The sequence below is a fragment of the Agathobaculum desmolans ATCC 43058 genome (genome assembly GCF_000701665.1).
GTDB lineage: Bacteria > Bacillota > Clostridia > Oscillospirales > Butyricicoccaceae > Agathobaculum > Agathobaculum desmolans.
Genome location: NZ_JNJN01000004.1, coordinates 1 through 57671 on the forward strand (window position 1 = coordinate 1; position 57671 = coordinate 57671).

Sequence of the window (57671 nt, forward strand, 5' to 3'; positions counted from 1 at the left end):
AGGACAGCGACCGTACTCTTTCTGCTGGAAACATCGATACCTGCTGCGTTCATGTTCTTCACTCCTAAAAAGAAATTGCAATGGACAAAGCCATTCTACCCATTGCCGATTCTATCTGTTTGGTGACACGAACACGCGGCTCTACCTGCACAAATCGAACACTGCGAATAGGAGGATGGCTGACTGACTTTCGCACGGACGTACAAGCCCTTGGACGAGAAGGTCAGACCATTACCTTCCTATTCTAACAGCTTAGGCAACGAGATGTCTCGGCTCGTAGCTGGCTACCACATTTCCGAGGCAACTATATAGTAACAGGAAAAGAGAAGGTTTAAGTGAAATGCAAACAAAATATTAAATTATAAATTTGATGTGCGTTCTCGAGAACGCATCTTTATTATCTAAAGTATAGCGCGAAAAATGTTGAAATACAAGATAAAAGTTTTCGTCATATCAAACAAAAATAAGTTGAAAATGACGCTTGACATAGTGTCCATATTGTATATAATGAGTATATACAAAAAGAAGGGGGCGGGACCTATGGAGATCATCCTGTCCAACGTTGACGGGACACCGATCTATGAGCAGATCGTCCGGCAGATCAAGAGCAAGATCGTCGGTGGGGAATTGCAGCCCGGCGAAGCGCTGCCCTCAATGCGCTTGTTGGCCAAGGAACTGCGCATCAGCGTGATCACGACCAAACGCGCTTATGAGGAGCTGGAGCGTGAAGGCTTTTTGATTACACAGACCGGACGCGGCAGCTTTGTGGCGCCGGTCGGCATCGAATTGCTGCGGGAGGAGCAGCTGCGCGCAGTAGAGGAGCACTTGACCAGTGCGGTGCGTGCAGCCCGATTGGGCGGATTGGAGTGCAAGGAGTTTTTGGAGATTGCACAGACCCTGTTTGAGGAGGAACTATAATGGAATATGCATTGGAAATTCGCGGGCTTTGCAAGCAATACGATGGTTTTGACCTGCGGGATGTGGACATCACGCTGCCCCGCGGCAGTGTAATGGGATTTATCGGGGAAAACGGCGCGGGCAAAACCACGACGATCAAAGCGATTTTGGGATTGATCCGGCAGGACGCGGGCAGCATCCGCGTGCTGGGGATGGACAGCCGGCAGGAGGAGCGCGCGGTTAAGGAACGGATCGGTGTGGTGCTGGAGGATGGCTGCTTTTTGAATACGCTTTCTGCCCGGCAGGTTAATGTGCTGATGGGAAAGGCCTATCGGGGGTGGCAGCCTGAGCAGTTTTTCGGCTGCATGAGAAGGTTTGGCATTGATTTGGATAAAAAAATCAAGGACTATTCCAAGGGGATGCGGATGAAGGTGTCGATCGCCGCGGCGCTGTCGCATGGGGCGGAGCTGCTCATTATGGATGAGCCGACCAGCGGGCTGGATCCGGTGGTGCGCGACGAAGTGCTCGATCTGTTTTATGAGTTCATGCAGGAGGAAAGCCACGCGATCCTGCTGTCCAGCCATATCACCAGTGATTTGGATAAAATTGCAGATTATATCACGTTTATCCATCAGGGAAGCGTGCTGCTGAGCGAGCCGCGCGATGCCTTGCTTGATACCTACGGGCTGCTGCGCTGCACAGCGGATCAGCTTGCCTCCCTTGACCCTGCGGCAGTCCGCGCCAAGCGTGCCGGTGCATTCGGCTGCGAGGCGCTGGTGCGGCGGGATGGTATTCCGCAGGGCTGGGCGGTGGAGCCGGTGAATATCGAGCAGATCATGCTGCTGCTGACGAGAGGGGAGTGTAACCAATGAAAGTGATGATCTATGCGGACTGGATGACCTTTCGGCAGTCCCTGCGGTCGCTGTTGTTTGTGATTGTGATCTATACTGCAACCGCTATGCTGTGGAATGGGCCGCTGTTCTTCAACCTGATCGTTACGGTGCTCAGCATTATCACGCCGACCACGCTGTTTTCAGCGGATCGCTCGGTGGATTGGGATCGGCTCAGTCTGGCGCTGCCGGTCACGCGGCGCGATGTGGTGGCGAGTAAATTCGCGGTCGGTGCGATAGTCAATCTGGGGTTGCTGGCGGTAAGCGGCGGGCTGATGCTGGTGTACGGGCTGCTGAACCCGCATACAACGGAACAGATAGCCGAAATGGCGGCCGGGTTGTTGGGCAGCGAGGCGGCGGCGCTGGCGATGATGGGACTGATGATGCTGATCGCGTTCAAATTCGGCATTGAAAAGAGCAGATATATTATGATGGGGTGCATTTTTATACCGATTATTGCGGGGGTGCTGCTTTCGCGCGTGGCAGGGATCGGTGATAAAATGCAGGCGGCGTTGGCGTGGCTGTCCGATTTGCTTTCGCACCATGCAGGCTTCTTTCTGCTCGGCATGGTGGTTTTGGGCGTGGCTGTATATGTGATTTGCTACCGGATCAGCGTGCATATCTACCAGAAAACCGAGCTTTGAAAGGAGCGCGCGATGAGAGCGATTTTTTATGCGGACTGGATAAACCTGCGCGGCTCGCTCCGCGTGATGCTGCTCACGCCGGCGGCTTTTCTGGCGTGGGCGCTGGCGATTGGGGAACCGATATTCTTTTGCGTTTCCCTGGTTGTAATGGGCTATCTGTTTCCCAATACGGCCTTTTCCGTGGAGGAATCGACCGGCTGGAACCGTCTCAGTCTGTCGCTGCCGGTCACACGGGCCGATGTGGTCAACAGCCGGTTTGTAATGGCTGTGCTGATCCATGCTGTGCTGGCAGCTGTGGGAGCGGCGTTTGTGCTGGTGCACGCTGTTCTGACCGACGGAACACCGGAACTGGCAGATCATCTGGCGGAGCTGCTGGCTTGTGCGGCGGTTGCGATGCTGCTGAACGGCGTGCAGATGGCGGCGGCGTTCCGGTGGGGGATACGTAAAGCGGCGTATCTGGTGATGGGATTGATCTGGGTGCCGATGCTGGCGTGTACGTTGCTGTACATAGGGTGTGAACGGCTGGGGATCAGCCTGCAGCCGCTGCTTACCGCGTTGAAGGCTTGGAATGTGACGGGAGGGCTGCTCCGTGCGATGATCGCGCTGGGGATTGCGGTGCTGATATATGCCCTGTGCTGGCGGATCAGCGTGCAGGTTTATCAAAAAAAGGAGCTGTGAGTATGAAATACTGCGAATACTGCGATAAGGCATTTGATACGGAGGATGACACCTGTCCGGATTGTGGGGCACACCTGCGTGAGCTGCAGCCGGGAGAAACACCGGAAAATATGCTGTCCGTGGAGGGAATGCTGCTGCTCGGACTGCTGTAAGGGGATGTGAAAGACATCGAAAAATGCCATGAATGCGGTGCATAAAATGCAGCGGCGTACCATATCCTGAACCAAAAGGGGAGGGATGTGCTTGCGAAAGGCTTGTTTGTTCAGCGTGCTGCTTCCGCTGGCCGTAGGAGGACTGGCTGCGTGGCTAACGATGGGCAGCATGGAGCAGTTCGCTGCGCTGAAGCAGCCGCCGCTGTCGCCGCCGGGGTGGCTGTTCCCGGTGGTGTGGACAGTGCTGTATCTTTTAATGGGAACTGCAAGCTGGCTGGTGCGGAAGTCGGACGCGCCGCAGGCGGCGAAAAAACGCGCGCTGACGCTGTACGGCGTGCAGTTGGCGGTCAATTTTTTTTGGCCGCTGCTGTTTTTTCGGGCCGGGGCCTATGGAACGGCGTTTTTATGGCTGCTTTTGCTGCTGGCGCTTGTACTGGTGACAGCGGCTATGTTCGCGCGTATTTGCCGCACAGCGGCAATTCTGTTGGCGCCTTATGTGCTGTGGCTGATATTTGCAGGTTATTTGAACATTGGGATATGGCTGCTGAACGGCTAAACACGATCCGTGCCGCAGCGCAATCCATCATAGAGGCAGCGCAAAAAAGTCAGGCAGGGAGCCTGACTTTTTTATTGGATTGCCGCAAGGCGGAGATGCGTGGTTGGGGTTCGATGAAGCGCATCTCGGAAGGAACGTGGGCTTCGTGCAGCATTTTTCATGCAGGTTGCTGAAAAACAGCTTGCGCAACTGTTCCGGCAGATATACGTCTGCCTGCGGCTGGTCGGGATGTCAGCAGTGCTCGCACAGCCATGAAAACAACGGTGTATGGTTTTCACCGGACACATCCTCGCAAAACGGCGGCACCATGCGTTCGGGATGCCACTGTACGCCGAGAATGGGGACGCGGGGATGAAAAATGGCTTCGATGACCCCATCCGGTGCGCAGGCTGCCGCGCAGAGTGATGACGCGACCCGATCGACTGCCTGATGATGATAGCTGTTGACTGCCCGGGCGGTGCGCAGCGGCATGGCGGACGGGATAGGAAAACGCAAGGTGTGGCAGCAGTCGCTATGCCCTTCGATGTGCGTGCGCAGAGAACCGCCCATAAAAATATTGATCGCCTGCATCCCCCGACAGATACCGAATATCGGCTTGCCGCGCCGGTAAAAGGCTTCAAACAGGGCGGCTTCTTCTGCATCACGTACCGGATCGACCGAACGGCACTGGTTTTCTGCCGCAGCGCTGCCGAGCCGGCTGGGATGCAGGTCGCCGCCGCCGGACAGCAGCAGGCCATCACACCGGGCAGCGGCAGCATTGGGGTCGCCGCTGCTGTACAGTACGCCAAGTCCGCCGGCGGCGGCAAGGCATTGCCCATACAGTTCGGATTGCTGCCGTTGGACGGAACGTGCGCCGGGAATCCGGCCGGTGGAAATCAAAATCACGGGATCGTACATTTTCTTAACACCTTCCTTATTGCTTTCTGTAGGTTTTGTCATTGACAGCCACAGATGTAGTCGGTATACTTAAAATGTATGGAAATGCGAAAAAATAGAGAAAAAGTATGCGAAACGGAGGAAGCATATGGGATTTGATATGTTGTCCGTTGTGCAGTTGATCGGCGGTTTGGCGTTGTTCATTTACGGCATGACGACAATGGGGAAGGGTTTGGAGCGTGCAGCCGGCTCCAAACTGGAGAAAACGCTGGAAAAGATGACCGGCAATGTGTTCAAGGCGCTGCTGATGGGTATGGTGGTCACCATGGTGATCCAGTCCTCGTCTGCAACAACGGTTATGGTCGTCGGTTTTGTAAACGCCGGCATCATGACGCTGCGGCAGTCGGTCGGTGTGATTCTGGGCGCCAACATCGGCACTACGATCACCGCACAGATCCTGCGTCTGGACGGCGGCGCTGCGGTAAGTGAAAATCTGTTTATGCAGATGCTTAAGCCGAAAAATCTGGCATATGTCATCGTGCTGGTGGGTGTCATCATTATGATGCTGGCGAAAAAACGCCGCACGCGTGATATTGCGGATATTTTCTCGGGCTTTGGTATTTTGTTCATCGGCATGTCCGTGATGGAAGGGGCTGTGGCCCCGCTGGCAGATCTGCCGCAGTTTGCGCAGCTTTTTGCAGCAATATCCAATCCGGTGCTGGGCGTGCTGGTCGGTACGCTGGTCACCGCGATCATTCAGTCCTCTTCGGCGTCGGTTGGTATTTTGCAGGCGCTGTCCACCACCGGTGCGATCACTTATTCGGCGGCAATCCCAATTATTCTGGGTCAGAATATTGGTACCTGTATTACGGCCTTCCTGTCGTCTCTCGGCGGCTCGAAAAATGCGCGCCGCACGGCAATGGTGCACTTTTATTTCAACCTGATCGGTTCGATCGTATTTTTGGTCGGCACCTATGCGATTCAGTACACGGTCGGTTTCCCATTCTGGGATGCGGCGATTGATAAGGGTGGAATTGCAAATTTCCATACATTGTTCAACGTGACCTGCACCCTGCTGTTCCTGCCGTTTACCGGTCTGCTTGTCAAACTGGCTGCTTGGAGTGTGCCTTCCGGCGATGTGCAGGAGGATCCGCTTTCCAAGCTGGAGCCGCGTTTCCTGACCACGCCTTCTCTGGCGTTGGAGCAGGCGCAGCGCTGCATTGCAGATATGGGTGAGGCGGCCAAGCAGAACTTCCATTTGGCGACCGATCCGCTGTTCAGCAATGCAGTGCCGAACGAAGAAATATTCCGGGAGCAGGAGAGCTTTTTGGATCGTGCAGAGGTTGAAATTGCGCGCTATCTGACCAATGTGCATAACATCCGTTCGGTCGATCAGCGCCGTCAGACGGCAGAGATGATGCATTCGCTGTCCGATTTTGAGAAGATCGGTGATTATGCGCAGAATATCTTTACCCGAATGGATGAATTCCGGCAGGCGGAGCTATGCTTCACTCCGACGGCTGTACAAGAGCTGCGCACCATGTGCGAAGCGGTCGGCGAGGCTCTGAACCTGACGGTGGAGGGATATGTGACCCGGTCGGCTTCGGTGGCGCGCACCGTGGAGCCGCTGGAAGAGGTCGTGGACACCCTGAAGGAGCGGTTGAAGAGCCGTCATATCGACCGCCTCAGCAACAGCGAATGCACGATGCAGGTCGGTATCCCTTTCCTGGATATCGTACACGATCTGGAGAAGATCAGTGACCACTGTTCGAATATTGCAATTTATACGATTCAGCTTTGCGAAGGGGCAGAGGAGTTTGATACCCATGCTTATGCGAAGCAAGCGTATAAGGATACCGAGCAGTTTAAGGAAAAGCTGCGCTTCTATCAGCAGAAATATGTCACGCAGATCAATGCGATTGAAAGTCCTGACGGGGCAATCGGATAAAACAGCATATGCAAGCGCCGTGTTCGGCAGAACACGGCGCTTTGCTGTTTGGAGATTTTTATTCGTCTGATGCAAATACCCCATAAACTGCGCGGAACAGCTCTCGGAATACGTTGAAGATGCGCGTGAGCACACCCTCGTCCGCTTCTTCGGCGGGTTGATCGGAGGATGCGTCATCCACGGTATCCGGCGAAATTTCGCGGGTACGCAGGATAAACTGCAAGCTTGCAGGTGTGGGATTTTGGGAAGAGGTTACAGATTGCAGTGCAGCGCCTGCATCCAGATTCAGCAGATTGGTGTCCTCTTCCAGATCCTTTTCAGCATCATCAAATGCACTGTGGATGGAATCGCTGGCGTTTTCCAGCTTGCTCGAGCCGTTTGACTTGGCGGCTTTATCAAGCACGCTGATCAGCCCGTCGAGTGAAGCCTGTGCACTGGCATCGGCACGGCTGCGGACAGCACGCAGATTATCTGTGGCGGTTTTCAGCAGGTCGTTGGAAGCGGACAGGGTTTTGCCGAGCGAAGTCAGAAGCGCTGCGCTTTTGTCTGCAGCCGAGGTGGCATCGGCTGTTATCTGGTTGAGGGCGGCGGTCAGCGCGGGGATATCCGCCAGCAGCTTGTGGATACGCTCCAGCGTGCGGTCAGCCAGTATGGTGAGCTGCTTGCCGTCACCAATGATATCCTGCGGCAGGCCTTGATAGTCATCGATCACATCCAGAATATCATCCAGTTCATCCAACAGGGAGTTGGTGGAACCGAGCATACTGTCCAAACTGCCCAGTGCGTCTTCCAGCGCCTTGACCAGTTTTTCCGTGTGAGAAAGATTGGCCTGCGCATTGGTCAGCATTTCGCTTAAAAGCGTGCGCACAGAATCGTTCAGCGAAGAATCATTGACTAAGTATGTCAGTATGTCGATCTGCTTTTGGGTTTCATCCAGCCGGTCGCGCATACGGCTCAGTTCGGTTTTCAGCTTTAGGATATCACGGCGCAGTTCTTCGGCTGCGCGCTGCAGTTGGGAAAGATAGATCCATTCCGAACCGGTAGCATCATCCAGATCATCCAGCAGGTCATTTAGGTTATCCAGTGAGGTTTGTATATTTTTTAACAGCTTTTGATAGTCGGTCACATCCGTGGTGGATTCCTCCAACGTGCCCAGCATACTGTTGACGGTGGCATTGAGTGAAGTGAGCGTGGTTTTCATCGAGTTTAGCTCGGGGATCAGCGAATCCGACTGTCCGGCGAGATCCTCCAAAGCCTGCAGGGCTGCATCGGTCTGCGGGTCTAGCTTGCCGCGGTCAGCAATGAGCTGCTTGCGCACTTCGTTGATGCCGGACAGTCCGCCGGACAGTGCGCTCAGCCCACCCTGCATGGACTGCATGGTTTGCAGCATACTGTTCAGTCCTTCATACAGGCTGTCGCCGGAATCGCCGATCCGATCCTTGATATCCCGCATATCCGAAAGGATATCGAGTGAGGAAAGGGTAGCCGGCGCCATGAACATGATCAGTCCCATGCTTTCAAAGTTATGCGAGCCGATACGCACAGTAAAAGTGTTTTCTTCGCCCGGCAGACCCATGAAAACCACGATTTTATACGTGCCCATGGACTGCACCTGTGCGCCCGGTGCATCAATGGAGAGCGCCTTGCTCATATCGATGCCGGTTGCGCAAAGCAGGGTCATATTGTTTTTATAATAGGTGCTGGCGTTGGCATTTGGGGTGGCGTGGATGGTCATTTCGATCAATCCGTCCGCCCCGGCGCATTTTTCTGCTTCGACCGGTACGCCGTTCAGCTTGTAGGATACATCAAAGTTCCACGGAAGCTGGATATCGGTATCCGCGCTGGGGATACATTCGTAGTAGAAGCGCTGCATCGCGCTGCCGTCCAAGGTCCATGATACCGCCCCTTCGGCCCGTTCCGGCTGGTCGGCGGTGGACATATTGTATACGTCGGCGTAGCTGCCGTAGTCGGTAAAGGTATCGTGTCCGTTTAGGCTGACACCCTTGACGATGCGGGTGGCTTCCGGCAGGCCATAGTAGTCCAGATTGATATAAACAGCCTCATCGGTTTCCACCGTCGGTGCGGCAGCCTGCGCGGTTTGCGGCAGGATAAATGCCGCTGCAAGCGCCGCGGCGGTGATGCGGCGCAGATTAGTTGTTTTCATCGTGATGCTCCTCCTCTTCCTTGGCGGTATCCGCGTCCGGTGCGGCATTTTTCCGGTGCAGCAGCTTTTGCAGATGTTCGAGCTGTGCACGGTGCCGTGCGCGCCGGTTGGCTTGGATCTGCTCATGCAGCAGCAGACGCTGCTGGTGCAGTTCGCTCAAGGTAGGCAGCTTGAGCTTGGTTGCGCGGATACGGTTCATCTTGGCATGCTTCTTTTGTGCATAATCCGGCTTGACGATCCACTTATCAAAAATCATCAGACAGCAGGGCAGCAGGAACAGGACGAGCAGCAGCGAGATCAGTGCGCCGCGTCCAATCAGTTGTCCCAATGCGGAGATCGCTTCGACCGATGTCATGAAGAACAGACCGTAGGCAACCGTCATCAGGATCAGACCGGAGGTCAGAATGGATTCTGCGCTGACGGTGACAGCACGGATCGCAGACTCTTTTTTATCCCCCTGTGAGCGGGCGTCCAGATAATTGCCGGTCAGCAGGATGGAATAGTCGATCGTTGCGCCAAGCTGAATACAGCTGACGATGATAAAGCCCAAAAACATGGTGCGCTGGCCGTAAATATACGGCAGGGCCGTATTGATGAACACTGCGCACTCGATCGGAATCAGGACGACCAGCGGCAGGAATGCGGATTTATAGGTCAGTGCAACCACCAGTGCAACGCCCAGCAGGGATATCAGATTGACGCGGGCGTTATCCGGTACGATGATATCCTTGATATCCTGCGTAGAGGGAGTAACGCCGACCAGATAGGTCTGCTCATCCGGATAGTACCGGTTGATGATCGCGCGGATTTCATCGGCGTACCGGAAGGCGTCTGCGCTTTCACCGGCAGAGCGGACGTTTAGGATAATTCGTGCCCAGTGTTCTGAATGCAGCATGCCGGTGATGCTTTCTGGCAGAAAATCTTCTGGAATGCCGTCCGGCAGCACACCGGCCAGCCCCATGGCGTAGCGCACATAAGGCAGGGATTCCAGTTCCTCACTCATGGCTTTTTCAGTCACGTTGCCGTTGAGCGGAACGAGCGCCAGCATCATGTTGCTTTGTCCGAATTTTGCGTTCATCTGCTGTTCCGCATCATATACCGGTGTGCCGGGTGAGTTGGCAACGGCTTCGTTGCCATAGGTAAAGTCTGCCATCCCCTGCGCCACATAGCAAGGGATGATGAGGATCATGACCGCGATAAGCACAGGCTTGCGCAGTTTGTATGTAAATTCGCCGAAGCTGCGCAGATTGGTCGGGATGAAGGAACGGTGGCGTGTTTTGGCAACCACATCCTGAAAGCGCAGAATCAGCGCCGGCATCAGCAGCAATACCGTGAGCAGGCTGAGCGCGATGCCCTTGGCCAGTACAAAGCCCATGTCCGGGCCGATGCCGAATTCCATCAGTGCAAGCGCCAGAAAGCCGACAATGGTGGTGGCGCCGGAAGCACTGATTGATGAAAATGCAGAACGCAGTGCGTTGGCCATAGCCTGCTCGGGCTGCACGCCGTTGGCCTTTTCCTCAGAGAAGGCATGCAGCAGAAAAATGGAATAATCCATAGAACAGGCGAGCTGCAGTACTGCGCCGACGGCGTTGGATAAAAAGGAGATTTCGCCGAAAATAATGTTGGAACCCATGTTGATGATGATGGCGATGCCCAAAACCGACAGAAACAACACGGGTTCGAACCATGAGGTCGTTGTGATCGTTAAAATTAAAAAAATGATGATTACAGCCAGCACCATCACGCGGGCAACTTCGGCATTGATCGTTGGGCCAAGGTTGGTATCTGAAACGGCGGAACCGGCGACCAAACCGCGGTCGCCGACGAGCTGCTCGATCTCGCGCACGGCTTTATGTGTGCGGGGGGAGGAGTCCTTTTCCAAAAAGATAACGTCCATATAGGCGCTGCCGTCTTTGTAATAGTCCTCGATGTTCGCATAGTCGATAAACTCGCTGGAGCCGTAAATATTGGTTGTGGTGTCGCACCACATGACCATATCCACGCCGGGGACATCGGCAATGCGGTCTTTGATGCTTTTTGCTTCATACAGGGTCACATCTTCCAGCATAACGCGTCCCATGCCGGGATAAGTAAACTCGTTTTCCATGATATCCAGTGCTTGGGCAGAGGGGCTGGAATCCGGCAGATACTTGGTCAAATCGTAGTTGACACCGACCATCGGAAGGCAGATCAGGCTGAGGATGACCAGTACGGTAAAGATCTTTTCGATCACTTTGCGTTTGTTAATGATCAGGTCGACTGCGCTGTGTCCTTTTAGTTTCACAAGGAAAACACCAACTTTCTCACAAATAGATATTGTGTACGATTACTTTTCGTGATATAGTATAAAACATAAGGATAATATACACAATAGTCAAATGCGGTGAATATATACAAAATCAAACACAAATAATAAATATGTTCGATTTTAACCGTATTTCAGAAAAATGTTGGAGGGGATACTATGGCGGTTCAGGAGGATAAGCGGATCCGGCGAACAAAAAAACTGCTGCGGCAGGCACTGACGCGCTTGATGCAGCAAAAGGCATTTCAAAGCATCACGGTGACCGATGTGGTGCGGGAAGCGGACATCAACCGGGGGACATTTTATGCGCATTATCGGGATGTTTATGACCTGCGGGAGCAGATCGAGACCGAGATGATTCAGGATTTCCGCGCGATGATCGCCGACCTGCGCCCGAGTGAAACAGCCACATTGCAGCCGGTGCTGCGGCGGGCGATGGATTATCTGGAGGAAAATCGGGAGATCGTGGTTGAACTGGTCAAGGTTGGCGGCGGAAAAGGGTTTGGCAAGAAAATGATCGGTGTAATGGAGGAATACCGGTTGGAAAATATGCCGCTGCGCAATGTAGAAGATGTATATGTGGCGCGTTTTGTTGCGACCGGTGTGGTTGGTATGCTGGAAAAATGGATTACCGAACCGCAGCCGCTTCCGAAAACAGAGATGATTGTATTGATGGCGAAAGTGCTGGCGCCGATCATTGCGCCGGCGGCAGGGCAATAAATAAAGGTGCGCCGCTCCTTTGGGAGCGGCGCACCTTTTTGATGGTTCCATAACAACAGCTTGCGGAAGAATGTGGTGCGGTATTTTTGCATCAGGGCGGTATGGCCATGGGCTTATTTCCATTGCAGGACAAAGTCCGCCAGCCGTTCGGTTGCATCCGGATGGGCGACGGCTTTCATGGTCTGCCGCACGGTTTGCAGGCGGGTGGGGTTGGCAAACAATTCGTATACCGCTTCGTCGATTGGGAAGTGTTTGGTGACCAGTGCAGCCATGCCGTTGTTGACCAAAAACTCGACGTTGCGTTCTTCGTGACCGGGGATGGGGTCGACCAACAGCATGGGCAGGTTTTTTGCCAGCGCTTCGGAAACGGTCAGTCCGCCGGGTTTGGAAACAATACAGTCGGACGCGCTCATCATCACCTCAACATTATGCACAAAGCCATAAGGGCGGACAATGCAGTTTCCCTGATAGGAGGCAACGAACTGTTCGATCCGCGTCTGCATTTTATGATTGTTGCCGCATACCACCAAAAGCTGCAGCGGGAAGCCGATCTGCGTCAGACATTCTACCATTTTCAAATGGTCGGCATAGCCCATGCTGCCGCCCATCAGCAGCAGCGTGCGCATGGAGGGATCGATGCCAAGCTGCGCCGCGGCCTGTTCGCGCGCAAGCGGCTGGTTGAATTTGGGGTGCACCGGGATGCCGAACGGCAGCAGCCGCTCTTCCGGTATGCCGCGGCGGACGCAGCGGAAGGTGAGCAGCTCGCTGGCGGTAACGATGTACTGCACACGGGGCACATCTTCCCAATAAGGGTGCAGGGTGTAGTCGGTTACAATGCCGATGGTTTTGATATCCGACAGCTTTTTGCGCTTTTTGAGTTCGTCCACCATTTGGGCGGCAAACACATGGGTGCACAGGATGACATCCGGCGTGTAGCCCTGCAGCACTTTGGCAAATTTGGATGCGCCGAGCGCATTGATGATGTTGATGATGCCCGGGCCGCTGGAAAAATAGCTGGCGCCGTTGTTCTCCGCAAGCTGATAGACCAGCCGGTATAGGGTCTGCATATGCTTGGAGGAGAACAGATAGCCCTTGTCGATCGTGGTTTTGATCAGGTTGCTGATATAGGCGTATACATCCAGGGTGTGTACTTCCGCGCCCTTGCTTTTCAGCATATCCCCAATCGCTTTGGCGGTGGCATGGTGTCCATAGCCCGCCGTTACAGATAGAATCAATACTCTCATACCGGTACCTCTCTTTATATAAGCATTATTTTACCGCAGATGCCGGGAAAATGCAAATGTCCTGTGCGGGATGGTGCAGGGGAGAACTTGTTTTTTCTTCTGCCTGCGGAATTTTGTCTGTTTGACTATTTTAATTTGGGTGGGTTTGTACTATAATATACCAAGTAAAGACAAGCATGTGAAAACACAGCAGAAACAGGAGGGGTTTGCAGAATGGCCCTGTCTATCAAACCATATATTGAGAATAAAGAAAAAATCCATCTGATCGGCATCGGCGGTGTATCCATGAATTCGCTGGCCGAGCTGTTGCTCAGCCGCGGCGTACCCGTCAGCGGATCGGATCGTCTGCGCACGGATGTAACGGCCCGCCTTGAGGCCATGGGCGCGCAGATCACCTATGAGCACAAGGCGGAAAACGTCGAAGGTGCGGCGCTGATCGTGCGCACGGCTGCCGTGCATGATGATAACCCGGAGATCGCCCGTGCACATGCGTGCGGCATTCCGGTGATGGAGCGCGCGGAGGCGTGGGGCCATCTGATGCGCGATTATGATAACGTGGTGTGTCTGGCCGGTACGCACGGCAAAACGACCTCGACCTCGATGATGACGCTGATGACCATGGAGGCACAGCTGGATCCGACGGTCATGGTCGGCAGCAACCTGCCCGCGATCGGCGGCACGCTGCGGATCGGCGGCAAGGGCTGCTTTGTGGCGGAAAGCTGCGAATACTGCAACTCGTTCCTCAGTTTTGCGCCGACGGTGGCCGTAGTGCTCAATGTGGAAGAGGATCATCTGGACTTTTTCAAGGATATCAATGATATTGTGCACTCCTTCCGCTCGTTTGTGGAGCTGACGCCGATGAACGGTCTGGTTGTGGTGAACGGAGACGACCGCAACGCCATGCGCTGCGTGGAAGGGCTGGATCGCCGCGTGCGCACGTTTGGGCTGGAACCGGGGGCGGATGTATGTGCTGCCGGTATTCGGGATGAAAACGGCTATTACCGGTTTACTGTGCTGGTGGAGGGAAAGGAATACGCGAAGGTCGCGCTTTCTGTGCCCGGGCGGCATAATATGCTCAATGCGCTGGCCTGCTGCGCAGCAGCGGAGTTCCTCGGTGTGCCGGGGGATGCGGCGGAGCGGGGCTTGAACCGGTTTACCGGCTCGTCCCGCCGGTTTCAGTTGGTCGGTAAGATGCCGAACGGCGCTACGGTGGTGGATGATTACGCCCACCATCCGAGCGAGATGAAGGCAACGCTTTCCACCGCGAAGGAGATGCGGTTTGACCGGGTTCTGTGCGCGTTCCAGCCGCATACCTACACACGTACCAAGGCGCTGTTCGGGGAGTTTGTCGAGGCGCTTTCAATGTGCGACCACGCGGTGCTTGCGCCGATTTACGCGGCGCGTGAGCAGAATACCGTGGGGATCTCCTCGCATGATCTGGCGGCGGAGGTGCCCGGGGCGGTTGCGCTGGACAGCTTTGCGGAGATCGCAGCGCACCTGCGCGCCGAAGCCGGGCCGAATGATCTGGTGCTTACGATGGGTGCGGGGAATATCAACGAAGTCGGGCCGATGCTGGTTCGGTGAGCGTGTTTGCAGCTGATGCACCGGCGGACAGTCGCACTGTCCGCCGGTGCTTTTTGCTTGCTGCGGATTTATCGGTTGCTTTTCAAACCATTCAAATTTTTCCTTAAATGCGCTTGACAAAAATTATAAAATGGTGCATACTGAACATACAGTAAATTGTACAATTTGTATAATCAAATTGGTAAGGAGGGTGCGTTATGAATAACAATCTGATTATCACCATTGGTCGTGAATACGGTACCGGAGGCCGGGAGATCGGCCAGAAACTCGCGCTCCGCCTTGGCATTCCGTTCTATGACCGTGAACTCATCACACGTGCGGCAAAAAAGACCGGATTTGACGAAAAACTGTTCGAACAGCTCGATAAGCGTGCGACCAACAGTTTTTTGTATTCGCTGACCATGTTTGGTTCGGTCGGCCTGAACGGCATGAGCCTGACCGACCAGCTCTATCTGGCGCAGGCCAACATCATCCGTGAGATGGCAGAGGATTCCTCCTGTGTGATCGTCGGCCGTTGTGCGGATCACGTGCTGCGGGATTTCCCCAATAAGTTTGACTTTTTTATCCATGGCTCGATTGAGGACCGTGTGAAGCGGATCCAGACCTGCGGGGATTATGAGATCGAAGGCAAGACCCCGGAGGCTGCGCTGGAGAAAATGGATAAGCAGCGTTCTACTTATTATAACTACTATACCGGTAAGGTATGGGGCAAGTGCGATCACTATGATTTATGCATCAATGCAGGCCGTTTGGGTGTGGAGTATTCGACGGATATCATTTTGGAGTATGTCAACCGTCTGAAGAAGTAAGCCCTCCGGAAGAGGAAAAGAGAGAGGAGCGAAGCCGCGTCAGACTGACGCGGCTTCGCGCGTATACGGGAACCTTTTGCCGTTCGGCACGTCTGTATCATAAAGGGAACTTCGCTGACATAGGAGGACAGAACAGGAGGGAGCGAAATGAAAAAAGCGGGATGGCTGCTGCTGGCTGTTTTGGCGGCGGTGCTGCTGGGGCTGGGTCTGCGGGGCTGTAGGGGAAATGTGTCGGAGGAACTTGGATATGAGGCCAAGCCGGTTATCTACCTGTATCCGGAGGAAAAGACCGAGGTCAGCGTTAAGCTGTATTACGACGGCGGGCTGACCGCCACTTGGCCGGCGTATGAGGACGGCTGGAACGTGACCGCCTGCCCGGACGGAACCCTGTTTGACGCGCAGGGGAACGAATACTCCTACCTGTTCTGGGAAGGGGTATCGGATACCACGTATGATTTCACCGAGGGCTTTTGTGTAGCGGGGGAGGATACGGCGGCATTTTTGCGGCAGACGCTGGCGCAGCTTGGCTTGACGCCCCGTGAGTATAACGAATTTATCGTGTACTGGCTGCCCAAAATGCAGGAAAACACCTATAATCTGATCGCGTTCCAAGGGGAGGCATATACAGACACGGCAAAGCTGGCGATCGAGCCGCAGCCAGATAGCCTGCTGCGCGTGTTCATGGCGTGGAAGCCGCTTGCACGGCCGGTCACGATCCGCCCGCAGGCGCTGCCGCCGTTTGAACGGATCGGCTTCACGGTGGTAGAGTGGGGCGGTGCGCAGGTGGGATAAAACCGCGCGCGGCTAAAACGGTAGTATGGCGTACAGAGAAGAAAAAGCCTGTTGCAGAAGCTTCTGCAACAGGCTTTTGTATGTATGTTTTATAGCAAGCTTGCTTCCGCTTGCAGGGAAGATTGGATCAGACCTTCTGCGTGTGCTGCACCGCAAGGCTGACCGGCTTCCAGATCAAAACCGAGATGGTGTAATCGATCATGGAGTGGATGACCGTGCCCAGACCGACGAGCAGGACAACACTGGTGAAAAAGCCGTTCTGCAGCTGCTCGGCAGAGAACAGCGAACCGGAAACAAAGAACGGCGTGACGACGAGCACCTCGGCCGCGGCATGGATCAGCGCAATTACCACATTGAATACCATGCTGGAAAGCGGTTTTTCAATGGTTTCGGGGTGACGGCGCAGATACCACGCGCCGAGAAAGGCGAATACAACGTGGGAAGCCGCGCGCAGCGCAATGATGATCGGCGTGGTTACGAAGAAGCCGACAGTTGTGCCGATGCAGACGGCAACCGCAACAGCGGGCGAGATGAACATGGCGAGGAAAATCGCCACGTGGCTGGCCAGTGTAAAGGACATCGGCCCAAGTACGATTTTGGGCATGAACATCGGCACAACAATGCCGATCGCACACAGCACGCCGGCCAGCGCCAGATGATACAAATGCTTATTCTTTGTCATAATTTTCAAAATCCTTTCCGATCTTTTGTGAACAGTCAACAGTATACTGCTGTTTGCGATAGGTGTCAAGACATATGTTAAATAAAAGCCGGGATTGTTCAGCGGGATTTTTTGTGATATAGTGTAAAAACAAAAGGAGGATGACGGATGATCTCGATCGATCGTTTTTCGGAAATACTGGAAGTGCTGGCAGAGGAGCTTCCAACGGATTTTTATGAGCAGCTCAACGGCGGTATTGTGGTCGATCCCCGACGGCCGTTGCACCCGGCGGATGCGCACGGGGATCTGTATATTATGGGGGAGTACCGCATCGATCCGGCCATGGGAAAATATATCGTGATGTATTACGGTTCGTTCCACCGCGTGTTCGGCCATTTGGAGGAAGCGGCGCTGACCGAAGAAATGCGCCGCGTGCTGCGGCATGAGTTTCGTCATCATATGGAAGGACGCGCCGGGGTGCGCGATCTGGAGGCATGGGATGAGGCGCAGATTGCCGCCTACCGTGCGCGGCAGACAGAATAAAAGCGCAGCGTGCTGAAATATGCGTTTCCGAGATGCTGTGCCCTGCTCCTGCCGCGCACGAATGGGGGAGTTGCTTTTGCGCGGTGGTGCAATGAAAAAAGTCAGGCATATGGCCTGACTTTTTTGTATCCATGCTGTAAAAAGCATAAGATTGTGCCTGTGCTGTGTATGAAATCGGCGCGGCGGGTGGTGTTATGGGGCTGTGGCGCTTTGCCAGCTGGGCTTCATGGGCAGATAGGTGGGGCAAAACGGCCGTTCCGGTTGGTATTCCGGCTCGGGATAATGTGGATCGACCGAAACATCGTTCATAAAGTTCGCTTGTCCATCACAGCCCGAAAACAGCCATGTACCGTCCTCCTGCTGTTCCAGAATCCAGTCGAGCGACCAGCCGGCAAGCTGCGGGTCGCTGCCGGTATAGCCGACGGTGACCCGCAAGCGGGTATAGTTCAAATCGGCATACTGCTCTTCATAAAAGACGGCTTCGGTCTGCGCGGTGGTCACATCAATTCCTTGATGAAATGTGGTAGGATAAAACTGATCCGGGTTGAGTGCCATGGGATCGATTTCCGGATTACCGATCTCCTCGCCGCGGAAAAAGACATGGATCGGCGGTTCGTCCGCGTAGCTTGTGCCATTGTACAGCCGTCGGCATTGCTCGGCATAGGCGGCATATTCCGCCTGCGTGACGCTCTCGCGCACAGAGATTTCCGCCATGGGACGCTGCAGCGGTTCGATCAGCGCACGGGCTTCTTCCGGATCGAACGCTGCGGTTTGGATACGGACCGGCTCAAGAACTGTGGATTCCGGTGCACAGGCGCACAGCGGAAGCAGCAGAAGGAGCAGAAGGAGCGGGATAACCAAGCGTTTCATAAAGACACCTCCTCTGTACAGGCGGTGTGCTCACTTGTCGGCATCCAACAGGAAGCCCTGTTCGTGCAGCCCGGCGGTCACACGGTCGAGCGTGGCCCGATCGGGGGCGCGCAGGGTATGCAGATGGATGCCGCCGGTCAGTTCGCACAGGGGACGTGCGCCGGGGGTCAACAGCTTTTCACAAAAGGCATCTGCATCAAAGCGGGAGAAGATATGCAGCGGCGCACAGATCTGCCCGTAGATCGGGTGCTCGACTGTTACATCGATCAACGCGCCACCGCGGTCAACCACAGTGTACAGTTCGTCCCGCAGGCGGCTGTCATCGTGCCGGCAGACGACACGGCATTCCACATAGGTGGGAGCCGCAGGGCTTTCCAGCACGTAGCCGCGTGGTGTGGCCAGCACGGACAGGCCGCCCGCACGCAGCAGGGCAATGTCGCCAACGATGATCTGCCGGCTGACGCCGCACTGTGCCGCCAGCACAGTGGCAGAGACCGGCCCGGTGGCGCCGCTTAGCAGATGGGTGATTTTGGTGCGCCGTTCAGCAGCGTTCATTGCAGTCACTTCCTTAGTACACTTATCATAGCAAAAGCCGGGGGGTTATGCAAGCGAAAGTGATAGAACCGTATAGATGAAGCGGGCGGGGTTTGGGCTGCGAGGTTCTGCTACTTTACGGCAGTGCTGTGCACAAGGCGGAAAAACAAAAAGAGCTATGCATAGGTGCATAGCTCTTTGGTTGCGGTGATAGCTTAGCCGAGCAGATAAATATTGGCGTACTTGACACCCAGATCGTAGGCACGGCTGTGAGAAGAAACCAGAACATCGATCTTGTTGCTCTTGATGGCTCCGCCGGTATCCTCGGCGATGAATACGCCGTAGCCTTCGATATAAACACGGCTGCCCAGCGGAATGACAGAGGAGTCCACTGCGATCGTGCGGCCCTCGGTCGGGGTAGTACCCGAAGCGGTTTTCGCATCGGCTGCGCCGTTGCAAACAGCGCACGGGCAGTAGAAGGTCAGCTTGTAATTGCCGAGCGATTTGGCATTGCTCTTGATCGCTTCGGTAGCCAGAAGGGAGGTGGAGTAGGAAACCGTTTTGGCGGTAACCGGATCGTTCAGCAGCTTATTGTAAGCATCCTTCTTGGCAGTGGCAGCAGCCTGTGCCTGTGCCTGAGCAGCAGCCTCGGCCTTTTTTTGTGCCTCGGCTTCTGCCTTGGCCTTTTTTTGTGCCTCGGCTTCTGCCTTGGCCTTGGAGAGCGCCTGCTCGGCGGTATTGATCTCATCCGAAGTGAGAACCGTGCCGACGGAGGCATTCAGGTTGGAAGAGAGCACCGCTACCGGCTGCTCCAGCGCGGCAGCGCTGACCGAAGCCATCGCGCTGACGGCGAGCGCCGCAGCAATCAGCCGGGACGCATGCTTTCGCAGGGAAATAGACATTTGTGTTACACTCCTAAATCGTCGTGAAAACCCGCGGGGTCGCGGCTCGGTTGTTACCGAATTGTTTTCGTGTTGTTACTGTTTTGTTCTCGATCTGTTTCCGATCTGTAACCTATGATACTTCACAAGCGTGGATTTGTCAAACACTTTCGAACAATTTTGTTCAAGTTATACAAGTCTTTTTTGGGAAAACAGAAAACTCTGTATGGACACACGAAAAAAAGAAGGACATTTTGTAACCAAATCGTAAGAGTGTGAACAATTTGGTTACAAAACCAGAGCTTGTCCGCAGAAGTGGGGAAAGCGGCAGGCCGGCGGTAATATCAGAGGCAGGCAGTGGGGAAAATACAACACAAGCCCTTTGGCGCGGCAACTGGGCGGCGGGGGAAAAGCTGCACCGGTCTACCGGTGCGCTGCCGCTTTGGGGGTGCGCATGGCACAGCGGTTCCGGGAAAAAAGCCTTTACACCTGAGATATGATATGGTATGCTATAAATAAGTGTTTGCAGCCTGTGTGGGGATATTCTGGCATTTCCGCCGGAAACCGGACTGCAGAGCATCCTATATTATATAGTAGAGAAAGACGGACGAACGGGATCGCAGGTCTGTCTTTACGCAGGCGGGGGAGGGACCCGCGTTATTTATATCCATATGAAGTGATAAAGGAAAGTGATAAAACTGTTATGAAGGAAAAACTGAAAATCATACCGCTCGGCGGTTTGAATGAGATCGGCAAAAACATGACCGTAATCGAGTACGGCGGTGATATCATCGTGATCGACTGCGGTGTGGCTTTCCCGGATGACGATATGCTGGGCGTTGATCTGGTCATTCCGGATACGACTTATCTCAAGCGCAACTTGAACAAGCTGCGCGGTTATGTCATCACCCATGGGCATGAGGATCATATCGGCGCGATCCCGTATGTGCTGCGTGAGTGCAATGCTCCGGTTTACGCCACCCGGCTGACCTGCGGGATCATCGAAACCAAGCTTTCCGAGCATAAAATGCCGCAGAAGGTTCGGCTCAACCATGTCCGCGCAGGAGATACGATCAAACTGGGATGCTTTAAGGTGGAGTTTATCCACACCAACCATTCGATCGCGGATTCGGTTGCGCTGGCCATCACTACGCCGCTGGGTACGATTCTGCACACGGGTGACTTCAAGATCGACCTGACGCCGGTTTCGGGGGAAATGATCGATCTGGTGCGCATCGGCGAGCTGGGCAAAAAGGGTATTCTGGCTCTGATGAGTGATTCGACCAACGTGGAACGGCCGGGCTATACGCCGAGCGAGAAGATCGTTGGCAAGTCGCTGGAGAAGTTCATTATGGAAAGCGATCAGCGCATCATTATTGCCACGTTTGCCTCCAATGTATCCCGATTGCAGCAGATTTTGGACATTGCGGCTAAGGCCGGGCGCAAGGTGGCGGTATGCGGCCGCAGTATGGAGAAAATATCCAAGGTTGCGACAGAGTTGGGCTATTTGCAGGATACCGGAAAGGTAATGATCGACATTTCCGAGATCAAGCGGTATCCCCGCAGCCGCCTGATTATTGTGTCCACCGGGTCGCAGGGCGAGACCATGTCGGCGCTGTACCGTATGGCATACGGCAGCCATAAGCAGGTGGAGGTCAGCGCCGGTGACCGCATCCTGATCGCGGCTTCCGCGATTCCGGGCAACGAAAAGTCGGTCAATAATATGGTGAACGAGCTGTACAAGCAGGGTGCCGAGGTTATTTATGACCGCTCTGCTGCGATCCATGTATCCGGCCACGCCTGTCAGGAAGATTTGAAGATGATGCTCGGATTGGCACGTCCCAAGTATTTTATCCCCGTACACGGCGAATACCGTATGCTGATGCAGCATGCCGGTCTGGCTCGTGAGATGGGTGTGCATCCCAAAAATATTCTGGTCACGGAAATCGGCCGTCCGGTCGAGATCAGCGAGAATTCTGCGCGGTTGGGCAATCCCGTGCCTGCCGGCCGCCTGTTGGTGGATGGTCTCGGGATCGGTGACGTCGGCACGGCAGTGCTGCGCGACCGCAAGCATTTGTCCGAGGACGGCTTGCTGGTTGTTGTTGTAACCGTGGATGCAACCACAGGTGTGGTTATTGCCGGACCGGATATTGTATCCCGCGGCTTTGTCTATGTGAAGGAAGCCGAGGCCTTGATGGAGGAGCTGCGTATGATCTCGCAGATGGCGCTCGACCGCTGTGCGGTGGAAAATCTGCGCGATTGGAACAGCCTCAAATCAGCAATCAAGGGCGATGTAAGCGATTATCTGTTCAAAAAGACCAAGCGCAGCCCGATGGTGCTGCCGATCATTATGGAAATCTGAAAACCGTACGGTTTGGGCGGCTTCTGCCATGGTGCAGAAGCCGCCTTTTTGCCTGTATCTGAATTGGCCGGAAATCCTTTGACGATGCATCGGGTATCTGCTATACTGAGCGTAACAACCGAACGGGGAGGGCTGCATGATGCAGGCAAAACGGGTCTGGGCGATGTATTGGAGCGCGACAGGAACGACGAAACAGGTGGTTACGACGGTTGCGGAGCGGATGGCAGCGGTGTTGGAGCTGCCGCTCGAACGGTATGATTTTACCTTGCCGGGTGCGCGTGAAGCCGTGCCGGACTTTACTGCGGCGGATGTGGTTGTGTTCGGAACGCCAACGTATGCGGGGCGTGTTCCTAACGTGCTGCTCAAGTATTTGGCAGTGGTGCAGGGAAATGGTGCGGCGGCAGTGCCGGTCGTCACCTTTGGAAACCGTGCGTTTGATGATTCGCTGATCGAGCTGCGCGATATTTTGCGGGGGAATGGATTTCTGCCGTTCGCGGCGGCGGCGTTCGCCTGCGAGCATTCGTTTTCGACCAGGCTGGCTGCCGGGCGGCCGGATGCGGAGGATCTGCAGCTGGCGGAACGGTTTGCGGAGCAGGCCGCTGCGCGGGTCCCCTCTCTGACGGCGGATATCCCGGTAGTGGCAGTACCCGGCCGGGCACCGGAAGAGCGTATTTATTATCAGCCGCGCGACCGTGCGGGTGCGCCGGTCGATATCCGCAAGGTCAAGCCAAAGACTGCTGACAGCTGTGATGACTGCGGCCTGTGTGCCCTTGTTTGCCCGATGGGCTCGATCGACCCGCAGCATGTGCGAAATTATTTGGGGATCTGCATTAAGTGCGGGGCGTGCATCAAAAAATGTCCGCACGGTGCCAAATATTACGATGATCCCGGCTATCTATACCATAAAACCGAGTTGGAAGAAGGATATGTGCGCCGTGCCGCAGTCAGCCTGTTTGTGTAGGCGGCGGATGTGCGGTGCGGCAAGAAAAGGCCCCGCCGGTATACTGCATGATGCAGTATACCGGCGGGGTCGGCTGCGTGGATAGGGGGTGCGAGGAGGGATGCCGGTCACAGTCCTTTCATGGTCAGTGCGATGCGGTGGCTTTTGGGATCGACCGACAGCACGGAAACCTCGACAATATCGCCGACGGTCACAACCTCGGCGGGATGCTTGATAAAGCGGTCGCAAAGCTGGGAAATGTGAACCAGACCATCCTGATGCACGCCGATATCAACAAAAGCGCCGAAGTCGGCCACGTTGCGCACGGTGCCTTTGAGCCGCATGCCCGGCTTGAGATCGTTCAGATCCAGAACATCCGAGCGCAGCATCGGGGGCGGCAGTTCATCGCGCGGGTCGCGGCCGGGCTTGAGCAGCTCAGTGATGATGTCGCGCAGGGTGGGAATACCCACGCCGCAGCGGGCTGCGGTGTCATCCTCGCCGCGCTGCTGCACACGTGCGGGCAGATCGCGGATGCGGCCCTGTGCGGCGTCGTCCGCCGTATAGTCGCAAAGGGTGAGCAGTGTATGGGCTGCGACGTAGGCTTCGGGATGCACGGCGGTGCGGTCGAGCAGCTCGGCGCTGTCCGGCACGCGAAGAAAACCGGCGCACTGCTCAAAGGCTTTGGGACCTAACCCTTTTACCTTGTGCAGCTGTTTGCGGCTGGTAAATTTCCCATTTTGCTCGCGGTAGAGGGTGATGTTTTTGGAAACCGCATTGGTAATACCCGCTACACGGCTGAGCAGTGCGGGAGAGGCGGTGTTCAGATCAACGCCGACCGCATTGACGCAGTCTTCTACGACACCGTTCAGCGTTTCGCTGAGACGGGACTGCGGCATATCATGCTGGTATTGTCCGACCCCGATCGCCTTGGGGTCGATTTTGACCAGCTCTGCCAACGGATCCTGCAAGCGCCGGGCGATTGAAACGGCAGAACGCAGGGAAACATCAAAGTCTGGAAATTCTGCAGCGCCGAGTTCGGAGGCAGAGTATACCGAAGCGCCGGCTTCGGATACCACCATATAATCGATGCCGCCGCCGTATGACCGGATGAAATCGGCCACGAACTGTTCGCTCTCCTTGGAGGCCGTGCCGTTGCCGATGGCGATACAGGTGATGCGATGGCGGTCACACAGGCGGCGCAGCGTGCGGCAAGCCTCCTCGGTTTTGCGATGCGGCGGCGTGGGATAGATGACGCCGGTTTCGAGCACCTTGCCGGTGGCGTCCACAACGGCAAGCTTACAGCCGGTACGGTAGGCGGGGTCAAAGCCGAGCGTGACACGGCCGCGTACCGGGGGCTGCATCAGCAGCGGGCGTAGATTGAGTGCAAAGGTGCGGATAGCCTGTTCATTGGCTGCATCAGTCAGCTCGCTGCGCAGCTCGCGTTCGAGTGAGGGGAAGAGCAGGCGGCGCCAACAGTCTGTGCAGACAGCACGCAGAAAATCTCCGTAAGGATTTTTGGGATGCAGCAGGGTACGGGTGACTGCGGCAACAGCCTCGCTTTCATCTGTGTCCAGCGTAACCTTGAGCTTGCCCTCTTTTTCGCCGCGGTTGACGGCAAGCACGCGGTGGCTTTGCAGACGGCGGATCGGCTCGGCAAAGTCATGGTACATGGTGTAAACGGTGTCGTTTTCGTCCGTACCGGCGGTGCGAAGCACGCCGGTGCGGTGCAGCAGCGCACGCAGGCGGCCGCGCAGGGCTGCGTCGTCTGACAGGTCTTCCGCAATAATGTCGCCCGCACCGGCAAGTGCGGCTTCGGCGGTTTCCACACCCTTTTCCGGATGAATATAGGGCTTTGCCAGTGCTTCGAGCACAGGGGAGGTATTGCGTGCCGCAGTGATCGCCGCTGCGAGCGGCTCCAGCCCTTTTTCCCGCGCAATAGATGCACGGGTGCGCCGTTTGGGGCGATAGGGGCGGTATAGGTCATCCAGTGCGGCAAGCGTTTGCGCCGCTGCGATCGCCGCGGCAAGTTCAGCGGTCAGCTTGCCCTGTGATTCAATCGCATGCTGCACTTCCATGCGGCGCTCCTCTAGCCCGCGTAAGTATGCGAGCCGGTCGGCAAGCCGGCGGATGGTCTGGTCATCCATTGTGCCGTGCATTTCCTTGCGGTAGCGCGCGATAAACGGCACAGTATTGCCATCATCGAGCAGCTTGACCACGTTTTCCACATATTGCTCTTTTTGCCCGAGCTCGCGGGCAAGGGTTTGTATCATGCTTTCCATAGGACACTCCTTTACAGCTGAAAGTATTGTATCATATTTTCTGCGCCGGGAAAACAAAAACCGCACGGGGAAACCGTGCGGGAAGAATAGCAGTTACAGAAATACCGTCTGCACCAGAAACATGTACAGCACAGTGCCTACGCCGATGGAAAGCAGGTTGTTGCGTTTCCACACATGCAGCAGCGCGGTTACGGCGATGCACAGCAGTTCGGGCAGCCCGTGCGGAGCGGCTGACCAGCTGACGTTTTTGACGCAGTATACCACCAGCAGGGCAATCACAGCGGGCGGTAAGGTTTCGCCCAGATAACGGATGATCGGCGGGATGGGCTTTTTGCCGTTGAACAGCAGGAAAGGGGCGAGCCGCGTGGCAAAGGTGCATATGGCGGCAACGGCGATCATAGCCAGTGTGCGGGTAAAGGTCATTTTGCCACCTCCCCGGAAAAACGGCTGCGCAGCGCTGCCAGCATAACGCAGATGGCGAGCATGGCGGGCAGGATGAAATTGTCCGGACCGAGCAGAAGCAGTGACAGGGCGGCAGCCCCCAGGCCGAGAAAGGCGGGGATGTGGCATTTTGTACTTTTCCACTGCTCAACAAAAATTACAGTGAACAGGGCAGTCATGGCAAAATCAATGCCGGTCGAATTGAACGGCAGCACACCGCCGATCACCGCGCCGATCACGGAACCGGCGATCCAATAGCTATGGTCGAGCAGGGCGATCCAGAACCGCATGGCGGCAGGGTCGATGCCGGCAGGCGTTTGCAGCGAGCACAAAAGGGAATAGGTTTCGTCTGTCAGGGAGAAGATCATGTACCACTTGCGCCGGCCCATCTGGTGAAAGGTTTCCAGAAAGGATAGTCCGTAAAAAATATGGCGGCAGTTGAGCAGCAGGGTCATAACCGCAACGGTGAACAGCGAAGCTTTGGCTGCCAGCAGGGAAACCAGCAGATACTGTCCGGAGCCGGCATAAATCGTCAGGCTGGCGAAAAATGCCCACGGCGGCGCAAAACCGGCATCGCGCAGCATCACGCCAAAGGCGAAACCGATGAACAGATAGCCGCACAGCACAGGGATGGTGGCGGCAAAAGCGGGACGAAATGCTTTTTTCATGAGGAAACCCTCTTTCAGTATAGAAATGGGCAGTAAAAAAGCGCCCCGCAAAGGGCGCTTGGCAGTTCAACGTAAGCGCTGATCAGATCGCGCGGGTTACCTTGCCGGAGCGGAGGCACCGAGTACATACGTTGATATGGCGGGGAGTACCGTCGACCAGAGCCTTCACTCGACGAACGTTCGGCTTCCAGGTTCGGTTGGAACGACGATGAGAGTGAGAGACCTGAATACCAAAGGTCACGCCCTTGCCGCAAATATCGCACTTTGCCATTTTCCTGCACCTCCTTCTCTGGTTCATTGCATAGCGGATATTATAATACCATAACAGGGGGTAAAATGCAAGCGGTTTTTTAAGAAAAAGCAGGATTTTTCAAGTTTTGCCGGTGCTGCGTCGGAAAACATTGAAAAGCGGGCAAAATAGGGGTATAATACCAATATCAGAATACCTGCCATTGCGGAAGGGAGCATGTTGTATGCAGTTAAAGGAGTTCGGCGTCAGCTTGGGCGACCTGATCCATGAGTTTAATTTCGAGGTCGTTTACGGGCCGGAAGGGTTTGAAAAAAACGAGATCACCAAGGATGACGTCAACCGGCCCGGTTTGCAGCTGGCGGGATTTTTCGATTATTTTGATCCCAACCGTATCCAGATCATGGGTAAGGTGGAATCCAGCTATGTCGAGCGGATGTCGCCCGAGGATCGCTTTGCCAGCTTTGAGCGCTTGTTTTCCACCGGCATCCCTGTGCTGATCATTTCGCGCAATATCGAGCTGTTTCCGGAATGCTTGGCCGCGGCACAGCAGTGCGGCGTTCCTATTCTGCGCACCAATGAGTTTACCTCGACCATTATGAGTGCGATTATCGCCTCGCTCAAGGTCAATCTGGCGCCGCGCGTTACCCTGCACGGCGTGCTGATCGAGATTTACGGCGAAGGCGTGCTGCTGCTTGGCGATTCGGGTGTCGGTAAATCCGAAACGGCAATTGAGCTGGTCAAGCGCGGACACCGGCTGATCGCAGATGATGCGGTGGAGATCAAGCGTGTGTCGGACAAGACGTTGGTCGGTACTGCGCCTGAGGTTATCCGGCACTTTATTGAGCTGCGCGGTATCGGCATTGTGGATGTGCGCCGTATTTTCGGCGTTGGCGCGATCAAGATGACCGAAAAAGTAGAGCTTGTCATCAACCTCGAACCGTGGGAGGAAGGCAAACAGTACGACCGTCTCGGTCTGGACGGACAAACTACCTCGATTTTGGATATTGCGATCCCCAGCCTGACGATTCCGGTCAAGCCCGGACGAAATCTCGCGGTTATCATTGAAGTTGCTGCAATGAATGACCGGCAGAAAAAGATGGGCTTCAATGCGGCGAAGGAACTGCAGGAGCGCATGATTAAACAGTACGGAAATTAAGAGAAGTGCAGCAGGCGGGACAGGCGCCCCGCTTTGGAGGGAAATCGCCGCTTTGCGGCGATTTTCTGTTATTTTCACCTCCGGCAAAAGGAGGATGCGTGGAACGCATTGGAAGGGGAGCAAAAAAACATATGCAAATTGCAGCGGATCTGCATACACACACCATTGCCAGCACCCATGCCTATTCTACTCTTTATGAGATGGTCTGCGGTGCAAAAAACAAGGGGTTTACGGCGATCGCGATTACTGACCATGGGCCGGATATGCACGATGGCCCGCATGAATGGCATTTTTCCAATTTGGATATCGTACCGCGTGTGATCGAAGGCGTGACCGTGATCCGGGGGATCGAGTTCAATATCCGCCCGGGCGGCGCACTTGACAATATCAGCGAAAAAAGCCTGCGGCCGATTGAGTTCGCGCTGGCCTCGTTCCATGAGTGCTGCTTTGCCCCGTCCACCCGGTCGGCCCATACCGAGGCGCTGGAGGCAGTGCTGCATGATCCGCGTGTAAACGCGCTGGGGCATCCGGGTAATGCGCTGTTTGATTTTGATAAGGAATATATTATTTCGCGCTGCAATGATTGCGGCAAGCTGGTGGAAATCAACGGCAATTCGTTTGCGATCCGCAAGGGCAGCAGGGAAAACTGCACCGAGATCGCCCTGTTGTGCAAACGGTATGAGGTGCCGATCGTAGTGAACAGCGATTCCCATATTGCATACCGGGTGGGGCATGTGGATCAAGCGCTGCGCATGTTGGAAGAGATCGGCTTTCCGGAGGAACTGGTGGTAAACAGCAGCCGGACAAGGCTGGAAGCGTATTTCCGCGGGCGCGGCCTGCATATTTTCGAAGAATAATAAAAAACAGGGAGGAACGGTTATGCGGATAGGCATTGATTTGGGCGGAACATCGGTCAAGGCGGCATTGTGTGAAGAGGACGGGACCCTGCTGGCAAAGCAGAGCACACCCACCCGCACCGGGGATGCACCGGGGCTGTGCGCGGATATGAAGCTGCTGGCGCTGGCCCTGTGCGGCGAACGCGGGATATCGCCTGACCGGATCACAAGCATTGGCATTGGCGTGCCTGGATCATTCGATAAGCAGACGTGCACGCTGAAATTCGGAACGAATCTGGGAATGAACAACGTTTGCTTTGCAGATGCCTTCCGTCCGGAATTCGCCTGTGCGGTACAGCTGGATAATGATGCGAACTGTGCGGCGCTGGGCGAGGCAACAGCAGGAGCGGCGCGCTCTGCCCGCAATATGCTGATGGTCACGCTGGGCACCGGCGTGGGCGGCGGTATCATTATCGACGGCAAGCTGTATACCGGGTGCAACGGCATTGCGGGCGAGCTGGGACATATTGTGATCCGGCAAAACGGCGAGCCTTGCAACTGCGGCCGCAAGGGCTGTCTGGAGGCATATGCTTCGGCGGCTGCGTTTGTCAAGTTTGCAGAGCGTGCGCTGGCGGACGGACGGGAGAGTGTGCTCAGCCGTGATGCGGGTCATTTGAATGCCAAGATGATCTGCGACGCGGTGGATGCGGGCGATGCGCTGGCGCGTGAACTGTTTGCGGACTATTGCGAGAACCTGTCCGGCGGTCTGGCGACCTTTATCAACATTTTTCAGCCGGAAACGATCGTGCTTGGCGGTGGTCTGGCGGGGTATGGTGAAAAGCTGTTGGAGCCGCTGCGCCGGCTGACGTTTCCGCAGACCTTCCGCAGCGACGTGCGCAATACGGAGATCGTATGCGCCTCACTCGGCAATGATGCCGGTCTGATCGGGGCAGCCATGCTGTAAGCGGCTGGCAGTTCACCGGCAAGACAGGGGTGCAAAGAAAGCAAATTAGGATGTTTGGCACACCATTGAGCCTGTCGGGAAAACAAAGTTTTCCGACAGGCTCAGCGGAGGTGCATGCCCTCAGTTTTGGTGCATTTGCACGGCAAATGCTGTTTCGGTGCGCTGCCGCGCATGTTGCTGATACTTGCCCACAAAATACTTTGTTGATAAGCGGAATGGTGCGTTTGACGCACCATTTTTGTCGTTAAAACAAAGGGATAACCTTTGATACAGATTTGTAATATTACAACTGTGTCGCATTTTTGTGTCATACATTGCGGTGGCTGTCAGTTTGTGATAAAATGTGTCCGATATAGACAAGAACTGCAGTAAACGACACGGAGGTCCGGCATGCGATTCAAACAATTTTGTGCCTTGTGCGGTGCAGCGATTTATATAATGTCAGCAGGTGCGGCGGCAGCGGAGGTCACCGTGCGGCAGCCGGTAAGTGTGGCAGCGGAAGCGGCTGGCGAAGCGATGGATCCCGGCTTGCTGTCGGAAGCTCCGCCGGTGGCGCGTGCGCTCAAGGTCGTACCGTCGGCGCATAAAGTGAAGGTAAACGGCAAGGCTGTGCGCCCGCAGGTGTATAATATTGACGGCAACAATTATTTTAAGCTGCGTGATGTGGCGTATCTGCTGAACGGTACCACTTCAACCTTCAATGTGGTGTGGGACAGTGCAAAAAACGCAGTGGATCTGCGATCCGGGCAAAAATATGTTGCCGAGGGTGATGAGATGACCGTTGCGGCGGCGGCACCGCTTAAGGTGCAGGCCTCTACCGCGCGCGTCCTGCTGGACGGCAGCGGCATTGTGATCAAGGGCTATAATATTAACGGCAACAACTACTATAAAATTGCGGATGTATCTTCTGCGCTTGGTTTCACGGCGGCGTATGATAAAGCAACTACCACGGTACATATCAACACCCCTGCCGCTCCCGATCCGGATCCCGAGCAGGGGGACGGACAAACGCCGGAACCGCCTGCTGAGAATTTTGTGACCGGCGTATACCGGGTGAAGGTGGACAGCAGTCTGTCGATCCGTTCGGGGCCGGGCAAGGACTATGCGGTGATCGGCAGCCTGCGCAACGGGGAAGAGATCGTGGTGGACGGGATATCAGCCGGCTGGGCACATCTCAAGGAACAAGGGGTGGCTTCGCGTTATTGCAGCGCAGATTATTTGATTCGTGTGCGCGACTACGATGCTGATACTCCAACGCCTGGACCCGAACCGGCGCCACAGCCGGAGCCTGCGCCGGAGGAGTTTACGCCCGGTGTGTATCAGGTAAAGGCGAGTGACTGGCTGTCGGTTCGTTCCGGACCGGGGCGGACATATACGCTGGTGGGCCGGCTGCTCGGCGGGGCAGAGGTCGTAGTGGTGGATATCACGGATGGCTGGGCACAGATTTTGAGTGAAGATGGCGCACAGAAGCGTTATTGCAGTGCGGATTATCTGACTCGCCTGCGGGATTATGATGCGGATGACGAGACGCCGGAGGATCCGGTCAAGCCGCCCCGCACCTCGCATCTGGACGGGCGTATGACCGTGATTTTGGATGCGGGTCACGGCGGCAGTGATATCGGTGCGCACAATGAGGATCAGTCGCTGGATGAAAAGCATGTGAATCTGTTTGTGGCGCAGTATCTGCGTGAATATCTGCAGCAGGCGGGAATGCGGGTCATCATGGTGCGTGAAACCATGGAAGAGGGCAGCTCGCTGTCCCTGCGCAAAACGGTGATGGAGCGCTATGCGGCATCGGCCGACCTGTTTTTCAGTGTGCACCACAACGCGGCGAATACAGTTGCACGCGGGGCGGAGGTGCTGGCGCAAATCTCGGATAAAAACGGCGGCCCGACAAAAATACTGGGTGAAGCATTGCTGCGTGAATACGAGAAGCTGGGTGTGCCGATCCGGTCGGTTGTATTCCGTGCAGGCAGCAGCGGCAGCGATTATTATTACACCAACCGCGCAGCGGCGGCATTGCAGATTCCGGCGCTGACCAGTGAGTTCTGCTTTATTGACAACGTGGAGGATCAGCTGTTTATTGACAGCGATGAGGATTTGCAGCGTGAGGCGCGTGCACAGGCGGACGCGATCCGGTATTATTTTACACAGGTGGATTATTGATCGAAAAGGAGCTTACAGCAATGACAGAAAGAGCCGAGCAGGCGCAGCGCCTGCACAACATGGGGTACAACTGTGCGCAGGCAGTGACCTGTGCTTACTGTGATCTGGTCGGACTGGATGCGGAAACCGCTTATAAAATGGCGGAGGGCTTCGGTTTGGGCATGGGTATGATGGAGGTGTGCGGCGCACTGACCGGCGCGTTCATGCTGCTAGGAATGCAGGACAGCGCCGGGACGGCGCATCCGGGCGCAACCAAAGGACGTACATACAAAACCGTGAAAGGGCTTGCAGCGGAATTCCGTGAGCAAAACGGTACGATCCTTTGCCGTGAGCTGAAAGGTGTGACCGATGGTACGGTGCGCCGTTCGTGCGCAGGGTGCATTGAGGATGCCTGCCGGCTGCTGGAGAGCCGATTGGAAAAATAAAGTGTTCCCGCGGATGTCAAGGCATCTGCGGGAATTTTTTTATCTTTCGTTCGACAAAGTTCGACCGAACCTGCCCATACTGGTGCGTACAATGAAGAACAGGGGTCTTTGGGAAAGATCCGGCGCTGCGCAAAATTGCGGAAGGACCTGCAGCGCTGTCAGTAAGAGAAATTGTCGGGAAAAGGAGGGGAAAATGCTTCAATACATGGTTATGCAGCACCACAGGCGCAACAGATCACATATGGCATTGCGTTGCTTGATAACGGCGCAGAGATGGACAGCATAAGTGATATTCTGCCGAATCTGCAGCAGACAGTCAGCCTTGCAGCGATGCTGCAGGAACATGGGGTGGCGGCAGAGCATTTCCGCGATGTGGTTGCGGATTATTTGAACAGGTAAAATGCTGTGCAAAAACGCGGCAGAGCCGAAAACAGGCTCTGCCGCGTTTTTGCAGCCGGAATCAAAATTGAAACAGAATGCCGCAGACTGCACCGGCCAGAATAAACCAGATGGGATGCAGGCGCGGCAGTTTGCGGATGCCAAGCGTGAGTAGCAGGAAAAAAAGGATTGCCGGAAGGTTGAACACGGCGGATAGGTTGGAAAGGCCGGTCCAACGCTCGGTGTGCAGCAAAGAGACGGCAAACACTTCAAACATCGCGCCGAAAATCAATCCGGCAGATGCGGGACGCAGGCCGTAAAACGCGTGCTGCACCAGCGGCGAGCTGCGAAAACGGGTGAGTGCGCGTGCGACCAGTAGGATGATGACCACCGAAGGAAGCACAAGTGAGGTGGTGGCGACCAGCGCGCCGGGGATACCGGCGGCATGGTAGCCGGCATACGTGGCGGTATTTACACCGATTGGGCCGGGGGTGGATTCGGATACGGCGATCATATCCAGCAGATCGTTTGGGGTAAACCATGGGTAGCGAAGGGAGACTTCTTTCAAAAACGGCAGTGTAGCCAGACCGCCGCCGACTGCGAACAGACCGGTTTTGAAAAATTCCCAAAACAGCTGAAGATAAATCATGTGCGCGGCCTCCGAAACAATCCGATCAGGATGCCGCCGGCGGCGGCAAACAGCACCATGCCCACCGGCGAAGCCCCGAAAAAGGCAACAGCGGCAAAGGTGATCAGCAGGATCAGTGCTGTCGGCAGATCGGTAACGCCTTTTTTGGCCATTTTCCATACAGATTGCAGAACCAGAGCGCAAACGGCAATACGAATACCGGCAAAGGCATGCTGCACGATGGCAAGATGGGCGAACTGCTGGATGCAGGCAGCGATGGTGATGATAATGACGATCGAAGGGAAGATGATGCCTGCGGTTGCGGCAACGGCTCCTGCGATACCGGCCTGCTTGCTGCCGATAAATGTAGCAGTATTCACGGCAATGACCCCCGGCGTGCACTGACCGATGGCGTAATAATCCATCAGCTCATCTTCGGTTGCCCAGCCGTGCCGTTCGACGATCTCACGCTGCAAAAGCGGCAGCATGGCATAGCCGCCGCCGAAGGTACAGACACCGACGCGTGCAAAGGTTAAAAATAAATCAAAATAGGGATGCAACGGGCGGACAGCTCCTTTCTGTGCGGTTTCAGTATACACTATTTTGCAGGATACCGCAGTAAAATATCCGTAAAATTATGCGGGGCGCGTTGTTTTACGGGATGATCTCGATCCAGTAACCGTCCGGGTCGGTGATGAAATAGATCCCCATGGCGGGGTTTTCGAAGCAAATGCAGCCCATTTCCTGATGTTTTTGGTGGGCAGCATCAAAATCGTCCACCCGAAGGGCAAGGTGGAATTCGTTGTCTCCCAGATTGTAGGGACGCTCCCAGTCGTGCAGCCAGGTCAGTTCGAGCTGATGCGGGGTGCAGCCATCCCCCAGATATACGATGATGTAGCTGCCGTCTGCGGCAGAGATCCGGCGGGTTTCGGTTAAACCAAGGGCTTTCTGATAAAAGGCGAGCGAGCGCTCCAGATCCAGTACATTGAAATTGTTGTGTGCGAACGTGAATTGCATAAAGGTCAGCTCCTTTAGATTAGTGAACACACTGTAACACGTTTTCAAGGCATTTACAATGTGCCTATACGATTTTTGTTTACTTTGCCGGAGGAGGATGCTATAATTAGCCTGTATATTTGCGTCCGGAGAAGGGGGACGGGATGATTGAAAAAACACTTGAAAAGATCACTCCAGCCGGGAAGTAACCTGTTTTTCCTGCTTTTCCTGTTGTTTGCCGGTGGCGCACTGTATTTTTCGCTGCCGTATGGCATACTTGGTATGGCGGTTTGTGTATTACTGCGCGTGATTTCGCTGCACAGCGATGCCCAGCGCAAACGCCATGTGCAGGAATTGATGGATAATATCGAAGTCGAAGGCGGAGAGATACACCCCGCGGTAACGCGTTCGCCGCTGCCGACGGTGGTTGCGCTGGCCACGACCGGCGAAATCGTGTGGGCAAACGACAGCTTTGAAGCGCTTTGCGGGCGGTCGGTATCCGCGCAGCAGGTGCATCTGACCGAATTGGCGCCGACATTTGAAACGCGCTGGCTGATCGAAGGCAAAAGCGAGTTCCCGGGGGAGCTGCGCATGGGCCGGCGTGCGTATCATGTATTCGGTGACATGGTGCCCGGCGGTGCAGGGCAGATGATGATGCTGCATTTTATCGATTGCACCGATTTTGTTCATCTGCGTGATGAGGCGGAAACGCGTCATCCGGCAATTGCTATTATTGCGATCGACAATTATGAAGAGCTGATGAAAAATGTAACCGATACGGAAAAATCCAATATCCTTGCGGGGATCGATAAACGGTTGTCCGCATGGACCAAGGATTGCAGCGCAGTGCTGCGCAAGTTTGACCGGGACAAGTATATTTTCATCATTGAAAACGCTGAATTGGACAAGCTGACCGCCCGCAAGTTTATGGTATTGCAGGAGGTTCGGGATATCCAGAACCGGGAAGGCGTGGTGGCAACGCTGTCGATCGGTATCGGCAAGGACGGCGAAACCTTGGCGGAGAGTTATCAGTACGCCGGGTTGGCGATCGATATGGCGCTGTCCCGCGGCGGCGATCAGGCGGTCATCAAAAACCGGTATACCTTTGAGTTTTACGGCGGCCTGAGTGAGGAACTGGAAAAACGCACCAAGGTCAAAAGCCGCGTGGTTTCCAATGCGCTCAGCCAGTTGATCCGCGATTCTTCGCAGGTGCTGGTGATGGGGCATCGCAACAGCGATATGGATGCGATCGGCGCGGCGGCCGGTATGGTGTGTGCCGCACGCGTGAAGGGAAAACAGGTGCACATTGTAGTGGATCAGCAGCACACGATGGCGACCGATCTGATCGAGCGGCTGGAAAGCCTGCCGGAATATAAGGATGTGTTCATCAGCGCAGAGGATGCCATGATCCTGTGCGATTACAACACGCTGCTTATCGTGGTAGACGTAAACCGCCCGGGCTATGTGGAGAGCGAGGCGCTGCTGCAGTCCATCAATAAGGTGGCAGTCGTCGATCACCACCGCCGCGCGGCGGATTATATCGAAAATGCGGTGGTATCACTGCATGAACCCTATGCTTCATCGGCGTCCGAGCTGGTCAGCGAGCTGCTGCAGTATATGGTGCCGACCAATGAAATCCTGACGGGCGAAGCGGAGGCCATGCTGGCCGGTATTTATCTGGATACCAAGGGCTTCTCTACCCGTACCGGTGTGCGCACTTTTGAAGCAGCAGCGTATCTGCGGCGTGCAGGCGCGGAGGTAAGTGATGTCAAACGCCTGTTCCAGTATAGCTTTGACCAGTATATGGAGCGGCAGAAGCTGATTTCTTCGGCGCGGAGCTGCGGACAGGGTGTGATTTTTGCACTGACCGCGGAAGAGGTTGACCGCATTACGGCGGCACAGGCGGCGGATGAGCTGCTCAGCATTGTGGGCACGCGCGCGAGCGTGGTAGCATTTCGCAGCGGCGCAGATATGGCGGTGTCGGCCCGGGCGGCAGGTCAGGTCAATGTGCAGCTGCTGATGGAGCGGCTGGGCGGCGGCGGCAATCATTCTGCGGCAGGGGCACAGCTGAAAAACACAACGCCTGAAGAGGCAGATCGCATGATCATGCAGGCGATTACCGGCTATTTTGCCGATCAGGAAACCGAAAAAGCGGAAGACCGATGAGCTTCTGCCTTACATATTTGAGTTTTTTATGAAAAAGGAGCAATACGAACATGAAAGTGATTTTGACTGCCGATGTAAAGGGCAAGGGCAAGAAGGGCGACCTGATCGAGGTCAGCGAAGGATACGGACGCAATTTCCTGATGCCGCGCGGTCTGGCAGAGCCTGCCACAACGGATAATTTGAATGTAAAGAAGGCAAAGGATGAAGCGCATGCGCGCAAGGTGGCGCTGGAGCAGCAGGCTGCGCGGGAAGCGGCGGAAAAGCTCAAGGTCAGCCCGGTTAAGGTGCCGGCCAAGGGCGGCGCAGGCGGCCGTCTGTTCGGCGCAGTGACCTCTAAGGAAATTGCGGAGGAGCTGAGCCGCCAGTACGGCTTGCAGGTGCCTAAGCAGAAAATCGTGCTGGAAGAGCCGATCAAGACCTTTGGGGTGCATCGCGTGAAGGCAAAGCTGTATCAGGATATTGCAGGTGAGATTCTGGTGCAGGTGGTAGAAGCCTGACGGCTTTCGATTGGAACATACCGTTCCGATCGAGGGAACCCAGCCGCGCAAAGCGCGGACAGGGTTTGGGACTGCGAAAAGTTCCGTTACACGAAACTTTTCTTCGTCAGAAGTATAAAAAGCCACGCACTTGTCGCGGCTTTTTATGAAACTATCCGCTTCGAGGATGGTTTCTGAATGAATATCGTGCATGGCGCGTATTTTCCATTCTCCATTTTTAATTTTCCATTCGAAAGGTGGTGCGGTTTTGGATGAGCTTCTGATGCGGCAGGTGCCGCAGGATCTGACGGCAGAGCAGTCGCTGCTGGGCGCGATGCTGGTCGATCCGAACTGCATTCCCGAGGTAATTGAGCAGGTGCGCGCGGATGATTTCTACGCGGATGAGAACAAGCGCATCTTTGAAACGATCTATTCCATGTTTAACGGCGCACAGCGGATCGACCCGGTCACGGTGCTGGATATGCTCACGCGCATGGGGTATTATGACGAAGCGGGCGGCCGTGCCTATCTGTTCCAGTTGATGGAAGTGACGCCGGGCGCACGCAATGTGGGTGAATATGTGCGTATTGTGCGCGACAAAAGCCTGCTGCGCCAGTTGGCCGATGCCGGCGGCGAGATCCAGCAGCACGCATTGGAAGCGCACGGCGAAGCATCGAGCATTGCAGAATTGGCCGAACAGCGTATTTACAGCATCCGGCAGGGACGGGAAATTAAGGGACTGTCCAAGCTGAGCGAGGTCATTGCCGATCTGTATACCGAGCTGGATGAGCGCGCCAAGTCGGACAGTGATATTCCCGGTATGTCCACGGGCTTCCATGCACTGGATACCGCGCTGACCGGTTTGAATAAATCCGACCTGATTTTGATTGCGGCTCGTCCCGGCATGGGCAAAACGGCGTTTGCGCTGAATATTGCCCTTAATGCCGCAAAGGCAAGTGTAAAGGATAAGCCGCGCGGTTATAAGAAGGGCACGGGGGTCTGCGTGTTCCAGTTGGAAATGGGTAAGGAGCAGCTCGCCAGCCGCTTTTTATCCAGCGAGGCGCTGATTGAATCGCAAAAGCTCAAAACCGGTAATCTGGATGGAGATGACTGGGTCAAGATCGCCCGGGCTTCGGGCGTATTGGCGGGGCTGAATATCTACGTGGACGATAATCCGGCAATTACAGTGGCTGAGATCAAGGCAAAGTGCCGCCGCTTGGGCGAGGAACTGGGTTTGATCGTGATCGACTATCTGCAGCTGATGCATGTCGGCGGACGGCATATGGATAACCGTGTACAGGAGGTCGCGGAGATCTCGCGTTCGCTGAAAATCATGGCCAAGGAGCTGAATGTACCGGTCGTCTGCCTGTCCCAGCTCTCTCGTGCGTCCGAGCAGCGTTCGGATAAACGGCCGATGCTGTCCGACCTGCGTGAATCCGGTGCGATCGAGCAGGATGCGGATATCGTTATGTTTATTTACCGTGATGATTATTACGATGATGAAAGCGAGAATAAAAACATCGCGGAGATCATCATTGCCAAGAACCGCCACGGTGCGACCGGAACAGTCGAATTGCAGTGGGTCGGCCAGTATACGACGTTCTCCAATCCGGATCGCATCCATGGGGACTGACGCTATGCTGGAAGCCGTAAAAAGGACGATAGCGGCGTATGATATGCTGCTGCCGGGAGAACCGGTGCTGGTGGCATTGTCCGGCGGGGCGGATTCGACTGCACTGCTGCACGCGCTGACGGCGCTGGGCTATCCGGTGCGGGCGTTTCACTTGAACCACTGCCTGCGCGGTGCGGAGGCGGATCGGGATGAGGCGTTCTGCCGCGCCCTGTGCACGCGGCTGCATATTCCGCTGACGGCGGAGCGTATCGACGTAGCGGCTGAGTGTGCCAAGGGAGAAAGCACGGAAGCAGCGGCGCGGCGGATCCGGTATGCGCGGCTGCACGCAGCCGCGCAGGGCGCCAAGATTGCGACTGCTCACACGGCGGAGGATAATCTGGAAACCGTGCTGTTCCATCTGGTACGGGGCACTGGCCCGAAGGGGCTGGCAGGCATCCCGCCGGTGCGGGATAGGATCATCCGTCCACTGATCGAGGTGGAGCGGGCGCAGATCGAGCGGTATCTGGCTGCGATCGGTCAGGATTATGTGACCGACAGCACCAATGCGGCGGATGTATACACCCGTAACCGCATCCGGCATACGGTCGTACCTGCGCTGCGCCAGATCAATCCCGCGGTTTGCGGGGCGGCGGCACGGCTCGGCACATTGCTGCGGCAGGATGAGGAGTTTCTGTTACAGCAGGCACGGGCGCTGCTGACCGACGCTGCACGGGCGGACGGTGCATTTGACACGGCACCACTGGTGCAGGCACATCCGGCAGTACGCACGCGGGCGCTGCGGTGCATGGCGGCGCAGGCGGGAATGCCGCTGCGTGATCTGTCCGCACAGCATATTGCCGCATGGGATGCGCTGCTGACAGCACAGACCCCGTCGGCGGTCTGCACCTTGCCGCATGGCTGGCAGGTGCGCCGGGAATACGGCGCGGTGCGGCTGACACAGGCGGAAGCCCCGTGTGTGCGGCCGGGGATTCCGCTTACCGTGCCGTTTGACCGCATGATATGGGATGGCACGCTGCGGCTTCAGGTGCGATATTTAGAAAAAGACGAAGTTTTTTACAAAACATTCAATACTTTTTGCGTGGATTGTGGTACAATAGATTTTGCATCGTTGTGCGTGCGTACCCGGCGCACCGGAGATCGCATCTGTTTATCGGAAAAAGGCGGCAGCCGAACGCTGAAAAAGCGGATGATCGACTGCAAAATCCCCCGTGTACAGCGGGATCAGTTGGCCGTGATCGCGGATAAAAACGGTGTGATTGCCGTACAGGATATCGGTGTGGACTGTGCAAGGCTTCCGCAAGGGGGTGCACGGATACAAATACAGATTGAGGGGTATGGAACATGGCATATGATATGAAAGATGATATCCGGGAAGTATATTTTACGGAGCAGCAGCTTGCAGACAAGGTTGCAGAGCTTGGCGCACGGATCACGGAGGACTACCGGGATAAAAACCCGCTGGTCGTCAGTGTGCTTAAAGGCTCGTATGTGTTCATGGCGGATCTGACCCGTAAGATCGATACGCCCTGCAATGTGGATTTTATGGTGGTATCCAGCTATGGCAAGGGAACCAAGACCACGGGCGAGGTGCAGATCATTAAGGATATCGAGCAGCCGATCGACGGACGCGACCTGCTGATCGTGGAAGATATTCTGGATTCGGGCGTAACGCTCAATTATCTGATGCAGGTGCTGCTGGCGCGCGGTGCGCGTTCGATCCGCCTGTGTACATTGCTGTCCAAGCCGGCGCGCCGCAAGGTGGATGTTCCGGTCGATTATCTGGGATTTGAGATCCCGGATGAATTTGTGGTCGGCTATGGGCTGGATTATGCGGAAAAATACCGCAATTTGCCGTATATCGGTATTCTCAAGCCGTGTGTATACGGCGGCGAGTAATAGATTTCACAAGGAAGAGGTGTTAAACCGATTTGAAAGGAAAGATGAAGGGCTTCGGCCTTTACCTGATTATTCTGGTGCTTTTGCTGGCAGGCGTCAGCTATGTAGTCAGTCAGTCGCAGCAGGCGGAACCGGTATCCTATTCGGATGTGTATACGTATTTCAGCGATGGACAGGTCAGCGAATACCAGCTTGAAGGCGGTACACTGACCATGCGGCTGAAGGAAAACAACCGTGTGGTGACCTATGAGCTGGGTGATTACGAAAGCATTTGGTGGAGCCAGCTCGGCGCGACGATCGACGAGCAGATGCAGAACGGCACGCTGACCCGTGTTGATTATGTAACAACTACCATGCCTTGGTGGGCGCAGTTCCTGCCGTATGTCATTTTGCTGGTGCTGCTTGGTGCATTCTGGTATTTTATGATGAACAAGCAGTCCGGCGGCGGCGCAGGACCGATGCAGTTCGGCAAGGCGCGTGCCCGTCTGGCACAGGATGACAAGCGCAAGGTTACCTTTGCGGATGTAGCTGGTGCGGATGAAGAAAAGGCGGAGCTGCAGGAAATCGTTGAGTTCCTCAAAAACCCGCAGAAATTCGTGCAGATCGGTGCGCGCATCCCTAAGGGTGTACTGCTGGTCGGCCCTCCGGGCACCGGCAAAACGCTGATTGCCCGCGCGGTGGCCGGTGAGGCGGGCGTACCGTTCCTGTCGATCTCGGGTTCGGATTTCGTTGAGCTGTATGTCGGCGTGGGCGCGTCCCGTGTGCGCGATCTGTTTGAGCAGGCCAAGAAGAACGCCCCGGCGATCGTGTTCATTGATGAGATTGACGCGGTCGGCCGTCAACGCGGCGCCGGTCTGGGCGGCGGTCACGATGAACGGGAGCAGACGCTCAACCAGCTGCTCGTTGAGATGGATGGTTTCGGCGCGAACGAGGGCGTTATCGTCATCGCAGCCACCAACCGTAAGGATATTTTGGATAACGCGCTGCTGCGTCCCGGCCGTTTTGACCGTCAGGTCTATGTTGGTGCACCTGATGTTAAGGGTCGTGAGGCGATCCTCAAGGTGCATGCGCGTAATAAGCAGTTTGATCCGGACGTTAAGTTTGCAGATATCGCGAAAACGACCGCAGGCTTTACCGGTGCGGATCTGGAAAACCTGCTCAACGAAGCCGCACTAATGGCGGCTCGCCGCAATAAAAAGCTGATCACGCAGGAGGAGATCGAGGAATCCCTGCTCAAGGTAGTCATGGGTGTGGAGAAAAAGAGCCATATCATTACGGACAAGGATAAGCGTTTGACCGCCTTCCATGAGGCCGGCCATGCAATTTGTTTCCATGTGCTGCCGACGCAGGATCCGGTGCATCACGTCACCATTATCCCGCGTTCGTCCGGTGCGGGCGGCTTTACCATGCCACTGCCGGAAGAGGATCAGGCGTACCGCACGCGCAGCTATATGGAAGAGTATATCATTGTTTGTCTGGGCGGCCGCGTAGCGGAAGAACTGACAATGGAGGATATTTCCACCGGTGCGTACGGCGATATCAAGCAGGCGACCCAGATGGCGCGCGCCATGGTCACCAGCTACGGTATGAGCGAAAAAATCGGTCCGATCGACTATGGTTCGGATAACGGGGAAATTTTCCTTGGCCGCGATTTTGCAGCGGGCAAGGGCTATTCCGAGGTCAAGGCGGCGGAGATCGACGATGAGATCCACCGCATCATCGAGGAGGCTTACCGCGGCTGTAAGAAGCTGTTGACCGAGCACATGGCAGAGATGACGCGTGTAGCGGAGTATTTGATCCGTAACGAGACGATGGATGGCGAGACCTTTATCAAGGTGTTCAACAACGAGGTCGTGCCGGATAAAATCGTTGGAGAGGATCTGATGACCGAGCTGAAGGAAGAACTCGAAGCCAAGTCGGCTGAAGCGGCAGCACCTGCTGCGGAGCCGTCGGCGGAAACCGTTTCCGAAAATGCGGAAAACGACAAATAAAGAAGTGATCCCACGGCAAATTGCCGTGGGATATTTCTTTGCCCAAATGTAAAAAAGTATTGACATTTTAGGTATCAGTGGGTATGATGAAAATGTAAAAAGAGTTTGACATTTTGGAGATAGAACGGGAGGATGACATATGAAGATCAAGATGTATCTGCTGATGGCGCTGCCGCTTATTATACTGGGCGGAATCCTTGCATTTTCTGTTTGGCTTGGAAAGAAAGACTGGAGGAACGGAAAAGAACCCCGACCGTGGGTGATCGGTGTGGCGGAAAGAATTGGTTTGCAGCCGGGCATGAATCGTGCCGATGAGATGGAGCGCATGATTCAGTATAAGGCGGTTTCGTGGGCCTATCTGGTTGTGATGATCGGGCTGGCAGCGCTGAATTTTTATGAAGTGTTTGTCAATGGCGGAAAATTACCGCTTACGAATTTGATTTTGCTGGCTGGCGTTTTAACGCAGTCGATTTCTGTGCTTGTGCTGCGCAATCGCAGCACTCAGGGAGACGAAGAATATAAACCCTATCCGCTTTGGAAAACGCTTGCGATTGTGCTGGGATTTAGTGTTGCAGTAGCCGCATTGGGGGCACTGTTTGCGATTGCAATTATGGTAGTATAAGCGCATGAAAAACTGTATCAAAGAGCTGCGGCGTGCGCGCGGTCTGCGGCAGGAAGATTTGGCCGGTTTGTTAGGGGTGTCGCGCCAGACAATCGTGGCAATGGAGAATAATAAATATGACCCGACGCTGGAACTGGCGATGAAGGTGGCGCGTCTGCTGGGGCGTCCGGTGGAAGATATTTTCTTTTTGGAAGCGTAACATGAAAACGCACAGGCATAATGCCTGTGCGTGAGCCTGTCGAAAACTTCGTTTTTCTGATAGTTTACAGCCCATATCCGATACCGGATATGGGCTGTAAAGGCAAATGCTATATTTGTTTGAAAAATCATCCGATGCCGCCGGGAATCACAAAGCTGCAAATGACAACGATGGCTGCAAGGAATACGTATACATATTTGGCCAATGGGTCAAACAAGGGGCTGAGGGGCTTGTCACGGCCCTCCATCAGCTCGGTCTTGATCCGTTTGGTGCCAAGCACCCAGTAGATCATTACCGCACCGAGGATCGCACCGATGGGTACCACATACAGGGTGATAATATCCATCCAGCGGCCCATCAGCGGTTCCTTTTCGATGAACAGGCCGACGGCCAGCGTTGCCGCGCCGGCCAGCAGCACGGCGGGCTTGCGGTTCATCTTCAGGCGCGTCTGCGCAGCTTCGGAAACCGCTTCCAGCATATTCGCCAGCGAGGTGATACCGGCAAACAGTACCGAGATGAAGAACAGCAGCGCAAACAGCCGGCCGGCCGGCATCTGCTGGAATACGCGGGGAAGGGTGATGAACAACAGGCTGGGACCGGCAGCCGGGTCCAGCCCGAACGAAAACACTGCGGGCAGAATCGCAAAGCCTGCCAGCATGGCGGCGCAGGTATCCAGTACAGCGGTCATGCAGGAGGAATGGACGACATCCTCTTTTTTGGACAGGTAGGAGCCGTAGATGATCATACCCGAACCGGTGACCGACAGGGAGAAGAATGCCTGTCCCATCGCATAGATCCAGGTTTTGGGATTGAGCAGGTACTCCCACTGGGGAACCAGCAGATATTTGTAGCCTTGGATCGCACCCGGCAGGAAGGCAACGCGCACAGCGATGATAAGAAACAGGATGAAGAAGGCGGGCATCATGACCTTATTGATTTTTTCGATACCGCCCGATACACCGAAAATCAGAATGGCGATCGTGATCAGCACAACGATCACATGCCACGGCACACTGGAAAGATGGGTCGCGCTCATTTCTGCGAAAAATGCTTCCGGTTCAGTGGTCATCAGCGATCCGGTGAGTGCGCCGAATGCCGAGCGAACGACCCAGCCGACGATAATTGAGTAACCGATGGCGATGCCGAGCGAACCGAACAGCGGGATCGCACCTAAAAACGCGCCGCCCTTTTTGCCGCGGGTCTGCATTGCGTATTCATAAGAACCGATCGGGCCGGTGCCGGTCAGACGTCCGAAGGCAAATTCGCCGGAAAGGCCGACATAGCCGAACAGGGCGACGAACAGCAGATAGGGGATGAGAAAGGCGGCGCCGCCGTACTGTCCCGTCCGGTAGGGGAACATCCAGATGTTGCCCATGCCGACAGCCGAGCCGACGGCTGCAAGCACAAAGCCAACTTTGGATGTGAAGGTTCCGTTTTTGCTTTTTTGATTCATTGTTTTACTCTCCGATCTTTTGTCATACAGACTTTTATAGTATATCACATCACTATGAATCATGCTATATATGATTTCACCAGAAAGCAACAGGAAGTTTGTCATATCCCACAAAAGCGCGCGCGGATTATCGGGAATTTTATCAGTTCTTCTCTTGCGTGCAGGGACGCTGTATGGTATGATAATACAGTGCGAGAAAGACAGTTGTCTTTTCAGGGAGGACAGAAAACGCATGGTAAAACCCAAATACTATCTGGTTGAACGCACGCTGCTGCCGGAGGTATTCCAGCGTGTGATCGAGGCAAACGAAGCGATTGCTTCGGGACGCGCAGCAACAGCAAGCGAAGCGGCCAAGATTGCCGGTTTGTCGCGCAGTGCGTATTATAAGTATAAGGATGGCGTACGGCCTTTTTTCGAGGCGACGACCGACCGGATCGTCACGTTTCACTTTATGCTGCACGACCAGCCCGGCGTCCTGTCCAGTATTCTGGGGCTGATGGCGCGTTCGGGCGCAAACCTGCTTACGGTCAATCAGTCGATCCCGATGCGCGGGCAGGCTTCGGTTACGATTTCTGCACGGACAGGCGAGATGAAATATTCCGCAGAAGAGCTGATCCGCCGGGCAGAAGGGCTGGAGGGCGTCAATAAGGTTGAGATACTTGCATCTGAATAAATAAGAACCAACGGAAAGGAAATAGACAGTATGATAAAAGCAGCAATCATGGGGCATGGTACGGTTGGCTCGGGTGTGTACGAGGTGTTTGAGATGAATGCCGATAAGATCGCCCGTGTGGTCGGTGAACCGGTCGAGGTAAAATATGTACTGGATCTGCGCGATTTTTCCGCGCTGCCCTACGGACATAAATTTGTAACCGATTTTTCCGTGATCGAAAACGATCCCGAAGTGCAGGTCGTTGCTGAGGTCATGGGCGGCGTCGGTGCGGCGTATGAGTTTACCAAGCGCTGCTTACAGGCGGGCAAGAGTGTGTGTACCTCCAACAAAGAGCTGGTTGCTACCCGCGGCGAAGAGCTGCTCAAGATCGCAGAGGAGCACGGCGTGAACTATATGTTCGAGGCGTCGGTTGGCGGCGGTATCCCGATCATCCGCCCCATGCTGCAATGTTTGGCGGCCAACGAGTTTAATGAGATCTGCGGCATCCTCAACGGCACCACCAATTATATCCTGACGCAGATGATCCACAACGGCGTTACCTTTGAGGATGCGCTCAAGCAGGCGCAGCTTAACGGCTATGCTGAAAAGGATCCCACGGCGGATATCGAAGGGCATGACGCCTGCCGTAAAATCTGCATTCTGGCAGATCTGGCTTTCGGCGATAAATTTGATCCGGATGAAGTATCCTGCGAGGGTATCACCCACATTACGCTGGAGGATGTGGCGAATGCCGATAAGCTGGGCTGTGTGATCAAACTGATCGGCCGCACGGTGCGCTGCGGGGACGGAACGGCCTATGCTTACGTTGCGCCGCATCTGATCCCCAAGGATAACCTGTTGGCATCGGTTGAGGATGTGTTCAATGCCATCATGGTAAACGGAAACGCAACCGGTGATGTGATGTTTTACGGCAAGGGCGCCGGTAAGCTGGCAACGGCTTCGGCAGTAGCGGCGGATATGCTGGACTGTCTGGAACATGCCGGCCGTCGTCGGCGTATTATGTGGGGCGATGGTTCCAAGCATCTGCTGCGCCCGCTGGATGAGCTGCAAAGTGCATGGTATGTCCGCTATCGCGGCGCACGTAAGGAACTGGAAACTGTGCTACCGGTGGAAAGCTTGGCAGAACCGGCAGAGGGTGTGCTGGTTGCACGGACCGGCCGCCTGACCACTGCAGAGATGCGCAGCCGTATGGAAACGCTGAATAGCTGCGGTACGGTGCATGCTGCGATGCGTATACTGTAAAGGGAGGAAAGACAATGGTTCGTGTGACGGTTCCGGCAACAAGCGCTAACATGGGTTCGGGTTATGACAGCATCGGCATTGCGTTGGAGCTGTACAATGTGATCGATCTGGAGGAAAGCGATCATATTGATATTTCGGATAAAAACGGACAGTTTGTGCCGAAGGATGCGCGCAACCTGATTTACCAGTGTGCAAAGCGTGTTTATGATGAGTGCGGACGGCCGCTTTCCGGTTTGAAGATCGTGGAGGATTGTGCGATCCCGCAGACACGCGGCCTCGGTTCCTCTTCTGCCTGCACGGTAGCAGGTATTATGGGTGCGAACGCGCTGCTGGGCGAGCCGCTTGACCGGCAGGCTGTGATCGATCTCGCAGCGACGATCGAGGGTCATCCGGATAATTCTACCCCGGCGATCCTCGGCGGCTTTTGTGTGGCGCTGCTGGAGAACGGCCATGTGCATCAGGTGCGCGTGCCGGTGCACAGTGCGATCGATTTTGTGGTGTTCATTCCGGATTTTAAGCTGTCGACCGAAAAGGCGCGTGCGGCGCTGCCGAAAACGATCGACCATCGTGATGCGGTGTTCAATCTGGCACGGGCGGCACTGCTGGCCGGCAGCCTGACGACGGGCCGCCTCGAAAATCTGGATGTGGCAACTGGTGACTGCCTGCACCAGCCGTACCGGTTCGGTTTGATCGAAAACGGCGAGGATATCGTGCGGGAAGCCAAAGCGCTGGGCGCACTGGGTGCTTTTATCTCAGGTGCTGGCCCTTCGATCGTGGCAATGGTCTATAAGGGTGACCGGGATTATCTGGCGCGAGCACAGGCGCTCTGCGCGGAGCAGTATCCGCATTGGAAGGCTGTACAACTGCGCTGTGACGAGGTCGGTGCAACGGTCAAATACATATGATGCAGAGCCGCAGGGTGCGGTTGGCGATATAAGGAGGAAACGAAATCAGTATGAGTCTTATTGTACAGAAATTCGGCGGCACTTCGGTGGCCAATGCTGAGCGTGTGAGAAATGTTGCGGATATTGTGACCAAAACGGCGCAGGCCGGCAATCAGGTGGTTGTGGTGGTATCCGCGCAGGGCGATACGACTGACGATCTGATTGCCAAGGCGGCGGAGCTGAACGACCATCCGTCCAAGCGGGAGATGGATGTGCTGCTCAACACGGGCGAGATGATCTCCATGTCGCTGCTGGCGATGGCGATTCAAAAGCTGGGCTTTTCGGTCGTTTCGCTGACCGGCTGGCAGATCGGTTTGGAAACCAACAGCAATTACTCGGATGCGCGTATTAAGCGGCTTTCTTCGGAGCGCCTGCGTGCGGAGCTGGATAACGGTAAGATCTGTATTGTGGCGGGTTTTCAGGGCCTGAATAAAATGGGCGATGTGACAACGCTGGGGCGCGGCGGATCGGATACGACAGCAGTGGCAATCGCAGCTACGCTGGGCGCTGACCTGTGCCAGATCTATACCGATGTGGACGGCGTGTATACGGCAGACCCGCGTCTGGTGCCGCGTGCGCACAAGCTGGATGCAATCACCTACGACGAGATGTTGGAGCTGGCTTCGCTCGGTGCACAGGTGCTGCACAACCGTTCGGTCGAAATGGCCAAGAAGTATAATGTCGACCTTGAGGTCGTTTCGAGCTTTACCCGCAATCCGGGTACCAAAGTCAAGGAGGGTTCTCACATGGAAAAATTGAATGTTTCGGGTGTAGCCCGTGATAATAACTGCGCGCGTGTTGCCATCATCAATGTTGACGATACCCCGGGCACGGCGTTTAAGGTGTTTTCGTTGATGGCAAAGCACAATGTCAATATCGATATCATCCTGCAGTCGGTCGGCCGTGATAACAAAAAGTCGATTTCGTTCACGATCCCGCAGGACGATGCAGAGCGTGTGGCGGAGATTTTGCAGGATAATGCGGAAATGCTGGGCTATGAGGATGTTTCGATCAATACCAACGTAGCAAAGGTGTCCATCGTGGGCGCGGGCATGGCGTCTTCGGCCGGTGTGGCTTCCAAAATGTTTGAAGCATTGGCCATGGCGGGCATCAATATCCGCATGATCTCGACCTCGGAGATCAAGATCTCCGTGCTGATCAACGAGGAGGACAGTGATAAGGCGGTTCGCGCGATCCATGAGGAGTTCTTCGGCGACTGATGATTATTTGATAATTTCGTAACGATCTTTATTGACAGGGACTTTGCAGTTTGTTATAATATTGTCAATCCATTCGAAAGGAAGTCCTGTATCATGAAGAAGTTGTGGTGTCTGTTCCGCCGTCGTTTCGCTGCGGCCGAGGATAAAATGTGCGTTGCCTTTTCAGAAACCGAAGGGCGCGTGCGTGCCTGCCCTTACGCGACGGAAGAGGAAGCAAAGGCAAAATGTCCGGAATACGCCCAGAATACCCGTCACGACGGGGAAGATGAGGGCGTGGAATAATCAATCTGCTGCTCACTGTACATTTGCGTAAAAGCCCCGTTTTCGGGGCTTTTTTTATCGAAATAGGAGAATGCAACCGCTGGTTGACAAAAGGAAACGTCCGGTTGGTGGCGTTTTGGGTAAAAATACAGCACACTGGAAGCAGCAAAGGAGGTGCGGCAAAATGACGACCGGACAAAAAATCGCAGCGCTGCGGCGTGAAAAGGGAATGAGTCAGGAAGCGCTGGGCGAAGCACTCGGCCTTTCCCGACAGGCGGTAAGTAAATGGGAAGCTGATCAGGCGGTGCCGACGATGGACAATCTGGTAGAGCTGAGCCGGCTGTTCGGCGTGTCGGTGGATACGCTGCTGCGGCAGGAGGAGGCGCTGCCTGACAAAGCGGAGGAAGCACCGGCCGATGTGAAAATCACGGCGGAGGGGCTGAAGGTTTCTTACGCGCCGGCGCTGACGAAGAACACCAAGTGGTTTGTGATTGTGGTGGCGGTGCTGATCGCAGTGAGCGTGCTGGGAAATCTTTATGCCCTTGTTTGGATGCGGGCGATGCAGGCGCAGGTTGGCAATTTGGCATCGCAAGTGGCGCAGATCAGCGCACAGAATAGGGATTCTTCCGCTGTGCCGCAAAGCGGCACAGCAGATGGGGATGGCTTGACGGACTATGACGTGGTATATCAGCTGAAAACACATCCTAACGATCCATACAAGCAATTTTTGCAGATCTCGTTGTCTGCGTATCCGGCAAATGCGCGTCCGGATGCGGAACGGGCGAAGTTTATCATGCGCAGCGCGGGTGAGCAATGGACCTGCGATGCCGTATGGCAGAAGGAGGGCGGTTATTGTGCGGAAACCGAGATCCCACTGAAGGATAGTATGGATGTGGTGCTGATGCTGATCGATCGGGAAACCGATGCCGTACGCACGCTGCCGCTGGAAAAGCTGGACGGCCTGCGTGAGGAATTCAGCCTGCAGATGGATGCCGCATGGGTGGATGGGAATGGTATTACTTCCACAGACCAAACGACCACTGTGAAAGGACGATTGTCATGCCGCGTTTCTCATACTAATACCAATGTGGACGGCGGATTTCCGTATGAACCGGAGCGGTGTGAAGTGCTTTTGCGGCAGGATGACAAAATATTGGAAAGCTGTCAACTGACGGAGCAGGTATTTGATGAAGAATATGGTCAGGTCTATTTTTATGGAGACATAGATTGGGAAGCAGCCGTAACGCGCGATCAGGTAACTTTGGCGGTACAGATCACGGATACCTCTGGAAGAGTACAAGAATGGCCGATTTCCTGATGAAAAAAGCGTCCCATCCGGGACGCTTTTCCTATTTGTGCGGGGTAAAGGCTGCGGCCAGCACATACACCCGCGCCGCTCCTATGTCACGCAGCAGTTTGACGGCGGCGGACGCAGTCGCGCCTGTGGTGATAATATCGTCGATCAGCACGACTGATTTATTCTGTATATCGGTGTTTGCCAGCGGCAGCAGTGCCCGGGCGGCGTTTTGCTGCCGCGCAGCCGCATCTTTTCGGGTGGATTGCTTGGGGGTGAACGCTCGTTTGCGCAGCGTCGCCCGACAGGGAAGGCCGAAGGCAGCGGCAATCGGCTTAGCGAGCAGTTCTGCCTGATTGTAGCCGCGCTTGTGCAGATGGACAAAGCCGATCGGCATATACGTGATCAGGTCAGGATGCCAGTCATCCAGATGTTCTGCCAGTATGGGCAGTATTTGTGCGGAAAACCAGTCGGCATAGTGCTGCTTGTGCTGAAATTTGAACTGCTGCATCGCTTTGCGGACGGTCCCGGTATAATACAGAGCAGCAGCGGCGCCGTCGGCATCCGGTATGCTGATAGGATGGTGCAGCCGGTAGCGGGTGCGTACCTCCTCTGCACATGCCGCGCAGAGCATGGCTTTGCATCCGCACTCCGCATCCAGCGGTATGCCGCAGAGCACACAGCTTCGCGTAAACAGAATCCCCATTTCTGAAACCCCTTTCGAAACACAAAACGGCCGCGGGTGCGACCGTTTTGGGAACAGTGTGAATAAAACGCGCGTGTACAGGCAGAAACCTTGTTACTTGCCGGTATGCGTCTGGCTGCGGGTGCGTGCTGCGGCAACAAAGGCCTTGAACAGCGGATGTGCGCGGTTGGGACGGGACTTGAACTCCGGATGGAACTGTACGCCGATGTAGAACGGGTGGGTCGGGATCTCGACCGTTTCCACCAGCTCGCCGGTGGGCGAGGTGCCCGAGATAACCATGCCGTTCGCTTCGATCTGCTCGCGGAAGGTGTTGTTGAACTCGTAGCGGTGGCGGTGACGTTCGGAGATCATTTCAGCACCGTAAGCCGCTGCCATAATGGTATCCGGACGGATCTTGCACGGATATGCGCCCAGACGCATGGTGCCGCCCTTTTTGGAAACACCCTGCTGGCTTTCCATTAGGTCGATGACCGGATGGGCGGAGTCCGCATCAAATTCGGAGGAATTGGCATCTTCAAAGCCGAGCACGTTGCGTGCGTAGCTCATCACAGCAATTTGCATACCAAGGCAGATGCCAAAATAGGGGATGCCCTGTGTGCGGGCATAGTTGGCAGCGCAGATCATGCCTTCCACACCGCGGGGGCCGAAGCCGCCGGGCAGGATGATGCCGTCTACCTCACCGAGCAGCTTGTCCGCCGTGGATTCGTTGATTTCCTCGGAATCCACCCACTCGATATCAACAAAGCAGCCGGTTTCGTAGCCGCCGTGCTGAAGCGCTTCTGCTACCGAGAGGTAGGCATCGTGCAGCTTGACGTATTTGCCGACCAACGCGATTTTGACATGATCCTTGCGGGCGGAGATGCGCTCCAGCATGGCGATCCACTCGCTCATATCGCCCTTGGGTGCGCCGATGGACAGCTCGCGGCAGACGATGTCGGACAGATGGCTCTCCTCTAGCATCATCGGCGCCTGATACAGCACCGGAAGGGTGCGGTTTTCAATCACGCAGTCCGGCTGGACGGTGCAGAACATCGAAATCTTGCGCTTGATGTCATCATCGAGCGGCTGGTCAACACGGGCAACGATAATGTCCGGGGAAATGCCCAGACCGCGCAGCTCCTTGACGGAATGCTGGGTGGGCTTGCTCTTCGGTTCGTTCGAGCCGGAGATATAGGGCACCAGCGTGACATGGATAAACAGACAGTTGCGGCGGCCGACTTCAGCGGCAACCTGACGGATCGCCTCAAGGAAGGGCTGGGATTCGATATCGCCGGTGGTTCCGCCGATTTCGGTGATGACCACATCCGCCGAGGTCTTTTTACCGACCGAATAGATGAAGGACTTGATCTCGTTGGTGATATGCGGGATGACCTGCACGGTTTCACCCAGATATTCGCCGGCACGTTCCTTGTTCAGCACATTCCAATATACCTTGCCGGTGGTGAGGTTGGAGAATTTGTTCAGGTCTTCGTCGATAAATCGTTCGTAGTGGCCAAGGTCAAGGTCGGTTTCCGCGCCATCGTCGGTTACATAAACCTCGCCGTGCTGGAACGGGCTCATTGTGCCCGGATCCACATTGATATAAGGATCAAGCTTCTGCGCAGCAATCTTCAGGCCGCGGCTTTTCAGTAGGCGGCCGAGCGATGCGGCAGTGATGCCCTTGCCCAAACCGGAGACAACGCCGCCGGTAACGAAAATGTATTTTGTCATAGTTCGATTTCCCCCTTGAATACGGTCGTGGCCGCGCCTGTCATGAACACGGTTGCTTCGGTGTAGCGCACGGTCAGGTCGCCGCCGCGCAGATGAACGGTGATGTCTTGGTTTTTTTCTGCGCGGCCGGTCAGCACAGCGGCAACGCCCACGGCGCAGGCGCCGGTGCCGCAGGCCCAGGTTTCGCCGGAGCCACGCTCCCAAACGCGCATTTTCAAACTGCCATCCGGCAGCGTATTGACAAATTCGGTGTTGACCCGTTCAGGGAACAACGCGTTATGCTCGAACTTGGGGCCGAGCCGCTCCAGATCGAGCGTTTCAATATCTTCGTTCAGGAAGATCACACAGTGCGGATTGCCCATGGAAACACAGGTGATGTGATAGACCCGTTCGTCGATCACGAGCGGTGCGCCGATCACAGTATCGCCTGCAAGCAGGACCGGAATGTCGTGCGGAGTGAGGATCGCAGGTCCCATATCCACACGGGCAGACAGCATTTTGCCGTTTTCGGCGGTAAGCACCAACGTTTTGACACCGGAAAGGGTATCGACGGTGATGGTGGTACGGTCGCCGACCATGCCGTTGTCATACAGGTATTTTCCAACGCAGCGGATGCCGTTGCCGCACATTTTACCCTCCGATCCGTCGGCGTTGAAAATACGCATCTGCGCATCCGCCTTATCGGAAGGGGAGATCAGGATGATGCCGTCGCCGCCGATGCCGAAATGCGGTTCGCTCAGCCGGACGGAGAGCGGTCCGGGATCGGGTACCGGCTGTTCGAAACAGTTGAAATAGATGTAGCTGTTACCGCAGCCGTGCATCTTGGTGAAGGACAGCTTCACACGGGTTCCCTCCTTGGAGTATGGAATAAAAATGGATATGAGCGGGCTGAAATGCAAAGCCGGCGCTCATACTTCAGATAGTATATCATATTTCTGCGGGAAATGCGCTACTCTTTTGAAAAAAAGGGGAAAAATTTTGTCAGATCCGGGTGGTGTGTTTTGGGCGGTATCGCACAAAGCCGATGTCTTTCCGGCCGGTGTCGTGCGGGGTACAGTGGGAGCGGGCGGGGAATTGCCGTATATTCCTGCAAAGTGTATAGATTTACGGGCATAACAGCGGGATAAATTCATGAGGTTGCACCAAATGCAAGGAAAAACGGTAAAGCGGACGGCAGGAGACTTGACAAAGAAAAGGCGGATGGTTATAATGCAAGGTGTAACAGCAAGGCGCTGTGGGAACACGACCCGCAGCGCCTGTTTTGTTTATAATGTTCGTTTGCTATTAAAATTGACATAAGAGTAAGGAGCGAACCATCCATGAGCACAGCAAAGAATGTTCCTGCACTGTTCGGCAGCATGGTCTTTAACGAGACGGTGATGAAGGAACGTCTTCCCAAGGACGTGTACCGCAAGCTGAAGAAAACCATGCGCGAGGGTACGGCGATCGATGCGGATGTGGCTGCCGTTGTGGCGACTGCGATGAAGGACTGGGCGGTATCCAAGGGAGCGACCCATTACACGCACTGGTTCCAACCGATGACCGGCATTACCGCAGAAAAACACGACTCGTTTATTTCGCCGACCGATGACGGCGGCGTGATGATGGAATTTTCCGGTAAGGAGCTGATCAAGGGCGAGCCGGATGCTTCCTCCTTTCCTTCCGGCGGTCTGCGCGCGACTTTTGAGGCGCGCGGTTATACTGCGTGGGACCCGACGAGCTATGCGTTCGTCAAGGACGGCTCGCTGTATATCCCGACGGCATTCTGTTCGTTTACCGGTGAAATTCTGGATAAAAAGACACCACTGCTGCGTTCGATGGAGGCGGTCAGTGCACAGGCCTGCCGTGTGCTTAAACTGTTCGGTAAGGATGTGCGTCGCGTAACGGCAACTGTCGGCCCTGAACAGGAGTATTTCCTGATCGAGAAAGAGGATTATGCCAAGCGTAAGGATCTGATTTTTACCGGCCGCACCCTGTTTGGCGCAAAGCCGCCCAAAGGGCAGGAGATGGAAGACCATTACTTTGGTTCGATCCGTCCGCGTGTGGCGGCGTTTATGGCGGAGCTGGATGAAGAGCTGTGGAAGTTCGGCATTTTTTCCAAAACCAAGCATAACGAGGTTGCGCCCTGCCAGCATGAAATGGCGCCGGTGTTTACTACGGTGAACATCGCCAGCGATCATAACCAACTGACCATGGAAGTGATGAAGCGTGTGGCACAGAAACACGGCTTTATCTGCCTGCTGCACGAAAAACCGTTTGATGGTGTCAATGGTTCAGGCAAGCACAACAACTGGTCGCTTTCCACCGATGACGGCGAAAACCTGCTGGAGCCGGGCAAGACGCCTTCGGAAAATGCACAGTTTCTGCTGTTTTTGACTGCGGTGATCAAGGCGGTCGACGAGTATCAGGATCTGCTGCGCATTTCGGTTGCAACGGCGGGCAACGATCACCGTTTGGGGGCGAACGAAGCGCCGCCGGCAATCGTTTCCATGTTTATCGGAGATGAGCTGCAGGCCATTTTGGATGCGATCGAAGCCGAAACGGATTATACCGAAATGGTCAAGACCAAGATGGGACTGGGCGTATCCGCGCTGCCGGATATCCCGAAGGATACGACGGACCGCAACCGCACCTCGCCGTTTGCCTTTACGGGCAATAAGTTTGAGTTCCGCATGCTGGGGTCGGCGCTCAATATCGCCTGTCCGAATATTATGATCAACACGGCGGTGGCAGAGGAGCTGCGCCAGTTTGCCGATGAACTGGAAGGTGCTGCGGATTTCCGTGCGGCGCTGATCGATTTGATCCGACGCGAGGTCAAGGCGCATAAGCGTATTATCTTCAACGGTAACGGCTACGACGATGCGTGGATCGCGGAGGCGGAAAAGCGCGGTCTGCACAATCTGAAGTCCACAGCGGAGGCGCTGCCCCACTATACGGATGCGCACAATGTGGAGCTGTTCACCCGTCACGGCGTATATACACGCATCGAGATGGAATCGCGTGAGGAAGCGCTTCTGGAGGAGTATTACAAGACGCTGCGGATCGAAGCGCTGACCATGATCGATATGGTGCGCGAGGAGATACTGCCCGCGTGCATCAGCTTCCAGCATGATTTGGCCGAGACCGTGCTGCGCAAAAAAGAGGCTGGCATTGCAGGCGGCATGGAGTCCGGGCTGCTGTCCGAGGTTTCTGATAAAACCGAGACGCTGTACCGCAATAACGAGGCGCTTGAGCAGGTGCTGAACCATACACCGGCGGGTAAGGTGCAGGAGATCGTCAATTATTATCATGATGTGATCCTGCCGGCGATGGATGCGGTGCGTGCACCGGCCGATCAGTTGGAAACGTTGGTGGGGAAAAAGTATTGGCCTTTCCCAACGTATTCGGATATCCTGTTTTACGTATAACGGTATCCGTACACACGGGGATCCCTGGTGTGCATAAGGGTGCATGCATCAAAGGCGTGTATCTCCGGTTCGGGAGATACACGCCTTGGTGCTTTCCGGTAGGGGGCGTGGGCACATCGCCCCCCATGTTACCATTTGGACTTGTTCAGGATAAACGGATAGATCAGTTTGGTGTAGCAAAGGATAGGTCAGTATCCGCGGTTTTTCATTCACATGCTTTATTTTTCTGAATAGTTAAGAGATATGCATTCGTTTTTATGGAACGACCTGCAAGGTAGAGAAACAGCATAGCCGAAGCTGCGCCGTTTTCCGAAAACATTTTTATACTGTTTTATGGAGCCGCCCAAAAGGGAGTTTTTATAGTTGTTTATATATTTCTGTGCCGTAATGTGATGCACTGAAGCCGTTATCCAGAAAAATGGAAAAAAACGGCGTTCTTTTGGTATCAGCTTGTGTGCCGCTTGGCTGCGGCAGAGCAAGCAGCATCTGTATGAAAGCCGGTGTAACGGGGCCGGCAATGACCGTGCCGTATTGCCAGCCGGTGTCCTTGCGTGTGCCATATTGCAGCGCCAGCCGGATCTCGTTCGCCTCGTCAGCCCAGCAGTGAATTTCAAAGGTCTGTGCGGTGTGGAGCTGTTCGGCCAGCAGACGTTTCCAATCGGTAAAACTGTCACAGACGATGGGGGCAGAGGGATCTGCGTTGGGAACGATTTCAGCGGGGGCGAGGTTTTCCAGCAAATGTTCCAGCGCATGGGATAAGCTTTCGTTATTGGGGCACATCGTATCACTCCCTATTTTTGTGCTGTTGTTTCCAAGCCTTGATTTGTTCGAGCCGCGCCTTGTATTTGGCTTCAAGACCCTGTTCCGTAGGGCGGTAGTACGTCTGACCCGCGAGGGAATCGGGCAGACACTGCATGTTGGTCAGCTTATCGGCAGTATCGTGAGCATATTGATAGCCCTTTCCGTACTCCAGCTCTTTCATCAGGCGGGTGGGCGCGTTGCGGATGACAAGCGGCACGGGTTCGGACAGATGGGTGAGCGCATCCTTTTTGGCACGTTCGTAGGCCAGATATAAGGCGTTTGACTTGGGGGCGAGCGACAAATAGACCACGGCATGCGTCAGATGGACCGAGCACTCCGGCATGCCGATAAAGTGGCAGGCCTGATAGGCAGCCACCGCGACCTCAAGTGCGCGGGAATCCGCCATGCCGACATCTTCGCTGGCAAAGCGGATAACGCGCCGTGCGATATAAAGCGGGTCTTCTCCGGCTTCCAGCATGCGGGCGAGCCAGTAGACCGCCGCATCCGGGTCGGAGTTGCGCATGCTTTTGTGCAGGGCGGAGATCAGGTTATAGTGCTCCTCGCCGGATTTGTCATACAGCAGAGACTTTTTTGAAATGCATTGCGCAAGGGTCTCCGGGGAGACAGTGACAGTATCCCCGTCCGTATCTCCATTGAGGACGACCATTTCCAGCGTGGAAAGTGCGCTGCGCGCATCGCCGTTTGCAAAACCGGCGATTGCTTCGAGCATTTCGGAGGAA

At 55.2% G+C, this 57671-nt stretch carries 56 protein-coding genes (1 of these 56 running past the window's edge); 35 read left to right on the plus strand and 21 right to left on the minus strand.

Features of this window, described 5'->3' with window-relative positions:
* The first annotated feature begins 540 nt into the window (after positions 1-540).
* The 6 genes from T363_RS0101855 to T363_RS0101880 all read left to right on the plus strand — a co-directional run bounded on the left by T363_RS0101855 (position 541) and on the right by T363_RS0101880 (position 3817).
* On the plus strand, positions 541-918 hold the full coding sequence (locus T363_RS0101855; protein ID WP_031472699.1) for a GntR family transcriptional regulator: 378 nt from the start codon (positions 541-543) through the stop codon (positions 916-918).
* Positions 918-1769: an ABC transporter ATP-binding protein gene (locus tag T363_RS0101860; protein WP_031472701.1), complete on the plus strand. Its 852-nt coding sequence runs from the start codon at positions 918-920 to the stop codon at positions 1767-1769. Before T363_RS0101855 ends, T363_RS0101860 begins: the two co-directional genes overlap by 1 nt.
* On the plus strand, positions 1766-2431 hold the full coding sequence (locus tag T363_RS0101865) for an ABC-2 transporter permease (protein ID WP_031472703.1): 666 nt from the start codon (positions 1766-1768) through the stop codon (positions 2429-2431). The genes T363_RS0101860 and T363_RS0101865 overlap by 4 nt, the downstream gene beginning before the upstream one ends.
* A 12-nt stretch (positions 2432-2443) precedes the next feature.
* On the plus strand, positions 2444-3109 hold the full coding sequence (locus tag T363_RS0101870; RefSeq protein ID WP_031472705.1) for an ABC-2 transporter permease: 666 nt from the start codon (positions 2444-2446) through the stop codon (positions 3107-3109).
* Positions 3110-3111: 2 nt separating this feature from the next.
* Positions 3112-3261, plus strand: a complete 150-nt coding sequence (locus T363_RS15935) for a hypothetical protein (RefSeq protein ID WP_154658726.1) — start codon at positions 3112-3114, stop codon at positions 3259-3261.
* 91 nt (positions 3262-3352) lie between these two features.
* Positions 3353-3817, plus strand: a complete 465-nt coding sequence (locus tag T363_RS0101880; RefSeq protein ID WP_407919066.1) for a TspO/MBR family protein — start codon at positions 3353-3355, stop codon at positions 3815-3817.
* 231 nt (positions 3818-4048) lie between these two features.
* Here the strand turns inward: T363_RS0101880 and T363_RS0101885 are convergent, their stop codons facing one another.
* Positions 4049-4756: a gamma-glutamyl-gamma-aminobutyrate hydrolase family protein gene (locus T363_RS0101885; protein WP_078096871.1), complete on the minus strand. Its 708-nt coding sequence runs from the start codon at positions 4754-4756 to the stop codon at positions 4049-4051.
* Between the two features lie 85 nt (positions 4757-4841).
* Between T363_RS0101885 and T363_RS0101890 the strand changes: the two genes are divergently transcribed.
* A complete protein-coding gene (locus tag T363_RS0101890; protein WP_031472711.1) occupies positions 4842-6641 on the plus strand; it encodes a Na/Pi cotransporter family protein in 1800 nt (599 codons plus the stop codon).
* Positions 6642-6699: 58 nt separating this feature from the next.
* Here the strand turns inward: T363_RS0101890 and T363_RS14900 are convergent, their stop codons facing one another.
* On the minus strand, positions 6700-8805 hold the full coding sequence (locus tag T363_RS14900; protein ID WP_051643026.1) for a YhgE/Pip domain-containing protein: 2106 nt from the start codon (positions 8803-8805) through the stop codon (positions 6700-6702).
* On the minus strand, positions 8792-11089 hold the full coding sequence (locus tag T363_RS0101900; protein ID WP_051643027.1) for an efflux RND transporter permease subunit: 2298 nt from the start codon (positions 11087-11089) through the stop codon (positions 8792-8794). Before T363_RS0101900 ends, T363_RS14900 begins: the two co-directional genes overlap by 14 nt.
* A 180-nt stretch (positions 11090-11269) precedes the next feature.
* Here T363_RS0101900 and T363_RS14905 point away from each other — a divergent pair, with 180 nt between their 5' ends.
* Positions 11270-11830 (plus strand): TetR/AcrR family transcriptional regulator, encoded by a 561-nt coding sequence (locus T363_RS14905; protein WP_051643028.1) that lies wholly within the window; start codon positions 11270-11272, stop codon positions 11828-11830.
* A gap of 113 nt (positions 11831-11943) precedes the next feature.
* On the opposite strand, the gene T363_RS0101910 is transcribed toward T363_RS14905, so the two are convergent.
* Positions 11944-13074, minus strand: a complete 1131-nt coding sequence (locus T363_RS0101910; protein ID WP_031472719.1) for an MGDG synthase family glycosyltransferase — start codon at positions 13072-13074, stop codon at positions 11944-11946.
* 213 nt (positions 13075-13287) lie between these two features.
* On the opposite strand from T363_RS0101910, the gene murC reads away from it, so the two are divergent.
* The 3 genes from murC (at position 13288) to T363_RS0101925 (ending at position 16259) form a co-directional block, all read left to right on the plus strand.
* Positions 13288-14658: a UDP-N-acetylmuramate--L-alanine ligase gene (gene murC / locus T363_RS0101915; RefSeq protein ID WP_031472721.1), complete on the plus strand. Its 1371-nt coding sequence runs from the start codon at positions 13288-13290 to the stop codon at positions 14656-14658.
* 197 nt (positions 14659-14855) lie between these two features.
* Positions 14856-15467, plus strand: a complete 612-nt coding sequence (locus T363_RS0101920) for a cytidylate kinase-like family protein (RefSeq protein ID WP_031472723.1) — start codon at positions 14856-14858, stop codon at positions 15465-15467.
* 147 nt (positions 15468-15614) lie between these two features.
* Entirely contained in the window at positions 15615-16259 is a 645-nt protein-coding gene (locus T363_RS0101925; protein ID WP_031472725.1) for a hypothetical protein, read from the plus strand.
* Positions 16260-16386: 127 nt separating this feature from the next.
* Here the strand turns inward: T363_RS0101925 and T363_RS0101930 are convergent, their stop codons facing one another.
* On the minus strand, positions 16387-16941 hold the full coding sequence (locus tag T363_RS0101930) for a hypothetical protein (protein WP_031472727.1): 555 nt from the start codon (positions 16939-16941) through the stop codon (positions 16387-16389).
* Between the two features lie 147 nt (positions 16942-17088).
* Between T363_RS0101930 and T363_RS0101935 the strand changes: the two genes are divergently transcribed.
* Positions 17089-17463, plus strand: a complete 375-nt coding sequence (locus T363_RS0101935; RefSeq protein WP_031472729.1) for a metallopeptidase family protein — start codon at positions 17089-17091, stop codon at positions 17461-17463.
* 192 nt (positions 17464-17655) lie between these two features.
* Here T363_RS0101935 and T363_RS0101940 read toward each other — a convergent pair whose 3' ends face one another.
* The 3 genes from T363_RS0101940 to T363_RS0101950 all read right to left on the minus strand — a co-directional run bounded on the left by T363_RS0101940 (position 17656) and on the right by T363_RS0101950 (position 19769).
* On the minus strand, positions 17656-18333 hold the full coding sequence (locus T363_RS0101940; protein ID WP_031472731.1) for a hypothetical protein: 678 nt from the start codon (positions 18331-18333) through the stop codon (positions 17656-17658).
* Positions 18334-18363: 30 nt separating this feature from the next.
* Entirely contained in the window at positions 18364-18888 is a 525-nt protein-coding gene (locus tag T363_RS0101945; protein WP_031472733.1) for a transcription repressor NadR, read from the minus strand.
* A 194-nt stretch (positions 18889-19082) separates the two neighbouring features.
* Positions 19083-19769, minus strand: a complete 687-nt coding sequence (locus tag T363_RS0101950; RefSeq protein ID WP_051643029.1) for a 3D domain-containing protein — start codon at positions 19767-19769, stop codon at positions 19083-19085.
* A 682-nt stretch (positions 19770-20451) separates the two neighbouring features.
* Between T363_RS0101950 and T363_RS0101955 the strand changes: the two genes are divergently transcribed.
* The gene (locus T363_RS0101955) at positions 20452-22110 is read left to right on the plus strand and encodes a ribonuclease J (RefSeq protein ID WP_031472738.1); all 1659 of its coding nucleotides are present in this window, start codon (positions 20452-20454) and stop codon (positions 22108-22110) included.
* 136 nt (positions 22111-22246) lie between these two features.
* Positions 22247-23071, plus strand: coding sequence for a 4Fe-4S binding protein (locus T363_RS0101960; protein ID WP_322786168.1), 825 nt, complete (start codon positions 22247-22249; stop codon positions 23069-23071).
* A gap of 107 nt (positions 23072-23178) precedes the next feature.
* Here the strand turns inward: T363_RS0101960 and T363_RS0101965 are convergent, their stop codons facing one another.
* The 4 genes from T363_RS0101965 to rpmB all read right to left on the minus strand — a co-directional run bounded on the left by T363_RS0101965 (position 23179) and on the right by rpmB (position 26709).
* A complete protein-coding gene (locus T363_RS0101965) occupies positions 23179-25329 on the minus strand; it encodes a Tex family protein (RefSeq protein ID WP_031472742.1) in 2151 nt (716 codons plus the stop codon).
* Between the two features lie 93 nt (positions 25330-25422).
* Positions 25423-25752 (minus strand): branched-chain amino acid transporter permease, encoded by a 330-nt coding sequence (locus tag T363_RS0101970; protein WP_031472744.1) that lies wholly within the window; start codon positions 25750-25752, stop codon positions 25423-25425.
* Entirely contained in the window at positions 25749-26438 is a 690-nt protein-coding gene (locus tag T363_RS0101975; RefSeq protein ID WP_031472746.1) for an AzlC family ABC transporter permease, read from the minus strand. Before T363_RS0101975 ends, T363_RS0101970 begins: the two co-directional genes overlap by 4 nt.
* A gap of 82 nt (positions 26439-26520) precedes the next feature.
* Entirely contained in the window at positions 26521-26709 is a 189-nt protein-coding gene (gene rpmB / locus T363_RS15405) for a 50S ribosomal protein L28 (protein WP_078096872.1), read from the minus strand.
* Positions 26710-26911: 202 nt separating this feature from the next.
* Between rpmB and hprK the strand changes: the two genes are divergently transcribed.
* The 6 genes from hprK to T363_RS0102005 all read left to right on the plus strand — a co-directional run bounded on the left by hprK (position 26912) and on the right by T363_RS0102005 (position 32634).
* Entirely contained in the window at positions 26912-27844 is a 933-nt protein-coding gene (gene hprK, locus T363_RS0101980; protein ID WP_031472748.1) for an HPr(Ser) kinase/phosphatase, read from the plus strand.
* Positions 27845-27975: 131 nt separating this feature from the next.
* The gene (locus T363_RS0101985) at positions 27976-28701 is read left to right on the plus strand and encodes a phosphatase (protein WP_031472750.1); all 726 of its coding nucleotides are present in this window, start codon (positions 27976-27978) and stop codon (positions 28699-28701) included.
* Between the two features lie 22 nt (positions 28702-28723).
* Positions 28724-29644 (plus strand): ROK family protein, encoded by a 921-nt coding sequence (locus T363_RS0101990; protein WP_031472752.1) that lies wholly within the window; start codon positions 28724-28726, stop codon positions 29642-29644.
* Between the two features lie 390 nt (positions 29645-30034).
* Positions 30035-31810 (plus strand): N-acetylmuramoyl-L-alanine amidase family protein, encoded by a 1776-nt coding sequence (locus T363_RS14910; protein WP_051643030.1) that lies wholly within the window; start codon positions 30035-30037, stop codon positions 31808-31810.
* Positions 31811-31830: 20 nt separating this feature from the next.
* Positions 31831-32235, plus strand: a complete 405-nt coding sequence (locus T363_RS0102000; RefSeq protein WP_031472754.1) for a C-GCAxxG-C-C family protein — start codon at positions 31831-31833, stop codon at positions 32233-32235.
* Between the two features lie 171 nt (positions 32236-32406).
* Entirely contained in the window at positions 32407-32634 is a 228-nt protein-coding gene (locus tag T363_RS0102005; protein WP_031472756.1) for a DUF6514 family protein, read from the plus strand.
* A 61-nt stretch (positions 32635-32695) separates the two neighbouring features.
* On the opposite strand, the gene T363_RS0102010 is transcribed toward T363_RS0102005, so the two are convergent.
* The 3 genes from T363_RS0102010 to T363_RS0102020 all read right to left on the minus strand — a co-directional run bounded on the left by T363_RS0102010 (position 32696) and on the right by T363_RS0102020 (position 34258).
* A complete protein-coding gene (locus tag T363_RS0102010; protein WP_031472758.1) occupies positions 32696-33262 on the minus strand; it encodes a chromate transporter in 567 nt (188 codons plus the stop codon).
* Complete coding sequence (locus T363_RS0102015) at positions 33259-33801, minus strand: chromate transporter (RefSeq protein ID WP_031472760.1); 543 nt, start codon at positions 33799-33801, stop codon at positions 33259-33261. The genes T363_RS0102010 and T363_RS0102015 overlap by 4 nt, the downstream gene beginning before the upstream one ends.
* Positions 33802-33895: 94 nt before the next feature.
* The gene (locus T363_RS0102020) at positions 33896-34258 is read right to left on the minus strand and encodes a VOC family protein (RefSeq protein ID WP_031472762.1); all 363 of its coding nucleotides are present in this window, start codon (positions 34256-34258) and stop codon (positions 33896-33898) included.
* Between the two features lie 147 nt (positions 34259-34405).
* On the opposite strand from T363_RS0102020, the gene T363_RS0102025 reads away from it, so the two are divergent.
* From T363_RS0102025 to T363_RS0102060, 8 genes are all read left to right on the plus strand, one after another.
* Positions 34406-36403 carry a DHH family phosphoesterase gene (locus T363_RS0102025; protein WP_031472764.1) on the plus strand — a complete coding sequence of 666 codons (1998 nt, stop codon included), beginning with the start codon at positions 34406-34408 and terminating at the stop codon, positions 36401-36403.
* 50 nt (positions 36404-36453) lie between these two features.
* Positions 36454-36900 carry a 50S ribosomal protein L9 gene (gene rplI / locus T363_RS0102030; protein ID WP_031472766.1) on the plus strand — a complete coding sequence of 149 codons (447 nt, stop codon included), beginning with the start codon at positions 36454-36456 and terminating at the stop codon, positions 36898-36900.
* 247 nt (positions 36901-37147) lie between these two features.
* Positions 37148-38512 (plus strand): replicative DNA helicase, encoded by a 1365-nt coding sequence (dnaB, locus tag T363_RS0102035; RefSeq protein ID WP_031472768.1) that lies wholly within the window; start codon positions 37148-37150, stop codon positions 38510-38512.
* A gap of 4 nt (positions 38513-38516) precedes the next feature.
* Complete coding sequence (gene tilS, locus T363_RS14915) at positions 38517-39869, plus strand: tRNA lysidine(34) synthetase TilS (protein WP_051643031.1); 1353 nt, start codon at positions 38517-38519, stop codon at positions 39867-39869.
* Entirely contained in the window at positions 39854-40408 is a 555-nt protein-coding gene (gene hpt / locus T363_RS0102045) for a hypoxanthine phosphoribosyltransferase (protein WP_242840213.1), read from the plus strand. Before tilS ends, hpt begins: the two co-directional genes overlap by 16 nt.
* Before the next feature lie 44 nt (positions 40409-40452).
* Complete coding sequence (ftsH, locus tag T363_RS0102050; protein WP_034971461.1) at positions 40453-42399, plus strand: ATP-dependent zinc metalloprotease FtsH; 1947 nt, start codon at positions 40453-40455, stop codon at positions 42397-42399.
* 139 nt (positions 42400-42538) lie between these two features.
* Complete coding sequence (locus T363_RS0102055) at positions 42539-43021, plus strand: hypothetical protein (protein WP_031472776.1); 483 nt, start codon at positions 42539-42541, stop codon at positions 43019-43021.
* Positions 43022-43025: 4 nt separating this feature from the next.
* The gene (locus T363_RS0102060) at positions 43026-43220 is read left to right on the plus strand and encodes a helix-turn-helix transcriptional regulator (protein ID WP_031472778.1); all 195 of its coding nucleotides are present in this window, start codon (positions 43026-43028) and stop codon (positions 43218-43220) included.
* Positions 43221-43347: 127 nt separating this feature from the next.
* Here T363_RS0102060 and T363_RS0102065 read toward each other — a convergent pair whose 3' ends face one another.
* Positions 43348-44673, minus strand: coding sequence for a sodium-dependent transporter (locus T363_RS0102065; protein ID WP_031472780.1), 1326 nt, complete (start codon positions 44671-44673; stop codon positions 43348-43350).
* Between the two features lie 232 nt (positions 44674-44905).
* Between T363_RS0102065 and T363_RS0102070 the strand changes: the two genes are divergently transcribed.
* From T363_RS0102070 to T363_RS14920, 6 genes are all read left to right on the plus strand, one after another.
* Positions 44906-45346, plus strand: coding sequence for an ACT domain-containing protein (locus T363_RS0102070; RefSeq protein WP_031472782.1), 441 nt, complete (start codon positions 44906-44908; stop codon positions 45344-45346).
* Positions 45347-45376: 30 nt separating this feature from the next.
* On the plus strand, positions 45377-46588 hold the full coding sequence (locus T363_RS0102075) for a homoserine dehydrogenase (protein WP_078096874.1): 1212 nt from the start codon (positions 45377-45379) through the stop codon (positions 46586-46588).
* Positions 46589-46602: 14 nt separating this feature from the next.
* Positions 46603-47493 carry a homoserine kinase gene (thrB, locus tag T363_RS0102080; RefSeq protein WP_031472786.1) on the plus strand — a complete coding sequence of 297 codons (891 nt, stop codon included), beginning with the start codon at positions 46603-46605 and terminating at the stop codon, positions 47491-47493.
* A 50-nt stretch (positions 47494-47543) separates the two neighbouring features.
* The gene (locus tag T363_RS0102085; RefSeq protein ID WP_031472788.1) at positions 47544-48752 is read left to right on the plus strand and encodes an aspartate kinase; all 1209 of its coding nucleotides are present in this window, start codon (positions 47544-47546) and stop codon (positions 48750-48752) included.
* A gap of 93 nt (positions 48753-48845) precedes the next feature.
* Positions 48846-49034, plus strand: a complete 189-nt coding sequence (locus T363_RS0102090) for a hypothetical protein (protein ID WP_031472790.1) — start codon at positions 48846-48848, stop codon at positions 49032-49034.
* Between the two features lie 163 nt (positions 49035-49197).
* Complete coding sequence (locus T363_RS14920; protein WP_031472792.1) at positions 49198-50331, plus strand: helix-turn-helix domain-containing protein; 1134 nt, start codon at positions 49198-49200, stop codon at positions 50329-50331.
* A 31-nt stretch (positions 50332-50362) separates the two neighbouring features.
* On the opposite strand, the gene T363_RS14925 is transcribed toward T363_RS14920, so the two are convergent.
* The 3 genes from T363_RS14925 to dapF all read right to left on the minus strand — a co-directional run bounded on the left by T363_RS14925 (position 50363) and on the right by dapF (position 53565).
* Positions 50363-51013 (minus strand): ComF family protein, encoded by a 651-nt coding sequence (locus T363_RS14925; protein ID WP_051643032.1) that lies wholly within the window; start codon positions 51011-51013, stop codon positions 50363-50365.
* A 93-nt stretch (positions 51014-51106) separates the two neighbouring features.
* Positions 51107-52723 (minus strand): CTP synthase, encoded by a 1617-nt coding sequence (locus tag T363_RS0102105; RefSeq protein WP_031472796.1) that lies wholly within the window; start codon positions 52721-52723, stop codon positions 51107-51109.
* Positions 52720-53565 (minus strand): diaminopimelate epimerase, encoded by an 846-nt coding sequence (gene dapF, locus T363_RS0102110; RefSeq protein ID WP_322786169.1) that lies wholly within the window; start codon positions 53563-53565, stop codon positions 52720-52722. Before dapF ends, T363_RS0102105 begins: the two co-directional genes overlap by 4 nt.
* Before the next feature lie 477 nt (positions 53566-54042).
* Here dapF and T363_RS0102115 point away from each other — a divergent pair, with 477 nt between their 5' ends.
* Positions 54043-56130: a glutamine synthetase III family protein gene (locus tag T363_RS0102115; protein ID WP_031472800.1), complete on the plus strand. Its 2088-nt coding sequence runs from the start codon at positions 54043-54045 to the stop codon at positions 56128-56130.
* A 357-nt stretch (positions 56131-56487) separates the two neighbouring features.
* Here T363_RS0102115 and T363_RS0102120 read toward each other — a convergent pair whose 3' ends face one another.
* Together T363_RS0102120 and T363_RS0102125 are read right to left on the minus strand one after the other, a co-directional pair.
* Positions 56488-56910 carry a hypothetical protein gene (locus T363_RS0102120; RefSeq protein ID WP_031472802.1) on the minus strand — a complete coding sequence of 141 codons (423 nt, stop codon included), beginning with the start codon at positions 56908-56910 and terminating at the stop codon, positions 56488-56490.
* A gap of 4 nt (positions 56911-56914) precedes the next feature.
* A protein-coding gene (locus T363_RS0102125) for a replication-associated recombination protein A (protein ID WP_031472804.1) crosses the window boundary here: on the minus strand, positions 56915-57671 show its 3' portion. The gene runs 569 nt beyond the window's last position; only the last 757 of its 1326 coding nucleotides appear in the window; the start codon falls outside the window, past its right edge; it ends in the stop codon at positions 56915-56917.

Bases quoted from the DNA above. Each gene is read 5' to 3' on its own strand.
- T363_RS0101855 (WP_031472699.1), top strand. From the start codon at position 541: ATGGAGATCATCCTGTCCAACGTTGACGGGACACCGATCTATGAGCAG.
- T363_RS0101860 (WP_031472701.1), top strand. From the start codon at position 918: ATGGAATATGCATTGGAAATTCGCGGGCTTTGCAAGCAATACGATGGT.
- T363_RS0101865 (WP_031472703.1), top strand. From the start codon at position 1,766: ATGAAAGTGATGATCTATGCGGACTGGATGACCTTTCGGCAGTCCCTG.
- T363_RS0101870 (WP_031472705.1), top strand. From the start codon at position 2,444: ATGAGAGCGATTTTTTATGCGGACTGGATAAACCTGCGCGGCTCGCTC.
- T363_RS15935 (WP_154658726.1), top strand. From the start codon at position 3,112: ATGAAATACTGCGAATACTGCGATAAGGCATTTGATACGGAGGATGAC.
- T363_RS0101885 (WP_078096871.1), bottom strand. From the start codon at position 4,756: ATGACAAAACCTACAGAAAGCAATAAGGAAGGTGTTAAGAAAATGTAC.
- T363_RS0101890 (WP_031472711.1), top strand. From the start codon at position 4,842: ATGGGATTTGATATGTTGTCCGTTGTGCAGTTGATCGGCGGTTTGGCG.
- T363_RS14900 (WP_051643026.1), bottom strand. From the start codon at position 8,805: ATGAAAACAACTAATCTGCGCCGCATCACCGCCGCGGCGCTTGCAGCG.
- T363_RS14905 (WP_051643028.1), top strand. From the start codon at position 11,270: ATGGCGGTTCAGGAGGATAAGCGGATCCGGCGAACAAAAAAACTGCTG.
- T363_RS0101910 (WP_031472719.1), bottom strand. From the start codon at position 13,074: ATGAGAGTATTGATTCTATCTGTAACGGCGGGCTATGGACACCATGCC.
- murC (WP_031472721.1), top strand. From the start codon at position 13,288: ATGGCCCTGTCTATCAAACCATATATTGAGAATAAAGAAAAAATCCAT.
- T363_RS0101920 (WP_031472723.1), top strand. From the start codon at position 14,856: ATGAATAACAATCTGATTATCACCATTGGTCGTGAATACGGTACCGGA.
- T363_RS0101925 (WP_031472725.1), top strand. From the start codon at position 15,615: ATGAAAAAAGCGGGATGGCTGCTGCTGGCTGTTTTGGCGGCGGTGCTG.
- T363_RS0101930 (WP_031472727.1), bottom strand. From the start codon at position 16,941: ATGACAAAGAATAAGCATTTGTATCATCTGGCGCTGGCCGGCGTGCTG.
- T363_RS0101935 (WP_031472729.1), top strand. From the start codon at position 17,089: ATGATCTCGATCGATCGTTTTTCGGAAATACTGGAAGTGCTGGCAGAG.
- T363_RS0101940 (WP_031472731.1), bottom strand. From the start codon at position 18,333: ATGAAACGCTTGGTTATCCCGCTCCTTCTGCTCCTTCTGCTGCTTCCG.
- T363_RS0101945 (WP_031472733.1), bottom strand. From the start codon at position 18,888: ATGAACGCTGCTGAACGGCGCACCAAAATCACCCATCTGCTAAGCGGC.
- T363_RS0101950 (WP_051643029.1), bottom strand. From the start codon at position 19,769: ATGTCTATTTCCCTGCGAAAGCATGCGTCCCGGCTGATTGCTGCGGCG.
- T363_RS0101955 (WP_031472738.1), top strand. From the start codon at position 20,452: ATGAAGGAAAAACTGAAAATCATACCGCTCGGCGGTTTGAATGAGATC.
- T363_RS0101960 (WP_322786168.1), top strand. From the start codon at position 22,247: ATGATGCAGGCAAAACGGGTCTGGGCGATGTATTGGAGCGCGACAGGA.
- T363_RS0101965 (WP_031472742.1), bottom strand. From the start codon at position 25,329: ATGGAAAGCATGATACAAACCCTTGCCCGCGAGCTCGGGCAAAAAGAG.
- T363_RS0101970 (WP_031472744.1), bottom strand. From the start codon at position 25,752: ATGACCTTTACCCGCACACTGGCTATGATCGCCGTTGCCGCCATATGC.
- T363_RS0101975 (WP_031472746.1), bottom strand. From the start codon at position 26,438: ATGAAAAAAGCATTTCGTCCCGCTTTTGCCGCCACCATCCCTGTGCTG.
- rpmB (WP_078096872.1), bottom strand. From the start codon at position 26,709: ATGGCAAAGTGCGATATTTGCGGCAAGGGCGTGACCTTTGGTATTCAG.
- hprK (WP_031472748.1), top strand. From the start codon at position 26,912: ATGCAGTTAAAGGAGTTCGGCGTCAGCTTGGGCGACCTGATCCATGAG.
- T363_RS0101985 (WP_031472750.1), top strand. From the start codon at position 27,976: ATGCAAATTGCAGCGGATCTGCATACACACACCATTGCCAGCACCCAT.
- T363_RS0101990 (WP_031472752.1), top strand. From the start codon at position 28,724: ATGCGGATAGGCATTGATTTGGGCGGAACATCGGTCAAGGCGGCATTG.
- T363_RS14910 (WP_051643030.1), top strand. From the start codon at position 30,035: ATGCGATTCAAACAATTTTGTGCCTTGTGCGGTGCAGCGATTTATATA.
- T363_RS0102000 (WP_031472754.1), top strand. From the start codon at position 31,831: ATGACAGAAAGAGCCGAGCAGGCGCAGCGCCTGCACAACATGGGGTAC.
- T363_RS0102010 (WP_031472758.1), bottom strand. From the start codon at position 33,262: ATGATTTATCTTCAGCTGTTTTGGGAATTTTTCAAAACCGGTCTGTTC.
- T363_RS0102020 (WP_031472762.1), bottom strand. From the start codon at position 34,258: ATGCAATTCACGTTCGCACACAACAATTTCAATGTACTGGATCTGGAG.
- rplI (WP_031472766.1), top strand. From the start codon at position 36,454: ATGAAAGTGATTTTGACTGCCGATGTAAAGGGCAAGGGCAAGAAGGGC.
- tilS (WP_051643031.1), top strand. From the start codon at position 38,517: ATGCTGGAAGCCGTAAAAAGGACGATAGCGGCGTATGATATGCTGCTG.
- hpt (WP_242840213.1), top strand. From the start codon at position 39,854: ATGGCATATGATATGAAAGATGATATCCGGGAAGTATATTTTACGGAG.
- ftsH (WP_034971461.1), top strand. From the start codon at position 40,453: ATGAAGGGCTTCGGCCTTTACCTGATTATTCTGGTGCTTTTGCTGGCA.
- T363_RS0102055 (WP_031472776.1), top strand. From the start codon at position 42,539: ATGAAGATCAAGATGTATCTGCTGATGGCGCTGCCGCTTATTATACTG.
- T363_RS0102060 (WP_031472778.1), top strand. From the start codon at position 43,026: ATGAAAAACTGTATCAAAGAGCTGCGGCGTGCGCGCGGTCTGCGGCAG.
- T363_RS0102065 (WP_031472780.1), bottom strand. From the start codon at position 44,673: ATGAATCAAAAAAGCAAAAACGGAACCTTCACATCCAAAGTTGGCTTT.
- T363_RS0102070 (WP_031472782.1), top strand. From the start codon at position 44,906: ATGGTAAAACCCAAATACTATCTGGTTGAACGCACGCTGCTGCCGGAG.
- T363_RS0102075 (WP_078096874.1), top strand. From the start codon at position 45,377: ATGATAAAAGCAGCAATCATGGGGCATGGTACGGTTGGCTCGGGTGTG.
- thrB (WP_031472786.1), top strand. From the start codon at position 46,603: ATGGTTCGTGTGACGGTTCCGGCAACAAGCGCTAACATGGGTTCGGGT.
- T363_RS0102085 (WP_031472788.1), top strand. From the start codon at position 47,544: ATGAGTCTTATTGTACAGAAATTCGGCGGCACTTCGGTGGCCAATGCT.
- T363_RS0102090 (WP_031472790.1), top strand. From the start codon at position 48,846: ATGAAGAAGTTGTGGTGTCTGTTCCGCCGTCGTTTCGCTGCGGCCGAG.
- T363_RS14920 (WP_031472792.1), top strand. From the start codon at position 49,198: ATGACGACCGGACAAAAAATCGCAGCGCTGCGGCGTGAAAAGGGAATG.
- T363_RS14925 (WP_051643032.1), bottom strand. From the start codon at position 51,013: ATGGGGATTCTGTTTACGCGAAGCTGTGTGCTCTGCGGCATACCGCTG.
- T363_RS0102105 (WP_031472796.1), bottom strand. From the start codon at position 52,723: ATGACAAAATACATTTTCGTTACCGGCGGCGTTGTCTCCGGTTTGGGC.
- T363_RS0102115 (WP_031472800.1), top strand. From the start codon at position 54,043: ATGAGCACAGCAAAGAATGTTCCTGCACTGTTCGGCAGCATGGTCTTT.
- T363_RS0102120 (WP_031472802.1), bottom strand. From the start codon at position 56,910: ATGTGCCCCAATAACGAAAGCTTATCCCATGCGCTGGAACATTTGCTG.